51 protein-coding genes and 3 pseudogenes (1 of these 54 cut by a window edge) are annotated in these 56,655 nt (G+C 67.4%); 25 read left to right on the top strand and 29 right to left on the bottom strand.

The window, feature by feature from the left end; genetic code table 11:
• The 3 genes from FDZ84_RS27495 to FDZ84_RS27485 all read right to left on the bottom strand — a co-directional run.
• On the bottom strand, positions 1 to 396 hold the 5' portion of the coding sequence (locus tag FDZ84_RS27495; RefSeq protein ID WP_246868467.1) for a hypothetical protein. It extends 321 nt beyond the left edge of the window; only the first 396 of its 717 coding nucleotides appear in the window; it begins with the start codon at positions 394 to 396; the stop codon falls past the left edge of the window.
• A 447-nt stretch (positions 397 to 843) separates the two neighbouring features.
• Entirely contained in the window at positions 844 to 1,272 is a 429-nt protein-coding gene (locus tag FDZ84_RS27490) for a hypothetical protein (RefSeq protein WP_168588238.1), read from the bottom strand.
• Positions 1,273 to 1,499: 227 nt separating this feature from the next.
• Positions 1,500 to 1,925 (bottom strand): hypothetical protein, encoded by a 426-nt coding sequence (locus FDZ84_RS27485; RefSeq protein ID WP_168588237.1) that lies wholly within the window; start codon positions 1,923 to 1,925, stop codon positions 1,500 to 1,502.
• Between the two features lie 1,550 nt (positions 1,926 to 3,475).
• Between FDZ84_RS27485 and FDZ84_RS27480 the strand changes: the two are divergent.
• A pseudogene (locus FDZ84_RS27480) lies at positions 3,476 to 3,784 on the top strand (IS982 family transposase); the annotation flags it as partial.
• Between the two features lie 492 nt (positions 3,785 to 4,276).
• Here the strand turns inward: FDZ84_RS27480 and FDZ84_RS41070 are convergent.
• The 4 genes from FDZ84_RS41070 to FDZ84_RS27465 form a co-directional block, all read right to left on the bottom strand.
• Positions 4,277 to 4,426, bottom strand: a complete 150-nt coding sequence (locus FDZ84_RS41070; protein WP_371812921.1) for a three-helix bundle dimerization domain-containing protein — start codon at positions 4,424 to 4,426, stop codon at positions 4,277 to 4,279.
• A 214-nt stretch (positions 4,427 to 4,640) separates the two neighbouring features.
• The gene (locus tag FDZ84_RS27475; protein ID WP_168588236.1) at positions 4,641 to 8,975 is read right to left on the bottom strand and encodes an HAD-IC family P-type ATPase; all 4,335 of its coding nucleotides are present in this window, start codon (positions 8,973 to 8,975) and stop codon (positions 4,641 to 4,643) included.
• Positions 8,976 to 9,686: 711 nt separating this feature from the next.
• Positions 9,687 to 9,824: a hypothetical protein gene (locus FDZ84_RS27470; protein WP_168588235.1), complete on the bottom strand. Its 138-nt coding sequence runs from the start codon at positions 9,822 to 9,824 to the stop codon at positions 9,687 to 9,689.
• Complete coding sequence (locus FDZ84_RS27465) at positions 9,821 to 10,234, bottom strand: hypothetical protein (protein WP_371812691.1); 414 nt, start codon at positions 10,232 to 10,234, stop codon at positions 9,821 to 9,823. The genes FDZ84_RS27470 and FDZ84_RS27465 overlap by 4 nt, the downstream gene beginning before the upstream one ends.
• Positions 10,235 to 10,262: 28 nt before the next feature.
• On the opposite strand from FDZ84_RS27465, the pseudogene FDZ84_RS27460 reads away from it, so the two are divergent.
• The 5 genes and pseudogenes from FDZ84_RS27460 to FDZ84_RS27440 form a co-directional block, all read left to right on the top strand.
• Positions 10,263 to 10,739: pseudogene (locus FDZ84_RS27460) on the top strand (transketolase C-terminal domain-containing protein); the annotation flags it as partial.
• A 20-nt stretch (positions 10,740 to 10,759) separates the two neighbouring features.
• Positions 10,760 to 11,890: a 2-oxo acid dehydrogenase subunit E2 gene (locus FDZ84_RS27455; protein ID WP_246868466.1), complete on the top strand. Its 1,131-nt coding sequence runs from the start codon at positions 10,760 to 10,762 to the stop codon at positions 11,888 to 11,890.
• 228 nt (positions 11,891 to 12,118) lie between these two features.
• Positions 12,119 to 12,526: an Hsp20/alpha crystallin family protein gene (locus FDZ84_RS27450; RefSeq protein WP_168588233.1), complete on the top strand. Its 408-nt coding sequence runs from the start codon at positions 12,119 to 12,121 to the stop codon at positions 12,524 to 12,526.
• Between the two features lie 197 nt (positions 12,527 to 12,723).
• The gene (locus FDZ84_RS27445) at positions 12,724 to 12,915 is read left to right on the top strand and encodes a hypothetical protein (RefSeq protein WP_210435138.1); all 192 of its coding nucleotides are present in this window, start codon (positions 12,724 to 12,726) and stop codon (positions 12,913 to 12,915) included.
• A 38-nt stretch (positions 12,916 to 12,953) separates the two neighbouring features.
• Positions 12,954 to 14,408 carry an HAD-IC family P-type ATPase gene (locus tag FDZ84_RS27440; RefSeq protein ID WP_168588232.1) on the top strand — a complete coding sequence of 485 codons (1,455 nt, stop codon included), beginning with the start codon at positions 12,954 to 12,956 and terminating at the stop codon, positions 14,406 to 14,408.
• 193 nt (positions 14,409 to 14,601) lie between these two features.
• Here FDZ84_RS27440 and FDZ84_RS27435 read toward each other — a convergent pair whose 3' ends face one another.
• Positions 14,602 to 14,868, bottom strand: coding sequence for a DUF3040 domain-containing protein (locus tag FDZ84_RS27435; protein ID WP_168588231.1), 267 nt, complete (start codon positions 14,866 to 14,868; stop codon positions 14,602 to 14,604).
• Positions 14,869 to 15,184: 316 nt separating this feature from the next.
• On the opposite strand from FDZ84_RS27435, the gene FDZ84_RS27430 reads away from it, so the two are divergent.
• Both FDZ84_RS27430 and FDZ84_RS27425 read left to right on the top strand, forming a co-directional pair.
• Complete coding sequence (locus FDZ84_RS27430) at positions 15,185 to 16,009, top strand: universal stress protein (RefSeq protein WP_168588230.1); 825 nt, start codon at positions 15,185 to 15,187, stop codon at positions 16,007 to 16,009.
• Between the two features lie 9 nt (positions 16,010 to 16,018).
• Positions 16,019 to 16,858: a universal stress protein gene (locus FDZ84_RS27425; protein ID WP_168588229.1), complete on the top strand. Its 840-nt coding sequence runs from the start codon at positions 16,019 to 16,021 to the stop codon at positions 16,856 to 16,858.
• Between the two features lie 10 nt (positions 16,859 to 16,868).
• Here the strand turns inward: FDZ84_RS27425 and FDZ84_RS27420 are convergent, their stop codons facing one another.
• Positions 16,869 to 17,069: a universal stress protein gene (locus FDZ84_RS27420; RefSeq protein ID WP_371812690.1), complete on the bottom strand. Its 201-nt coding sequence runs from the start codon at positions 17,067 to 17,069 to the stop codon at positions 16,869 to 16,871.
• Positions 17,070 to 17,101: 32 nt separating this feature from the next.
• Positions 17,102 to 17,608 carry a universal stress protein gene (locus FDZ84_RS27415; protein WP_246868465.1) on the bottom strand — a complete coding sequence of 169 codons (507 nt, stop codon included), beginning with the start codon at positions 17,606 to 17,608 and terminating at the stop codon, positions 17,102 to 17,104.
• A 320-nt stretch (positions 17,609 to 17,928) separates the two neighbouring features.
• Between FDZ84_RS27415 and FDZ84_RS27410 the strand changes: the two genes are divergently transcribed.
• Entirely contained in the window at positions 17,929 to 18,933 is a 1,005-nt protein-coding gene (locus FDZ84_RS27410) for a nitroreductase family protein (RefSeq protein ID WP_168588227.1), read from the top strand.
• 184 nt (positions 18,934 to 19,117) lie between these two features.
• Here the strand turns inward: FDZ84_RS27410 and FDZ84_RS27405 are convergent, their stop codons facing one another.
• The 4 genes from FDZ84_RS27405 to FDZ84_RS27390 all read right to left on the bottom strand — a co-directional run bounded on the left by FDZ84_RS27405 (position 19,118) and on the right by FDZ84_RS27390 (position 22,163).
• Positions 19,118 to 19,816 carry a haloacid dehalogenase type II gene (locus FDZ84_RS27405; RefSeq protein WP_168588226.1) on the bottom strand — a complete coding sequence of 233 codons (699 nt, stop codon included), beginning with the start codon at positions 19,814 to 19,816 and terminating at the stop codon, positions 19,118 to 19,120.
• Between the two features lie 214 nt (positions 19,817 to 20,030).
• The gene (locus FDZ84_RS27400; protein WP_246868464.1) at positions 20,031 to 20,669 is read right to left on the bottom strand and encodes a hypothetical protein; all 639 of its coding nucleotides are present in this window, start codon (positions 20,667 to 20,669) and stop codon (positions 20,031 to 20,033) included.
• The gene (locus FDZ84_RS27395) at positions 20,662 to 21,516 is read right to left on the bottom strand and encodes a universal stress protein (protein ID WP_168588225.1); all 855 of its coding nucleotides are present in this window, start codon (positions 21,514 to 21,516) and stop codon (positions 20,662 to 20,664) included. The genes FDZ84_RS27400 and FDZ84_RS27395 overlap by 8 nt, the downstream gene beginning before the upstream one ends.
• Before the next feature lie 230 nt (positions 21,517 to 21,746).
• A complete protein-coding gene (locus FDZ84_RS27390) occupies positions 21,747 to 22,163 on the bottom strand; it encodes a cyclic nucleotide-binding/CBS domain-containing protein (protein ID WP_168588224.1) in 417 nt (138 codons plus the stop codon).
• Between the two features lie 98 nt (positions 22,164 to 22,261).
• Here FDZ84_RS27390 and FDZ84_RS27385 point away from each other — a divergent pair.
• Together FDZ84_RS27385 and FDZ84_RS27380 are read left to right on the top strand one after the other, a co-directional pair.
• A pseudogene (locus FDZ84_RS27385) lies at positions 22,262 to 22,516 on the top strand (universal stress protein); the annotation flags it as partial.
• A gap of 25 nt (positions 22,517 to 22,541) precedes the next feature.
• Positions 22,542 to 22,715, top strand: coding sequence for a hypothetical protein (locus tag FDZ84_RS27380; protein WP_168588223.1), 174 nt, complete (start codon positions 22,542 to 22,544; stop codon positions 22,713 to 22,715).
• 172 nt (positions 22,716 to 22,887) lie between these two features.
• On the opposite strand, the gene FDZ84_RS27375 is transcribed toward FDZ84_RS27380, so the two are convergent.
• Positions 22,888 to 23,445: a ferritin gene (locus FDZ84_RS27375; protein ID WP_168588222.1), complete on the bottom strand. Its 558-nt coding sequence runs from the start codon at positions 23,443 to 23,445 to the stop codon at positions 22,888 to 22,890.
• A 449-nt stretch (positions 23,446 to 23,894) separates the two neighbouring features.
• Here FDZ84_RS27375 and FDZ84_RS27370 point away from each other — a divergent pair, with 449 nt between their 5' ends.
• The 4 genes from FDZ84_RS27370 (at position 23,895) to FDZ84_RS27355 (ending at position 29,144) form a co-directional block, all read left to right on the top strand.
• Positions 23,895 to 25,382 carry a PucR family transcriptional regulator gene (locus FDZ84_RS27370; protein ID WP_210435137.1) on the top strand — a complete coding sequence of 496 codons (1,488 nt, stop codon included), beginning with the start codon at positions 23,895 to 23,897 and terminating at the stop codon, positions 25,380 to 25,382.
• A gap of 126 nt (positions 25,383 to 25,508) precedes the next feature.
• Entirely contained in the window at positions 25,509 to 27,125 is a 1,617-nt protein-coding gene (locus FDZ84_RS27365) for a cytosine permease (protein WP_210435136.1), read from the top strand.
• Between the two features lie 40 nt (positions 27,126 to 27,165).
• Positions 27,166 to 28,128: an allophanate hydrolase subunit 1 gene (locus FDZ84_RS27360; RefSeq protein WP_168588220.1), complete on the top strand. Its 963-nt coding sequence runs from the start codon at positions 27,166 to 27,168 to the stop codon at positions 28,126 to 28,128.
• Positions 28,125 to 29,144: a biotin-dependent carboxyltransferase family protein gene (locus FDZ84_RS27355; protein WP_168588219.1), complete on the top strand. Its 1,020-nt coding sequence runs from the start codon at positions 28,125 to 28,127 to the stop codon at positions 29,142 to 29,144. Before FDZ84_RS27360 ends, FDZ84_RS27355 begins: the two co-directional genes overlap by 4 nt.
• A gap of 129 nt (positions 29,145 to 29,273) precedes the next feature.
• Here the strand turns inward: FDZ84_RS27355 and FDZ84_RS27350 are convergent, their stop codons facing one another.
• A complete protein-coding gene (locus tag FDZ84_RS27350; RefSeq protein WP_168588218.1) occupies positions 29,274 to 30,044 on the bottom strand; it encodes a LamB/YcsF family protein in 771 nt (256 codons plus the stop codon).
• 250 nt (positions 30,045 to 30,294) lie between these two features.
• Between FDZ84_RS27350 and FDZ84_RS27345 the strand changes: the two genes are divergently transcribed.
• From FDZ84_RS27345 to FDZ84_RS27330, 4 genes are read left to right on the top strand one after another with little or no spacing between them, the layout of a single operon-like run.
• On the top strand, positions 30,295 to 31,197 hold the full coding sequence (locus FDZ84_RS27345) for an allophanate hydrolase subunit 1 (RefSeq protein WP_168588217.1): 903 nt from the start codon (positions 30,295 to 30,297) through the stop codon (positions 31,195 to 31,197).
• On the top strand, positions 31,194 to 32,177 hold the full coding sequence (locus FDZ84_RS27340) for a biotin-dependent carboxyltransferase family protein (protein WP_168588216.1): 984 nt from the start codon (positions 31,194 to 31,196) through the stop codon (positions 32,175 to 32,177). Before FDZ84_RS27345 ends, FDZ84_RS27340 begins: the two co-directional genes overlap by 4 nt.
• Positions 32,178 to 32,207: 30 nt before the next feature.
• A complete protein-coding gene (locus FDZ84_RS27335) occupies positions 32,208 to 32,447 on the top strand; it encodes an acetyl-CoA carboxylase (protein ID WP_168588215.1) in 240 nt (79 codons plus the stop codon).
• On the top strand, positions 32,444 to 33,787 hold the full coding sequence (locus FDZ84_RS27330) for an acetyl/propionyl/methylcrotonyl-CoA carboxylase subunit alpha (protein WP_168588214.1): 1,344 nt from the start codon (positions 32,444 to 32,446) through the stop codon (positions 33,785 to 33,787). Before FDZ84_RS27335 ends, FDZ84_RS27330 begins: the two co-directional genes overlap by 4 nt.
• Before the next feature lie 175 nt (positions 33,788 to 33,962).
• On the opposite strand, the gene FDZ84_RS27325 is transcribed toward FDZ84_RS27330, so the two are convergent.
• Both FDZ84_RS27325 and FDZ84_RS27320 read right to left on the bottom strand, forming a co-directional pair.
• On the bottom strand, positions 33,963 to 35,303 hold the full coding sequence (locus FDZ84_RS27325) for an alanine--glyoxylate aminotransferase family protein (RefSeq protein WP_168588213.1): 1,341 nt from the start codon (positions 35,301 to 35,303) through the stop codon (positions 33,963 to 33,965).
• Between the two features lie 246 nt (positions 35,304 to 35,549).
• Positions 35,550 to 36,437, bottom strand: a complete 888-nt coding sequence (locus FDZ84_RS27320) for a LysR substrate-binding domain-containing protein (RefSeq protein WP_168588212.1) — start codon at positions 36,435 to 36,437, stop codon at positions 35,550 to 35,552.
• A 475-nt stretch (positions 36,438 to 36,912) separates the two neighbouring features.
• Here FDZ84_RS27320 and FDZ84_RS27315 point away from each other — a divergent pair, with 475 nt between their 5' ends.
• Genes FDZ84_RS27315 through FDZ84_RS27300 form a run of 5 tightly spaced genes read left to right on the top strand, consistent with a single transcriptional unit; the run spans position 36,913 to position 43,400 of the window.
• Positions 36,913 to 38,577: a hydantoinase/oxoprolinase family protein gene (locus FDZ84_RS27315; RefSeq protein WP_168588211.1), complete on the top strand. Its 1,665-nt coding sequence runs from the start codon at positions 36,913 to 36,915 to the stop codon at positions 38,575 to 38,577.
• On the top strand, positions 38,474 to 38,926 hold the full coding sequence (locus FDZ84_RS27310) for a hypothetical protein (protein WP_168588210.1): 453 nt from the start codon (positions 38,474 to 38,476) through the stop codon (positions 38,924 to 38,926). Before FDZ84_RS27315 ends, FDZ84_RS27310 begins: the two co-directional genes overlap by 104 nt.
• Entirely contained in the window at positions 38,923 to 40,518 is a 1,596-nt protein-coding gene (locus FDZ84_RS27305) for a hydantoinase B/oxoprolinase family protein (protein WP_168588209.1), read from the top strand. The genes FDZ84_RS27310 and FDZ84_RS27305 overlap by 4 nt, the downstream gene beginning before the upstream one ends.
• Before the next feature lies 1 nt (position 40,519).
• The gene (locus FDZ84_RS39410) at positions 40,520 to 42,748 is read left to right on the top strand and encodes a pyridoxal-phosphate dependent enzyme (protein WP_246868462.1); all 2,229 of its coding nucleotides are present in this window, start codon (positions 40,520 to 40,522) and stop codon (positions 42,746 to 42,748) included.
• On the top strand, positions 42,681 to 43,400 hold the full coding sequence (locus tag FDZ84_RS27300) for an IclR family transcriptional regulator (RefSeq protein WP_246869238.1): 720 nt from the start codon (positions 42,681 to 42,683) through the stop codon (positions 43,398 to 43,400). The genes FDZ84_RS39410 and FDZ84_RS27300 overlap by 68 nt, the downstream gene beginning before the upstream one ends.
• 96 nt (positions 43,401 to 43,496) lie before the next feature.
• Here the strand turns inward: FDZ84_RS27300 and FDZ84_RS27295 are convergent, their stop codons facing one another.
• From FDZ84_RS27295 to kdgD, 8 genes are all read right to left on the bottom strand, one after another.
• The gene (locus tag FDZ84_RS27295; protein WP_210435135.1) at positions 43,497 to 43,787 is read right to left on the bottom strand and encodes a pyridoxal-phosphate dependent enzyme; all 291 of its coding nucleotides are present in this window, start codon (positions 43,785 to 43,787) and stop codon (positions 43,497 to 43,499) included.
• A 148-nt stretch (positions 43,788 to 43,935) separates the two neighbouring features.
• Complete coding sequence (locus tag FDZ84_RS27290) at positions 43,936 to 44,409, bottom strand: RidA family protein (protein WP_168588207.1); 474 nt, start codon at positions 44,407 to 44,409, stop codon at positions 43,936 to 43,938.
• Positions 44,406 to 46,061: a M24 family metallopeptidase gene (locus FDZ84_RS40380; RefSeq protein WP_168588206.1), complete on the bottom strand. Its 1,656-nt coding sequence runs from the start codon at positions 46,059 to 46,061 to the stop codon at positions 44,406 to 44,408. The genes FDZ84_RS27290 and FDZ84_RS40380 overlap by 4 nt, the downstream gene beginning before the upstream one ends.
• Positions 46,062 to 46,086: 25 nt before the next feature.
• Entirely contained in the window at positions 46,087 to 46,866 is a 780-nt protein-coding gene (locus tag FDZ84_RS27280) for an ABC transporter ATP-binding protein (protein WP_168588205.1), read from the bottom strand.
• Between the two features lie 19 nt (positions 46,867 to 46,885).
• Entirely contained in the window at positions 46,886 to 47,911 is a 1,026-nt protein-coding gene (locus FDZ84_RS27275; protein ID WP_168588204.1) for an ABC transporter substrate-binding protein, read from the bottom strand.
• A 14-nt stretch (positions 47,912 to 47,925) separates the two neighbouring features.
• On the bottom strand, positions 47,926 to 48,786 hold the full coding sequence (locus FDZ84_RS27270; protein ID WP_168588203.1) for an ABC transporter permease: 861 nt from the start codon (positions 48,784 to 48,786) through the stop codon (positions 47,926 to 47,928).
• Between the two features lie 204 nt (positions 48,787 to 48,990).
• Complete coding sequence (locus tag FDZ84_RS27265; protein ID WP_168588202.1) at positions 48,991 to 50,604, bottom strand: aldehyde dehydrogenase (NADP(+)); 1,614 nt, start codon at positions 50,602 to 50,604, stop codon at positions 48,991 to 48,993.
• A gap of 34 nt (positions 50,605 to 50,638) precedes the next feature.
• The gene (gene kdgD / locus FDZ84_RS27260; protein WP_168588201.1) at positions 50,639 to 51,565 is read right to left on the bottom strand and encodes a 5-dehydro-4-deoxyglucarate dehydratase; all 927 of its coding nucleotides are present in this window, start codon (positions 51,563 to 51,565) and stop codon (positions 50,639 to 50,641) included.
• Positions 51,566 to 51,676: 111 nt separating this feature from the next.
• Between kdgD and FDZ84_RS27255 the strand changes: the two genes are divergently transcribed.
• A complete protein-coding gene (locus FDZ84_RS27255; RefSeq protein ID WP_168588200.1) occupies positions 51,677 to 52,612 on the top strand; it encodes a LysR family transcriptional regulator in 936 nt (311 codons plus the stop codon).
• A gap of 256 nt (positions 52,613 to 52,868) precedes the next feature.
• Here FDZ84_RS27255 and FDZ84_RS27250 read toward each other — a convergent pair whose 3' ends face one another.
• The 3 genes from FDZ84_RS27250 to FDZ84_RS27240 form a co-directional block, all read right to left on the bottom strand.
• Positions 52,869 to 54,071, bottom strand: a complete 1,203-nt coding sequence (locus FDZ84_RS27250) for a mandelate racemase/muconate lactonizing enzyme family protein (RefSeq protein ID WP_168588199.1) — start codon at positions 54,069 to 54,071, stop codon at positions 52,869 to 52,871.
• 92 nt (positions 54,072 to 54,163) lie between these two features.
• The gene (locus FDZ84_RS27245; protein WP_168588198.1) at positions 54,164 to 55,051 is read right to left on the bottom strand and encodes an NAD(P)-dependent oxidoreductase; all 888 of its coding nucleotides are present in this window, start codon (positions 55,049 to 55,051) and stop codon (positions 54,164 to 54,166) included.
• A 164-nt stretch (positions 55,052 to 55,215) separates the two neighbouring features.
• Complete coding sequence (locus tag FDZ84_RS27240; protein WP_168588197.1) at positions 55,216 to 56,580, bottom strand: MFS transporter; 1,365 nt, start codon at positions 56,578 to 56,580, stop codon at positions 55,216 to 55,218.
• Positions 56,581 to 56,655: the final 75 nt, after the last annotated feature.

Raw genomic sequence — 56,655 nt, 5'->3', positions numbered from 1 at the left:
CGAGTTCGCCCTCCGCCGCATCGCCTTCTTGCTGAGGCTGGTCACTTCTTTCCCGGCGCCCGAGAGCTGCTCTCCGGCCCCTTCGACGTTGACCGTACGCAAACCGGCGGCACGTTCCGTTAGGCTGTCACCAAGCGATTCGATCTTGCTCGTCGCTGCCGCCAGCACTGCTGATTTGGCCGCGTCCAACAACCGCTCTCGCGCCTGTCCCGTAAGCTTCTGCACCTCAGGAGACGCTCCTAGTAGTTTGCCGCCCTTGGCCAGCAACTCTTTGGGATCTGCGAAACGTCGTCCCGCGAGCATCCCCGCAGCAGTGATCGCGAGCTTCATCTTGCGACTGCGCCCGAGGGCATAACCGACGGCTACTGCCAGCGCGATTTGAGGTCCCGATTTCATATCAGCTCCCTGCCCCGAAGTGCCGGGCGGGCCTGTTGCCCGCAGTCACGATCAACTCACGCAACCGAGTGCAGCCAGTGTCCGGCGTTACTATCTTGAAATCGACCTAGCGTCGAAGCCCGATCAGCCGACTACCACGATCATTTCAATAGGCTACCCACCCACTGACCGCCGGACACCTCCGCCACGGGTCGATTTCATGATCGGTTCTGATTTTGAAATTCATCAACCATCGCGGCTGTCCCTCACGATGGAATATGCCTAACTCGAAATCGAGATCACCGGACTACGCCGGCCCCAGGAGTTCCACGTCCACTCACCCAGTCTTGTAGCGGCCATGAAGATTCGGAGCAATGCAGTGGCCTTGATGGTCGAGTTCCACTGGGCGACCCCCTCCTGAGCGGGACCTCCGGCTCCCGAATTAGATGGCCGTGGCTCGGTACCGGGTCAGCGTTGGGCCCCCTTCTTCGCTGCCTTCTTCGCTTTTGTCTTGGGTGCCTCGCGTGCGGCCGGGATAGCACCCTCTGGCGGAACGATTGTCTCGTCCCTGCTCTCGCCCAGCGACGCAGCTCCTTCCCCTGGAGTGCCTTCGCCAGACGGCTGCTCGGCTTCGCTGGATTCGAGCGCGACCGAGCGAGTCATGCGATACGCAGCGTATGCAGCGCCGGCGCCAGCCATAACGCTTGCAGCGGTCACACCTGCGCGCTGAAGCCGTAGCCTTCTGTGATTCGAGGCTGCCCGGCGGCGGGCAGGCATGCTGCTCAGTTTCTTGCGTGCCAGCAGGCGCGCGAGGCGCAAGGCGGCTTTCCCCATGCGCCATCGGCCCAGCAGGTAGCCGACGAAAGCTGCCAGGTACACTTTGATCCGGACCAACATCACGACCCTCCCGATGCCAAGATCGCGGTATGCACGCCAACGTCCGAACACTTAAAAACTATGCTGCACTCTTCCGTTTCCAGCGTTTCCGTTTCCAGCGTTCAACGCGATTCGTCAGGGCTTCCCGACACAGTCAGTCGATGAAGGTTCAAGGGCTGTTAGCAGCGATGACGAGGGCATGTGCTCTGAACACGACCCGGGTCATGCAACTCTGAATCACCCCACAATCACCATAAAGTAAAAAGTTCCTCAGTACGCCGAACCCGCATCGTCCTGATCACCGCGACAACGATCAGGAACAACAAGAGCAGCACGAGCAACACGGGCCCCAACAGTAGGACAAGGGCAAGGCCAACGACCAGGAGAACCTTGACCTTGACGCTCAGTCCGGCGACCGCGGCCTTCACCGCCGGCCACAACGGGTGCTTCCCCCTAATGGCAGCGGAAAGCCCAGCCAGTCCAGATTGCACGCTCGGCGAACTGCTCGCCGAGTTGGCGAGTTTGTCCAACCAGGCGGGAACCTCTCGGTGTAGCACCTCGGAGCCCTTGACCAGCAAGTCGCGGACGATCCGCCCGGCGGCCTCCCGTAGCCATCCGGCCAATCGCGCTAGGAATTTCCGAGGCCTGGCCCCGGCCTTGTCCAGCGAAGCCATGCACCGAGGCTACCCCACTGGTGCCTGTCGATAACCGATCTAGTGCCCCAACTGTCCGGGGCGACGACGGGCACAAGTAGTTCACACTTCGTGGTTTCAACCGCCGGAACTGGGGAACACCGAGCGCAACAGCTCGGACATCGCCGAGGTCGAGTATGCGCACTATTGGGCGGACGCGATCTCCGGCAATGCGATCAGCGCCGGAGGTTTGCGATGACCCGGATCAAGGTGTTTCTGGCGATCGTCATCGGTTACGTGCAGAGGTGGTTGATGAAGCTTAAGCTGCGAATGACCGCCCGTAACGTGGGCCGGAAGCTTCGCCATACCGTGGGTAGGAAGTTGCCGAACGTCCCGCTAGTCCGTGAGCGGGCCCAACCCGTTTCGAAGCGCGCTGGTCGGACCATTTCCGACGCTGCCACGGACCTGCCTAAGTCTCGCACTGGACAAGTAAAGGAAAAGATTGGCGAATCCAGTAGTAGCGAGGGACGGCTCGGACGGCTGCGCACAGGCGTGACCCGCAGTATCGGGATGGTCGCGGCTACCACAGGCGGCGCCCTTACCCGAGCCGGTGAGAGGCTGAAGGGCTCCGACGACGGCGCTCGAACACCGACCGATGCCGGCATGACCCCGCAAGCCCCGCAAGCCAAAGGTGCCGCAAAGGAAAAGGAAGGCCGACCGGCGCGCGGGGCCGACCGGAGCACATCCAGGCCGCGCACCGAGAAGACACATACCAAGAGCACACCGAAAGAAACCGGTTCCCACGATGCGACAGCGCGCGGGACAGGAGAGAGCGGCAAACCGGTTCGCAAGCGGCGCAGCCCGGTGCGGGCACCACACCCACACCCACCCGCATCCGGCAAGAGAAGCACCCACCACCACGAGTAGGCCCGCATCGCGCCGAGCAGGTATTCGTGCCGTGCGGAAGCGTGCGCACTGTAGGGTTGTGATCACCTCCCGTACCCGCTTTTGCAACGGCTTGCGGTTGATAAAGGGGACGGTGAGGGCCGGGGGATTCTCGGTCGGCCATTCACCTAGATGATTGATTCCGTGAAGATCACGTGACGGGAGGGTCGGTGAGTGGGTAGCGGAGAAGGGTGTTCAAGATCAATGTTGAATAAAGAACTAAACACCCTTCTGACCGCACTCTACGTGCTCGCCGACGACCACGTTGTTGGCGCCCGCACAGGGTCTCGGACGCTGGCGACGACCTCTGGCCGTCGTTCGTGCGTCGTGCTTCCCAGCAGGTTCGGCAGGGTGCTCTCCGCGAGCCAGCGCGCGGTGCCCTCGCGTTCCGCTCGATCCGCGACCGTGAGGCGGTTGACACGCTGCTCGTCGTTGTCGGCGACAGCCCTGGTGTCGACGAGAAGCAGACCCGCGACCCGTTGCGGCGCGGCCCGCGAAGGTCGCCACCTGGCCGTGAGTGTTTTTGGGCGCCATAGCACCGAAAAACGCTCACGAACCTCGGTCCTGCACCGCACACACCCAACCGTCTGATGTGGACCGCACCACCGGCTGCCCAAGACGTCGCGACCGCTTCCGCCGCCGGCTCGGTGTGCACCGGGGATGGGATGCCGGTCATGTGGTGCCTGGCCAACCCCAAGATCGGCGAACGTGAGGTGCTGGCGGCCTTGCTCGACCACAACCACCCTCTGATCCGTGACGGCCAAATCCCGCTGACCGACAAGGGCTTCTCCGGCAAGGACTTCAAGAAACTCACTGAGGCGATGGCTCTGCGTCTGCTGCGCCCGGACCGCTAGGACGAGACCTACCGCAACGGCAACCTCGGCGGAATACGCCAGTGGATCGAGTCGGTCAACCAGACACTCAAGGGACAACTCGGTCTCGAGCAGCACGGCGGGGGGTGGGGGCGGTGGTGAGCGCTGTGTTCCGAGGTGGCCCGTGCGCGGTTTTCGGGGCTACAGCGCCTGAAATCGCTCACGACACTCGCGCTGGCGGTCGTGATGCTCTGCGGTCATCCGGCAGCCCGAACATGACCGGGGTGTGCTCGGCCACCGCATACCGCAGTTGCGCTGCCGGCGAGCACATCAACGCTTCCTGCTCACCGGGCCTGCGACCCCGCCGACGCCCGGCAAGACCCTTCGAACCCTGTTTCCGCCACGCCTGTACCCATCTGGACACCGACTACGGCGCTACCGCGAACACCCGCGCCACCTCAACCTGCGTCATCCATGGACAGCCGCGACCACCCTGCGCCGCAGATCCGCACACCAGCGATCACGCCAGACCAACGAAGATCGCACCCTTACGTTTCCGATCAATAAATCCGGGGGCCTCCGCACTACGTTCCTCCGGTGAAGCGGCCTGGCCGCGGTGTCGGTGCCGCTCGCGTGCTATTGCCGTGTTCGTAGTCTTTCCTGCGCGCGTCGGCGTATGAGGATCGGCAGGAAGGTTCCTATGGTGGCTTGCGGTATCAGCTCGGCGGCTGCGGTGTTGATCGCGTGCGAGATCTGTCCGGGCTGTGCGTCGGGAACTGGCCGGATAGTTCTTCTCGTACCAGGTCCAGTTCTCGTTGAAGCCGCGCGTGATCGATGCCCATCATGGGTTCATCGCCTGTCGGCTGGAGGCAGGCGCTTTCGCCGCTGGCGAGTCGTCGGCCGTTCTCGGCGCTCGGGCGTCGTGCCTGCCCCGAAGTTGTCCCGAGTCGGGCCCGACGATGGCTGCGGTGACGGGATCCTGGCGGCCACATATGGAGGTTCACCATTGTTGGAGCAGGAGGCTGATGGCGGTGGCGGCGGTCGCCATGCCCGCGGCGATCATCCAGCCGTGCGGGAGTAGCGGGCTGGACCCGAAGAATTGGCTCAGCCCGGGCGTCTGGACGACGGCGGCCAGGGCCACGAACGAGACAAGCGCACACCCCACGACCAGTGGTGTCCGTCCGCGCACGACCAGGGTCTGTCCGAGCTGGGCGGCGACCAGCGCCACGAGCGCGACCGTGTTGGCCTGGCGCAGGGATCCGGTCGCCCTGCCCAAGATCCACGCACAGATCGCGGCCCCGGCGGTGACCGCGGCGCGGCGGTAGATGTCGTGGGTCAACGCCGCGCCCAGCGAGGCTTCGGGGCCTTCGGCCAGCAGCATCTCGGCGGTGATCGTCGGCGGTGGCCTTACCGCGATCGCCATCGCCGGGAGGATGTCGGTGAGCAGGTTGACCAGCAGCAGCTGCCGGGCGTTGAGGCTGCCCCCGCCGTTGATCAGACCGGTGACGACGGTAAAGCCGATCTCGCCGAGGTTTCCGCCGAGCAGGATGGCCAGCGAATCGCGCACCGATGCCCACATGGCGCGGCCTTCCACGATGGCGTCGACGATGGTCTCGATGCGGTCGTCGGTGACCACGAGGTCGGCGGCCTCGCGCGCCGCAGGGGTTGCGCGCTGCCCCAGCGCGATGCCGATGTCGGCCAACCGGATCGCCGGGGCGTCGTTGGCGCCGTCCCCGGTCACCGCGACCACACGGTCGTTGCGCTGCAGGGCGTCGACGATGCGCGCCTTCTGTGCCGGGCTGACCCTCGCGAACACCGCGACGGTGGCTACTTCCGCGGCCAGTTGGTCGTCGTCGAGGGTGTCCAGTTCGGTGCCGGTCATGACGCGGCGTTCGTTGAGCGCGTTGAGTTCGGCGGCGATCGCCTCGGCGGTGCTGGGGTGATCGCCGGTGACCATCACGACCTCGACACCTGCCTGCTGGAGCTGTGCGACCGCGGCGGCCGCGGTGGGCCGTACCGGGTCGGCCAGCGCGACGAATCCGATCAGCCGCAGATCCCGGATCCGGGACTCGTCGAGATCACTGCGGTCCGAGGCGGCCCGCTCGGCGACAGCCAGCACCCGGTAGCCCTGCCGGGCGAGGTTTTCGGCAACGCGCTCGACGTCTCGACCAGCGGTACCCTCCAGCGGAACGTCGCCGTCTGGTCTGCGCCACCGGGTGCACTGGGCCAGCACGATCTCCGGGGCACCTTTCACACTCAGCAGATTGCCGTCGCTGAAGGTGCCGAGCACCGCGTGGTAGCCGCGGGAGGGCTCGAAGGGCATCTCGTCGATCGGCACCCAGCCCTGCTTGCCTTCGGCCGGGTGCACTCCCGCGCCGCGCGCGCCATCGACGACCGCGCGATCGGTGGGATGCGGGAGCAGTTCACCGTTGTCCACCAACGGACTTGCCCGCAAGGCACCCGCGAGCACTCGGCGTTGCACTGTGGATATGTTTTCGAGCCACCGGCTCGACGCGCCGTCGGATACCCGCCGTAGCGCGATCCGCCCTTCGGTGAGGGTGCCGGTCTTGTCGAAGCACAACACCTGCGCCCGGCCCAGCGCCTCGATCGTCGCGGAGTTGCGCACCAATGCCCCGCGTTTCGACAGCCGCCGGGCGGCCGCGAGCTCGGCGACGGTGGCAACGAACGGCAATCCCTCGGGAACGGCCGCCACCGCCAGGCTCACCGCCCGCCCCAGCGATGTCCCCAACCGACGCCCGCGCAGTATGTCCGTGACAAGCAGAATCCCACCCGCTCCCAGGCAGATCGGCACGGTCACCTTGGCCAGCGTCTGCAGGCGAGCCGCGACACCATCGGCACCTCGCCGGACCTCGGGCCCGATCGCGCTGCCGGCCTCGGTGTCCGCGCCGGTCGCGACCACGACACCCACCCCTCGCCCGGCGGCGACCGCGGTGCCCCGGTAGATCATGCAGGTCCGGTCCGCGACCGGCACCGCCGGAGTCGCCGTCACCGTCTTGGTGACCAGCATCGACTCGCCGGTCAGGCTCGACTCATCGAGCTCCAGCCCGTCCGCCTCCAGGAGCCGGCAGTCGGCCGGAACGGCATCCCCGGCCACCAACTCCACCACATCGCCGAGCACGAGCTGGTCAGCGGGCAACTGCGTCACGTTTTCCTTGCGGCGCACCACAACCCGAACAACGCTGGCCGCCAGCAGCTTGTTCAACGCACGGTCGGCGGTGATACGTTGCACGCCGCCGATCAACGCGTTCATTCCCAGCACGCCCAGGATGATCGTCGCGTCCGCAACGGCACCGATGCTCGCCGAGATCGCGGCCCCACCCGCCAAGGCAGGCGTCAGCGGACTCGCCAGCTCCTCCAGCGACGCCCGCAGCACACCCATCCGGCGGAAGTCCGCTCCTTCGTCGTGATCCGGGAAACGCTGGCGCGCCGAGTCATCGGTCAGTCCCTCTGGTGAACTGTCGAGCAATTCCAGCACCGTGCCGGGCGCCATCGCATGCCAGGCAGTGCGCGGCACGGCGCGCGGAACCGGGCGCCACGCAGCCTGCATCCCCCACCACGTTCCCGCTCCCAGCGCGATCGCCGCACACACGGCCACCGGAATTCCAGCACGGGCCTGACTCCCGATAGCGGGCCCGAACGCGGCTAGCGCCGCCCCGCCGACCGAACCGATCAACGACAGCTGCGCGCTGCGCCTGCTGACCTGACGCGCGGTCGACACGTTGCGCAACAACGCACACGGCTCCCCCAGACTCGCGCCCGCGATCAGGTGCGCACCCCACGGAACCACACCATCACGGGTCACACCGAAACCGACATCCGCAGCCGCCAGCGCCGCTCGCGCCTGCGAGGACACCACGGCAACGACGCTGCCCTCCCGCTGCATCTCCCGCACCACGGAAGCAAGCCGCACCCCACCCGCAACCACGCGATCAACGCCGATCCGCGCCGCCAACCGGCCCCCATCCCCAGCGACGACCACCGACCCGACCCCGCGAGCCGCCGCGACCAACTCCTCGGCGAGAGGATCCAATTCCTCGGCGGCAAGGACCCACGCAACCCTCCGCGAATCGTGGCGCAGCGCGAACACCTCAATTCCGGGCCCCGCCGCGCCACGCACATCAGAAGGCAACCGCGACCGAGCCACCGAAGACAGCGACCAACCCTCACGCCGCGTGCCATCCGCCTTGGTCACACCCACCAAGTGGTGCGCACGTTCCCACAGCTCAACGGCCGCGTGATCACCCTCCGCGGGAATCACGTCATGCACCAGCCGAACACCGGTGCGCACAACGCCGGCGTCGATCACCACCGTGTCGACCCGGTCCAACCGCCGCAACACCCGGGGTTCGAACACCAGAGTCGTCCGCTCGGACAACCCATACCCGAGCTGAGCCGCGAACGCGCCCCGGCCCACCAAAGCCGCGCGCGGCGCGCCCGCGACCAACATCGCCTGCGCACGCTGAAAGCTCCGCGTCACCCCGAGCATGCCCGCGAACGCCGCCGGCCCGGCAAGAGCCGAACCGTTCGCGGCGCGCTCGACCGGGCCGTCGGGCAACGGCACAGGGCGCGCCACGACCGCCACCGGCTTACTGCGGTGACTGGCGGGATGCCTGCCGACGCCGGCTTCCCACCGGGCCCAGCTACGCTGCGCGGCCTGGGTCTCCCGCAACAGAAAAAACCGGTACGCCGATTCCGCCAGCAAGCTCGACCGGCGCTGCGCAAGCGTGTTCGCCACCGCGCTGCCGATCCCGAACAGCACATCGGTGGCCGTCTTGCCCAGCCGAGTTTCCAACGGCCCCCGGACCCGGGAAGCCGATTCCCCGGTCGACACCAGCGCCGGAACAGACGGCGGCAGGGCGGGCAACGGCAGCAGTTCGGCCCCCATCGTGATCGCAGCGCCGGCCAGGTTCGCGCCCAGCATCGCCACCTCAGCGAACACCTTGACCGGATTGTCCGGATGATCGGCGCTGACCGTCGCGAACGGTTCCCCGTCCAGCCCCGTTTCCGCCTCGGCGTCCTCCACCGCGCCCACCAGCCCGGCGATCCCCACCAGGTCCGGATCGTGCCCGATGACCACCCGCCCCACGGCGGCGTTGATCTCGACCCAGGCAACGCCCGGCACCTTCTCCAGACGCCGGACGACCCGCTCGCCGGCATCCTCAGATCCCGGCTGGTGAACACCGCGCACCTCTACGTGCGCACGCCCATCCGACGCCCAAGCCCGCCGCCCGCTCTCCAAGCCCGCGATGCTCCTCGCGGCGGCCGCCACCGGAGCTACGATCTGCGAGGCCAACGCGCCCAAGGTACGCAGCATCGAACACCCTCAACCGTCCGACACGCAGCCGGCCGACGCCCATGGCACCCCCGCGCCCGTCGCCTCCACAACCGGCCATTCGAGCACCCCACCGTCCCGCACCACGCGGGCCGCGTCCTGCCCACCACACCGCACCCAAACACCCGGCCGACGAAACCCCACCGCGACGGGCAAGCTGACCGTCCCGGCTCGCGACCACGCCCCATGTCGCCGCGCGCCCGCACCAGGCGTTACGTTCTGCACTGTCCTAGCCACGACCACCTCCCGCCCACAGATACCGTGGTGAGTCCGAGCGTAGGACCGGCGAGCGAAAAGCGAACCTCGAAACAGCCCTACACCCGTCCTCTCCGCGGCCCGCGAGCCGATCAACAACACCGACAGGCTCCGCCCCACTGCTCGACCCGCCAACACGCCAGTACCGCTGAGCTGAGAGCATCCAGCACGTACAATCCGCAGGAAACTCTTTCTGATCGGCCTGGCCCGCGATGAATTCGAACTCTACCTGTTCCCGCTCGCGAACCAGGCCGCCGCTTTTTTCAAAAAGCGATATACATCTGGCCCGGGCATAGCCCTTGCGCAGCTTCTCCAGATCCGCCCGGCGAACTCCGTCGACTCGCCATCCCCGTCCTTCCTGCCGCCAGTGAACATTATGATCACTGTCGACGGAAGCGGGATCACTTCAATCCGTTATTCGCCGTTGCGCCGTTCGAACTAGAAGGTGCCGTGCGGGAGGTAGCGTTCGGGATCGACGCCGGACGCAACGGCGTAACGCGACGCGGCTAGCTTGTCCGGCGGCCGCTGCGCCGGCGTATCGGTCACCTCGGCCATGCTCGGTACGGTCAACGTCATTGTTTTGCCTCTTCCCCCACACTGGCACTCTCGACACCGGCACGGATGCCGCTCGCGGGTCGATCATGCGGCCGCACCGCGATCACACAGCCGATGCTGACTGCGATCGCGACCAGCCCGTACAGCATGATCGGCACCCACGAATCGGTGAGCTCGAGCAGCGACGCGGCGACGAACGGGGCGATTCCACCGCCGAGGATGCCCGCGAGCTGGAAGCTGAACGACATCCCGCTGTAGCGCATCTCGGTGGAGAACAGCGTGGACATGATCCCGGCGTACGGCGCCCAAAAGGCCTTGCCGGCGATGCCGTTCGTCAGCGCCACCACCAGGATGGCGAGTGTCGGCTGCCCGGTGTTGAGCAGCGGGAAGAATGCGGCTACGCCGATGGCGAGCCCGACCAACCCGTACACCGACAGTCTGCGCGCGCCGACCCGGTCGGCGAGCGCGCCCAACGACCCGGCGGCGCGGGAGCGCCGGCGCCGGCAAGTGGTGGCAGGTGCGTATTCGCTGCGGCGGCGGGAAGGTGCGCGGGTGACGATCGCCGCGATGGGTGCCGTGGTGCCCGAGGCGCTCGCGGCAGCCGACCGGCTCGAGGCCGTAGGCACGATCGCCGACGTCATCTGCGTGACCAGCCCCGACCTGCTATATCTCGCCGTGCGCGCGCGCCAGGGGTTTGAGCAGGCAGAGTCGTGGATCGTGGACCAGGTGTTCGCTGCGGACCGGGCGACACCGCTGGTCACCGTCCTCGATGGACATCCACACACACTGTCGTTCCTGGCCACGATTAACCGGGTGCCGACTTCCGCGCTTGGAGTCACGCGGTTCGGTCAGTCGGGCTCGCTCGAGGACGTGTACCGCTACCACGGGCTCGACGCCGACAGCATCGTCCGTGCCGCCCTCGACCTCGCCGAATGACGTTAGGAGAACGACGTCCAATGAGCACCCATGTGACCATGCCTGCGCTCGGTGAGAACGTGACTGAAGCCTTTATCACCCGCTGGCTCAAGCGGGCCGGCGACACCGTTGCTGCCGACGAGCCTTTGCTCGAGGTGGCGACCGACAAGGTCGACACGGAAGTGCCTGCACCCTTCGCCGGCACAATCCACGAGCTGTTGGCCAAGGAGAATGACACCGTCGCGGTGGGCGAACCGCTGGCCATCGTCGAGCCCGCAGGGGCAGGGCCCGCCTCGCACAGTGACGCACCGCCTGCCCCGGAACCAGTCACGCCGCCGGCGGTACCCACTGTCACCGAACCCGCCCCGGCCCCGGCCGTCACCGCAACCGCCCCAGCCGTCACCGCAACCGCCCCAGCCGTCACCGCAACCGCCCCAGCCGTCACCGCAACCGCCCCAGCCGACGATGCCCGCGTCGAGAAGATGTCGCGGCTACGGCAGACCATCGCGACCCGGATGGTGGCCTCGCTACAGGGGTCCGCGCAGCTGACAACGGTGCTGGAAGCCGATGTCACGACGCTGGCACGCCTGCGTGCCCGCACCAAGGACGCATTCGAGGCACGCACCGGCACGAGGCTGTCTTTCCTGCCGTTCTTCGCCAAGGGCGCGATCGAGGCGCTGCGCGAGCACCCTATGCTCAACGCCTCGGTCAGCGACGACAACACCACAGCCACCTACCACTCCGCCTGTCACCTCGGGATCGCCGTCGATACCCCGCGTGGGTTGATGGTGCCTGTCATCCGCGACGCGGACCGCCTCGATGTCGAGGGGCTGGCAGTCGCCATCGCCGACGTCGCCGGGCGCACGCGAGATGGCCGGATCAGCCCGGACGAACTAGCCGGCGGCACGTTCACGATCACCAACACCGGCAGCCGCGGCGCGCTCTTCGACACACCTATCCTCAACCCCCCGCAGACCGGGATCCTGGGCACCGGAGCCATTGTGGAGCGCGTGGTTCCCCGCCCCGACGGCACGGGCGGGCACACGATCGCGGTGCGCTCGATGGCCTACCTGTCCGTCAGCTACGACCACCGACTGGTCGACGGCGCCGACGCCGCTCGGTTCCTGTCCACGATCAAGAACCACATCGAACGGGCTGATTTTTCAATCTAGCCAACAAGACAGCGCGCTTTCACACGTTTCGTGATTCGAAGGAGGCTTACTCGTCCGGGCTGTCGAACCTCGCGACGGCGCTCAGGTGACCGCCGTGAGCGCTATTGGGTGCCATAGCACCCACAAACACTCACGGGTGTCCGGGCGGAACGGGCCGGTCGGCCCTATTCCACAGGGATGGCAGGACGGACCGTGGACGTTGTCCATCTTTCGCGAACGGAGGACACCATGACTAGCTTGCAGCCTCGGCCGAGCCTAGGCCTGCCTGACATCTTCCAGATGTTCGAAACCGAGTGGCCCTTCGGTGAACGGCATGCGATGCGCGTGGAGACCTACACTGAGAAGGACGAGTTCGTGGTCCGCTGCGAACTCCCCGGCGTGGACCCCGAAAAGGACATCCACATCAACGTCGAGGGCAACCAGCTCAAGATCACCGCGGAGCGCAAGCACGAAGAACGCACCGACCGGCACAGCGAGTTCTACTACGGCTCGTTCAGCCGCACCCTGCTGCTGCCGACCAGCTGCAACACCGAAGACATCAACGCCGAGTACGAAGCGGGCATCCTCACCATCCACATGCCACGCCGAGAAGCCGAGACCCGCAAGGAAATCCCGGTGATGCGCAAGGGCAAGTGAACGACTGGAGGGCGTGGCGGACAGCGGCCGCGCCTTCCCCTTCCCCGGCACGCCACGTCATCTCGCGGTAGGACGAACAACACTCCTGGCGGCCGGGGCGTGAACATCGCTCACGAAGCGGGGGCTCGCCACGCCGTCGGCGATCGGACGCACGTCGCGGTACTGCGTTGCGTGAACAAGCAGGACCAGTGACGGAAATGAGCTACGGAGAGTTGCGGGAACAGACCCTCACCAGCACTAACGAACTCTGCACGGCGCTGGACTTCCTGGACTTCCTCGTCTTCGTCGAAACCCTCGGCAATGCCAGCGGAATCCGCATCGACGAAGACGACTACGACAGACTCACCACAATGGACTCGGCAGTCGACTTCCTCACCGCTTGGTCATGACGCCGGAGCCAGCTCCGACTATTGGGGATGTGCCGCTGATGTCCGAACCACGCTCAGTACCCAGGTGGCCGAACGCTGCACGCCGCGTTCGGCTGTGGTTCGAGCCAACCCTTCTCGCTGTCACGGCGGGCGCGTTGCTGCTCGGCGTCATCGCCTGGGCGGTCGGCGCCACCAGCACGGCCGACGCGGCATGGGTGGCCGGAACCGCGGTAGCGATCGTGCCCGCGCTGACGTGGATGGCGCACGCGCTGTGGCGCGGACGTACCGGGGTAGATCTCATCGCCGTGCTCTCGCTCGGTGGCACCCTCGTGGTGCACGAGTACCTCGCCGGATCGCTGATCGCGGTCATGCTGGCGTCCGGGCAGGCCCTGGACGCCGCAGCGCAGCGCCGCGCCTCCCACGACCTGCGAGCCTTGCTGGAACACGCGCCGCGGTTCGCCCATCGATACGCGGATGGCGCGCTCGAAACCGTCGTCGTGGACCAAGTGAGCGTCGGCGACCTGCTGCTGGTGAACCCCGGCGAGGTCGTGCCGGTGGACGGCCAGGTCGGAAGCACTGCCGCAGTCCTCGACGAATCGGTGCTGACCGGCGAGCCCGCCCACGTCGAACGCACTGCCGGAGAGCCCGTTCGCAGCGGGGTCGTCAACGCCGGCTCCGCCTTCGACCTGCGGGCCAGCGCGACCGCCGAGGAAAGCACTTACACCGGAATCGTGCGGTTGGCGCAGGACGCCGGTGCCGAGCGGGCACCCGTTGTCCGCCTCGCCGACCGGTATGCGACGTGGTTCCTACCCCTGGCCCTGCTCCTGGCCGGTGGCGCTTGGCTGATCACCGGCTCCCCTGTTGGCGCTGTTGCCGTGCTGGTGGTCGCCACTCCGTGCCCGCTGCTGCTGGCAGTCCCGGTCGCCATCGTGTCGGGCATGTCCCGAGCCTCCCGGATCGGCGTGATCATCCGCGACGGCGCAGCTCTGGAGAACCTCGGCCACGCCACCACCGTGATCGTGGACAAAACCGGCACCCTGACCGCAGGACGCCCGACCGTCGTCGACGTCATCGCAGCACCGACCGTCGACGCGTCGGAAGTGCTCCGAATGGCCGCCTCACTCGACCAGGCATCCCCGCACGTACTCGCCGACGCCATCGTCGCGCACGCCCGAAAGCAGCACCTCGCTCTGCTCCCACCGCGCGACGCGACGGAACAACCCGGGCGAGGAATGAGCGGCATCGTCGACGGCAAGCGCGTCGAAGTCGGCAGACTCGCACTACCGGAGAACAGACCCCGTTGGGCCGACGCCGTGCTCAACCGAGCCATGCTCGACGCCACCGCCATCGCCTGGGTCAGCTGCGAAAGCGAACTGCACGGCGCCTTACTGCTTCGCGATCCCCTTCGCAGGGACGCCCCCAGAACCCTCAGACGGCTGCGGAACGCGGGATTGCATCGACCTCGCGGTTATCGCCAACGCGCTACGTGCTCTGGGCGGCAGTCACCGAGGTGAGCTCACCGTGCCGCACTCCATGGAGGACGGTGTCGGCGAGTGCGAAGTATCTGGTCGTCTCCGATGCGCCTCGTGCGGGATCAAGCCGTTCGCCGCACGGACTAGCCGTGCAGGTGTGCGAGCTCGCCGGTCAGCTCGGTGAGATAGATGTCGACCGACCAGTGCTCTGTCGTGGGCATCGCGAAACTCCTCGTCATTCGGTCTGGATCTGCCAACTCTCGGACATGAACAGCGCTGCGGCGAGTGCCCCGGCAACGAAGAATCCGGTACCTTCGTTGAACACCACGCACAGCAGGGCGAGGAACGCCGTCACAATTCCGAGAGCCCTGCGAACCGTGAGCCACCCCAAGACCTTCATGAATGGGCGCACATGGGTCATCCTTTGCGCGAACTCCGGGTCTTCGGAACACAGCTGCCGCTCGATCTCCTCGAGAAGGCGCCGTTCGTAGCGTCTCAGCATCGGAACCTCCCGAGGTGCACCGAGCGAACCGAACCTATGAGGAAGATGACGGCGACCTTCCCACTGCTCGAGTCGACGCCTCACGATGAAGGGCGGAGCCAGCGCCGCAGCAGGGTCCAACGTCCCCATACCATGCGCAGTTCGCGGCGAATCGGTGCCAACGCCTGGTCGGAGCCACCGCCGCCTACATCGCGCCGACCGTGATCGCTGTCGCCATCACCGAGAACCGCGGCCCCACTGACTATTTAGGGCCGAGTGGCCTTATGTGCCGAAGCTGGCCCGGGGTACCCAGGAGGCAGGCAGTGGGAGGTTTGGCATGGAGTCGAGTGGGCGGGTTGTCGTCGGAGTGGATGGCTCCGAATCGTCGCTGACGGCCGTTCGGTGGGCTGCTGGAGAAGCCGATCTGCGGCCCGCCAAGCAACTGTACGTCGTGATGGCGTCCGGTGACCCGATGTGGGACGACGAGGCATGGGAAATCCTCGGGCCCGTGACGGACCAGATCGCAGGCGACCACCCGAGCCTTGAAGGCTCCTCGGACGTCGTGCCCGGTGACCCCGCGGACGTCCTGCTGCAGCTCTCCGACGGCGCCGAGCTGGTCGTGGTCGGTTCACGCGGACGAAGCGCACTGGCCGCGACCTTGCTGGGCTCGGTCAGCGCCAAGGTGGCTACCCACGCGCGGTGCCCGGTCGTCGTGGTCCGAGACCACCGCGACAGCGGCCCGGTCGTAGTCGGGCTGGACAACTCCCCGCACAGCGGCGCCGCCCTGCACTACGCGTTCGACGCCGCGTCCCGGTATGAGTCCGGGCTCGTGGCCATGCAGGTATGGCAGGACATCGAGTACGCGCCGGTCGTGCCCCACCTGGAATACGAGCTGGCCGATCTGCGCGACGAAGCGCTGCGCGGGGTGGCAGAGCAGCTCGCCGGCTGGGCCGAGCCCTACCCGAACGTGCCTGTCCGCAAGCTCGCCCAGCGGGGACACCCGGTGGCCGAGCTCGCCGCCGCAGCCGAAGATGCACGGCTGCTGGTTGTCGGGCACCGCGGACGCGGCGGGTTCACCGGACTGCTGCTGGGGTCGGTGGCCGCCGGCGTGCTGCACCACGCCCAGTGCCCGGTCGCTGTCGTCCGTGACGCGGAAGGTTGAGGGAGTGCCATGTCAACACCGGACCAGCCCGTCGTGGTGGGCATTGACGGATCAGACAGCTCGATCGCGGCTGCCGCCTGGGCCGCCGCGGAAGCGGATCGCCGCCACGCGCCGCTTCACGTCGTGATCACCAACGACGATCCGGCCCGCGCCGATTACGCCGAGAAGGCGGTCCAGAAGGCCGCGGCGGAGTGCAGTGCCAACCGGCCGAATCTTGCGGTGACCGCCGAAGTCGCGACCGGTCATCCCGTCGAGGTGCTGTTGCGTCAGAGCGCGAAAGCACAGTTGGTGGTTCTCGGTGCGCGTGGGCATGGCGGTTTCACCGACGCCCTGCTGGGCGGGGTGAGTGTCGGCGTGGCCACCCACGCGGCCTGCCCGGTCGTCATCGTGCGCAAGGGCATCCCCACCACCGTGGGCCCAGTGGTCGCCGGTGTGGATGATTCACCGTGCAGCCAGGAAGCGCTGCGGTTCGCGTTCGCCGCCGCAGAGCGGCTGGGCACCGACCTGGTCGCGATGGAGGTGTGGCACGAAGAAGGCCTGCTCGCCGTGCCCTTGACGCCCGCCGACCGCGAACAGGTGGAGCGGGGGATCAAACAGTCGCTGGGCAAGCAAACCGCTGCCCTGCGCGAGGAACACCCAAAGGTCACGGTGCGCGAGGTGGCCCAGCGGGGACACCCCGTAGCAGCCTTGACCGACGCGGCCCGCGACGCGTGTCTGCTCGTCGTCGGGCACCGGGGCGGCGGCGGGTTCGACGGGCTTTTCCTGGGCTCGGTAGCCGCAGGCGTGCTGCACCATGCCCAGTGCCCTGTGGCTGTCGTCCGTACCGCAGGAGGACATCAAGCGAAGTAGGGCCGGCGCGTTACCCGGCGCGCAGGACCGCGACCGGGCAAGAGGCGCGGTTGACGACCGCGTGGCTCACCGAGCCGAGCAGGCTGCGACGGATGCGTCCCCTCCCAAGGCTGCCCACGACCAGCAGGCTCGCGCCCTCGGCTTCTCTGAACAGCGCCTCGGCGGGCTTTTCCGGCGTCACCACCCGCCGAACGCTGACATCGGGATTCATCCCGATCGATCTCCCCTCACTGCTGACTCGCCTTAATCAAGCGCGGGATCGAGGGAGGCCACGCCGGCCTGTTCATGTTGCCCGGTCCGCTCCGGCATTCCTTCGGGGACGACCAGCACCGGGCTTCGTGCCTTGTGGATGCACCGCAGTGCCGTGCTACCCAGAATCGCGTCGGCGCCCCTCCCGTGACCACGATCACCCAGGACCAGCATCGTGGCGTGCGCCGACCGCTCGGCCAACACCTCGGCAGCATCACCCTCGACGAGTTCGATGTGGACCTCCGGCGTCGTGGTTCCGCCCATGCAGCCGCGCACCACATTCTTCAGGTCCTCCCAAAGCTGTTCCCGCACGTGGTGCGGCGCCAGGCCAGGACGCATCAACATCGGGCCCGGCCCGGCGAGAACAGCGTGCGACGTCCAAGCCATGACCGCGTGCACCGGTATGCACCGCCGCCGTCCTTCATCGAGGGCCCAGCGCAGCGCTCGCGCGCTCGCGTCCGATCCGTCCACTCCCACCACGAGAACCTCATAGCCGGTCACTGCTCCCACCTCGCACTCCTGCCTCAACGCAAGCGAGTCCACATCGGTTCGACAACGTCCCGCTCCCGGCGTCGCAACGGGTTGGGAATCGACCGCAGCGCCTGGACCAGCCATTGTGGGTTGTCGCCAGGTGAACCGTTCATCACTGGCTCCCCGAGCGGATCGGTGTCGATGCCAAGGCTGCGCCATGCATTCGACCGGAATTAGGGCACTTCGTCACTCGCGCCTCCGGTGCAGTTCAGAGGCACTTGGACCCTCGCCCCGGCAAACTCCGAACAGTCACAGTGACGGGCATCGAACGCGCGGATGAGGAGTCGTGAATGCGAGCGTTCCCCGCGGCCTTCGGGCTGACATCCGGCCAGACGGAGCAGATCATCCGGCTGGCCGGGATGGCTCCATCGCTGCACAACAGCCAGCCGTGGCGCTTCCGGATCCTGCCCCAACTGATCGAACTGCACGCGGATCCGAAACGGCACCTGCCGGTCGCCGACCCCGAGGACAGGGAACTGCGGTTGGCGTGCGGGGCGGCGCTGTTCAACCTGCGACTCGCTCTGGAACAAGCGGGCATCCGGCCGGTGGTGACGTTGCTACCGCACCTGGCAGCCGCCACCACGCTGGCCGAGGTGCGCGGCGGCGGCCAAGCGCATCAGCGCCCGGTCGACCTCCGGTGCTATGAGGCGATCACCGAGCGGCACAGCCATCGACAGCCGTTCCGGAACATACCTGTGTCCACAGAGGACCGGCACTTGCTGATGCGCGCTGCTCACGAAGAGCAAGCCTGGCTGCACGTGGTACAGCCAGGCGAGCACGGCACGCTTGAGGGGTTGGTGCATCGTGCGCATCGAGCGCAGATGGCCGACCCGCGCTTCCGAACCGAAATGGCCGCATGGATCGGACGCGCCGATGACACGACCGAGGGCGTGCCGGTGTCGGCAGCGGGCCCCAAACCGGAACCCAAGGACCAGTGGGTGCACCGCGACTTCACCGCCGGGCACACCGAGCGGGCGCCGGGAACCGAATTCGAAACCCATCCCTTGCTGGTCGTCTTGTGCACCCGCCACAACAGCCGGGAAGCAGATCTGCAGGCCGGGCAGGCGCTGCAGCGGTTGTGGCTGACTGCAACCGCACAAGGCCTGTTCGCGTCGATGATCTCCGAGGTCGTCGAGGTGCCGGAGACACGCGAGGAGCTCCAACGGCTGCTCGGTGGAAACGTCACCCCACGAGCACTGCTGCGGATCGGCCACGGCGCGCCGTCGGTCGCTTCACCCCGCCGGGACATCGGCGACATGCTCGTCAACGGCGCCGCCGAAGCGTTCGAAACCTGAGCTGTCTTGATCAGAGCCGTTCACGCAGCGTGTGAAAACGTTCCGCGAGCCAGCACCTTACGGTGCCGACGTTGGCCAGCGTCCGTGCAACGCTGGGGCCCCATCCGTGGCCGTCACCGCACCCCGTCTGCCCACGAGAGAATCCCTTTTCCAAGTAATTTGGCAAAAGGTGCCGTGCGTCCTCTCACTCGATCAATGTGCGTGCGAGGTGGGTGAGGTCGTCGACTTCGACGTCGAAGGCGTCGGTGGGTTCTGGGGCGCCCTCTCCTGCCCGGGCCACGTATGCCGTTCGGATGCCTTTCGCCGCTGCGGCGCGCAGGTCCCAGGGGTGTGCCGCGACGAGCATGCTCTGCTCGGGTTCGACGCGGAGAAGATCCAGCGCCATCGCGTACACCACGGGGTCGGGCTTGTAGGAGCGCACGAGTTCGCTGGAAAGCACGCAGTGCCAAGGTAGAGCGCCTCGGCGGCTGATAGCGGCGAGCATCGCCGTGGTCGCGTTGGACAGCGCCGCCAGGGTGAAACGTCCGGATAAGGCGCGGAGAGCAGGCGCCGCATCCGGCCACGGGCGCAGCCGTCGGGTGACCAGCGCGAGCCGGTCCAGGGCCGAGGCGTCAACGGTGAGTCCTTGTTCTTCGACTGCTGTGGCCAGGGCGTGGCGGTTGATCTCCTCCAGCGGCGCCCACGACTCACCTCCGAGAATCGAGTTCAGCCGCTGGGTACACTCGCTAAACCACGTTGCGGCCAGCGGCTTGCCGTGTCCGCTCTGACCCGTTGCGTCGTGTACGGCCCGTTCGAACTCGTCCGCTGCCGAACCTGCTTCGTCCACCACGGTCCCGAGCACGTCGAAGAACAGGACCCGAATCTCGCACACATCGATCGCCATTCCGGCGATCTTTCCACGGGAATGCGGGCGGCGGTGCGGTCGTGAGTGATGATGCCGGTTCTTACCGGACCACTCACTCACGACCGGCGTCCATCGGGCCGTGAGCGGCAATGCCGATTCTTACCGGTGTCATGTCTCGGTAGATGTGTCAATCCCCGGACACGCCTAACCTATGGAAGAAGCAGAAGAGCCCCTTTCTCGCCAGAAAAATCACTCACGAGCGCGCCTGCTTTGCCGCAGCGCGCAGGGTGGCGCGCATGATGGCTTTGACGAACGGCGATACCGTCCGCCAGTAGAGCGTGAAGATCCGGCGCGTGATCGGATCGTCGAGCGTGGTGCGGATGTCGTAGGTGGCCAGGCTTCCGCGGCGGCCGTAGGGGCGCACCGAGAGCGAGGTGACGATCTTTCCCCTGCCGGGCTTGCCGTACTCTGCGAACTCCTCGGCCGTGATCTCCTCCATGCGCACGATCGGCGTCCAGAACCTGCCCACCGCACCGAAAACCACTTCCCGGCCTGGCTGTTCGCCGAGCAGCACCCAGTCTCCGCTGATGCACAGGTCGTCGTAGGTCAAGCGGGTCGGAACCCGAGGCGGAACGCGGCGTTTGAGCCGTTCCGGCAGTCCCCGCGCCCACATGGCCAGGTCCGCGGTTCGCGACCTGATGGTGAGCAGGTCGAGATGTCGCAGCGCCTGGTACATCGTCTCGGGCTGCGCGTCGACGACCAGGTGTTCGACCGCGCCGACGTCGTAGCGCGCCGCGAAGTCGTCGACGCTCACCGAACGCTCGGTGACCTCCCACGTCGCTGAGGCGACGTCGGGGTGCTGGGTCCGCGTCTTGTCGGTCTCGTCATTCATCAGCTCTTCTCCCTTCTTCGGCGAAATCGAGGTCCTCGCCGTGGTGGGTTTCGCCGACGATCACGACCGGGCAGTCCGCACGGTGCAGGACGCTGCGCGCGACCGAGCCGAACCCGAGTACCCTGCTGTGGTGGCCGAGGACCAGCAGCTGGGCCGAGGAGGCGGCGAGGCTCAACTCCTCGGCGGGATTGCCGTAGCGCACGTCAGTGCCTAGTTGAACGTTCGGGTATTTTGCCGTCCAGTCAGCCAGATTCACTGTCAGGTCGGTTCGGGCTTCGTCCACTGTCGACAACCTCGCCATCGATGCGGGCGCGGTCCGGAACTGCCTGCCTGGGACCGGTCGCCACACGTGCACCACCAGCAGCGGGGTGTCCCGCAGGGCTGCTTCTGCGAAGGCGAACGAGACTGCCGCCGAATCGAATGGCGGGTCTGCCACACCGAGCACCACCGGGCCCAGGGCGAAACTGGTCCGGCGCTGCGGAACGACGACGACTGGACAGCTCGCTCGTTCCGCGACCGCTCTGCTCACCGATCCCAGCAGCGTCTCGGCAACGGCGCCCCGGCCGCGCGAACCGACGACGAGCAACTGGGCGTCGACGGACTCCAAGGCCAGTGCATCCGGTGGGAATCCGTGCACCACGTCTTCGGCACTATCGATCTTGCGATGCTCACGGCGACACAACTCGCCGGCGCTGCGCACGACGCTCCATGCCTGCGAGCTGTCGCCACTCGCGACGACCGTCACCAGCCGCAACGCCACACCACGCAGGGATGCCTCGTCAGCTGCCCAGAGTGCCGCAGTCGCCGACTCAGCGGAGCCATCAACGCCCGCCAGCACGCACCGCATCCGCGTTCCCCCACGTCGAAATCGGGTACATCGGATCGTCCCCAGCTCGTTCTCGGGTACCACTTGCGTGGTACGCCCAACCCAGGCGTCACGTCCGGCGCCTGCGTTCGGCGAATACCGTCATCCGGTGCCGGTATTCTTCTTCGCCCATTTCCCCGCGGGCGAAGCGCTCCGCCAGCAAAACCACGCGTCCTGCCCGTGGCTCCCGTCCATCTCGGCGCTGGCGACACTCATCGCGACCCCTCTTTCTCCTGGTGTGCGACGGAGTCCTGGGCGATGCTGCGGACGAGATCGACCGCGGTGAGCACGCCGCACACCCGCCCGTGCCGCATGACCAAGACGGCATCGGTGTGGGCGTCGATCATGCGTTGCGCTGCGACACCGATGTCGTCGGCCGCGTCCACCCGGGGTCCCTGCGCCGGGCACAGCGAGCCGACCGAAGTGGTCGTCTTCGGGTACTGGGCCGCGATGCCCTGCAGCAGGTCTGCCGCGTTCACCAGCCCGACGGTGTCCTCGTCGGCGACCACGGCGAGGTGGTGCACGTCGCGGCGGTACATCTCATACAACGCATCCATCGCGGCCAGCTCGGGTCGGACCGCGACCACGGGGGTGCTGGCGAGGTCGAGCGCGGTTTCCTGGTCGGTCATGTTCCACCTCGAAGGGCCGTACCCGGTCCCGACCGTCGCGCGCCCGCGGCGTCTCAGCTAGGGGAGATGGTCACTCGCCGCCGGACGCGGAGCTTGCAACTGGGGACGGCTCTGAGTCATCGTGCCTCGCCGAACAGGTGTCCGCCTGGACTGAGTCCTACCCGGAAGTGGTCGTGCGCCAGATCGTGTCGAACATCCCGCCGGCGCAAGCACTGCGCGAGGCCGCACAGCATGCGCAGCTGCTGGTGGTGGGCCATCGTGGGCTCGGGGGATTTCCCGGCCTGCTGGTGGGTTCGGTGGCCAGAGGCGTGTTGCACCACCCGCCGTGTCCGGTCGCGGTGGTCCCGGGCTGAAGGCCTCTTCCCGGAGGGGGAGTCCGTGAGGCGAGATGCGTTTGTGGAATGGGAACAGCGGTTCGGGCACGGCGAGACCGGAGTGCTCGGGCGGTTGCATGCCGCTGCTGCGCGACGGGAGCGCATCAGCGCGAGCGACCTGCACGTCATCGCCGAGGAGGTCCGGCGGCCGGTGGCCGCGGTCACCGGTGCGGCGTGATTCTACGCCGATTTCGCCGGTCCGCGCGGCACTCGTCACGTCCGGATCTGCGCCGGAACCTCGTGCTTCGTCTCGGCAGGACGGGTCGTGCTAATGAGCGGCGTGGTACTCGAGGTGCAGGTGAGACGGGGAAGCAGCAGCACCGACCCGCTGTGGCCGGTGCCGGATCCGGTTATAGTGTCCCGCCCGCTGTGCGCGGGGCTGCGGACTCGTTCCTGTCTTCGCCGACGGGGTCTCGTTTGAGGTAGTCCTCCATGTCGAACATGTTGCCCTGCGAGCGGTCCATGACATCGAGCATCGTGGTCATTTCCGCGACCTGTTCGACCTGTTCGGTCAAGAACCAGCGCATGAACTGCTCGCCGAGGTAGTCCTCATCCTCCCGGAGCTTCTGCGACAACGTCGTGACTTCGTCGGTCACGGCACGCTCCTTCTCCAAGGCGAGGGCGATGAGCTCACGGGGATCCTCGAACCTGCTGCGGACGGCCGGAACTCCGGGAATCTCGACCTCGATGTTGTTGTCCAACATGTATTGGACGACCCGCATCCCATCGTTGCGCTTCTTCACCGAGTGCCGGTAGAAGTACGAAGCCAGCCGGGGCAGATCCCGCTGGTCGAACCACACCGCGATCGCAAGGTACTGCTGCGCCACGGCCAACTCGTTGCCCACCTGCTCCTCGAAAAGGTTCTGGACACGCGAGGTGCGCGGCACGATCTTCACAACGGTAGCCATACACAAACGCTACGGCGCACCGTTGACCGCCAAGAACCCGGTTTCCAGCATTCAAACCAATCGAGCGACACCGTCCCGCCACACCAAACCCATCTGCGCAAGGCCGATCCTGTTCGAGGAGATCGGTGTTCCTGACGGTCTCGATCCACGAGCGTCGTCCCGTCGGCGCTTCGCTAATCCGACGAGGCGGCGGTCAGCAGTGCACCATGACCGTCCACAATGTACCCGCGCCGCACCCGATCCTCCAACACGGGCTGCAGTGGACCACGCCCTGGCTACCTTGGTGCGGAAGTGGTCAGAAGTGAGCCATGTGGGCTCTGTGGTGGGGTTTCATCGAAGTCCCGGGTGGACTGACGGTATGGCGTAGAGCCGGTGCGCTGACCGAGGATGGCCAGGTAGTGGACGATGTCCCTTGCGTGGGAGGATCAATGCGACCGACGGTGCGCTGGTTGCTGGGGCTGGGCAGATTACGGCTTCGGTCGTTAGTGGATGCCTATGTCGACCGGCCCATCCGGTGGGTACACATCAGTGAGCTGGAAGACCCGGCGCGTTTCTTATCTGGCGGTGAGCTTCTGCTCACAACCGGAAAAGGCATGGCAGACGTCGAATGGGACGCCTACGTCCGATGCCTCGTGGAACGCGATGTGGTAGGTCTGGGGTTCGGGATCGGCGTGGCCCATACGCACGTGCCCCCGCCGTTGATCGAAGCCGCGTCTCGCCGGGGACTGCCGCTGCTGTCGGTTCCCGAGGAGACTCCGTTCATCGCGATCAGCGAGGCTATTGCGGAGGAGATCGCCCGCCTGCAGGAACGGGCGCTCAACAGCGCGTTGGAGGCGCAAAGCGACCTGATTCGGGCCGCGTTGTCCGCGCGAGGCCCAAGAGCAGTGCTTGTTGAGCTTGCTGAGGCACTTGATTCGTGGGTGCTGCTCCTGGACACGGAGGCGAGAATCCGCTACGCGGTGCCCACCGCGGCACGCAGGCGCGCTGCGCGAATCCGGATGGATTTGGATTCACTCGGGTTGGACGTTCGTACTGGCGCGGCATCGCTTTCGGTCGGCGGGGACCAGGCTGCGGTGCTGCCGATCGATGTGCGCGGGCGGGTCCAGGGCTACGTGGTGGCCGGTCGGACTACGCCCTTAACGCCGGTCGAGCGTTCGGTGCTTACCGGGGCGATGGGCTTGCTGTCCCTGGACCTGGTGAGTGAGCAGGAGGCGAACGAGGCTGAACGACGAGACCGGCGCGCGGTGCTACAGCTGGTGCTAGGAGGTCACGCCGCTCTCGCTGAAGAGGCGGCGGACACGCTCGCGGTAACCCTCCCGCCCGGCCCGGCGCGGATCGCGGTGCTCGGCTGTTCCCGCGAAGCGCTTGGTGATCTTCTCGCGGCGGCTGAGGAGCAGCATGGCCTCATGCAGTCGGGAGCGTTGGTCGCGCAGTACGACCGGCGGAGCGTACTGATCTTGCTTTCCGTCGCGGAGGGGGATCTCCAGGCTTTGGAGGAAGTGCTTCATCGCGTTCCTGGGGCGCGGGGGGTAGCCAGCGAAGGAGTGCAGCTTGCCGACGTCCCCGACGCGTTGCGGCGCGCACGCTCGGTTTACTTCGGGACCTCGAAAACGGAGCGGCTCCTGCTCGCCAGGGATGTCGCGACCGCAGGTCTGTTGGCCCAGTTGGACAACCCCGGGGCCCAGGGCTGGGCCGCCGCGCTACTGGAGCCCCTCGATCGCCACGCACAACGGTCCAAGCTGGATTTGATCTCGACTCTGCGGGTCTTCCTGGCGAACAACGGCCTCGTCGATGTCTCGGCCACGGAGCTCGGTATCCACCGGCACACGCTGCGCTACCGGCTCAGGCGAATCACGGAACTGCTCGACTGTTCGCTAGATGATCCCACAGCTCGCGCCGAGCTGTGGCTAGCGCTGCGCATGCGCGAGCTCAGCTAAGCCGGCGTCGCCGCTACTGGCCAATCGGGACAACTCCCGATCGGATTTTCGCCCTGGCGCGCATGGTTACGCCTCCTCATAGATCGGACTCTTTCTCCACCTTCCGTCAGACCGAGGAGGCCTTTCATGACAAAGGCGCAGGGGCGAGCCGAGCTCGACATCTCCTACGAAGATGATCCCCGCGTGGTGCGGGAAGCCGCGACCGAGGACTACTCAATGCATGCGGTTCCCCGCTCGTGGCGAAGTGGACGTCTATCGCTGTCCATGGCGTGGGCTGCCTTGTTCAGTGCGATGTTCTGGTTGGTCGTCGCGGCGTCGGTGGCGCGGACGGTGGGCACACGGGACGCGCTGATTGGAATCGCACTGGCGGTTCTGACCCATGGTGGCGTGAACTTCGTGCTGTCCCGGTACGCGAACCGGACAGGACTGACGGTCGCGCTGATGTCGCGGCGCCTGTTCGGCTATTTCGGTGCCGCGCTGGCTCCACTGATCTTCGCCGCGACCGCGATCTACTACGCCGTCTTCGAAGGTTCCGTCGTCGCCGTGGCCCTCGAGCACTACTTCGATGGGCTGGCCCTCCGATGGTGGTACCTGATCGTCGTGCTCTACAGCATCCCCTTGGTCTTTGGGGGCGTCCGCGTTTGGCTGGACAAGTTCAATGGCGTCCTGCTGCCGTTCTACGTGCTCGGCTTGGTGGGCGCCGTGGCGTGGGCCGGGTCGCAGTATGGATTCAGCGCTGACTGGTTGCACGCCGTGCCATCACAGCCGGTGCAAGTTGCCGGTCCAGGATGGGTATTCGCGTTCACCGTCTACATGGGCGTCTGGATCATGATGCTGTACACGATCGACTTCGCTCGTTTCGGTCGCCGATCGGATGCCACGTTCCACGGCGTAGTCAGCTTCGGCCCGGTTTTCTACCTGGGTACGTTCATGGTCAACGGCCTGGCTGGCATCTTCATCTCGCAGACCGTGCCCACCAATGGCGCCATCAGCGAGGTCTCTGTCGTCTACTCCATCGTCGGCCTGATGGGTCTGGCCGGCGTGCTGTTGATCTGGGTCAGCCAGACCCGCATCAACACCGCGAACTTCTACCTTGCCTCCACCAACCTCGAAGCATTCTGCTCCCGGATCTTCAAGATCAAGTTGCACCGTACCGTGTGGGTGGTCCTCGCCGGTGCACTGGTCTACCTGCTCATGCTCACCGATGTGCTGACCTACCTCCTGTCGGCGCTGCAGTGGCAGGGCGTTTTCGTCGTTGCATGGGTCGGTGTGGCGCTCACCCACATCGTGCTGGCACGCAAGGATCGCGACCAGCTTCCGGAGTTCCGTCCGGGACGGCTTCGGCTTGTCTCGCCCGGCCTCCTCGTGTGGCTCGTGGCAGCCGGGACCGGTATCGCCGTACTGGAGGGCACCGGCACCTTCGGCGGAACGTGGTCGACTCCGATCACCCTGCTCGTGGCGGTGCTCGGCTATGCGATCGTGGTGCGCACCTGGGACCGGGTCGTGCTTGATCGGGGCACCGATCCACGAGACGAGGTCGATGACATCTGGGAGGCACGAATTCGGTGCCACCACTGTGACAAGTCCTACGTGGCCGTGGAGATGGATCGCGATCCCAGCGTGGCCGGAGCCGCGATCTGCTCGGGCTGCGCGGCAGCCAGTCCGAGCTTCTACCGAGCAGCGCGTGCCGAGGCGGAGGCGATGGCGGCATCGGAGCGGGGTTTGGTGGCGGAAAGACCGTGACTGCAGAATGGGCGCTGTCCAGCAGCAAAGGACGGCGCCCATGACTTCAAGCACAGTGATCTGCCGGACTCCCCCGGCGGGTGAACGGCCCGCGATCGCCTACCGGCAGGCCGGGGACCGGAGCATCCTCGTCGAGTACGGCGAGCCGGACGTCGACCTGCGACTCAACTTCGTTGTCGTGGCGGTGCTGGGCATCCTGCTGGCGGAGCCGCCGGCAGGATTCGTGGAAGCAGCGCCCGGTCTGCGCGCCATCCTGATCAGTTTCGATCCTGAGCAGAGCACGCGCGAGGCGATCCTGCGTGAACTGGAGGAGATCCACGAAAGGCTCCCCGCGCTTTCGTCACTGATCATCCCGAGCCGCCGGATCACTCTCCCGATCGCATTCGACGACTCGACATCACGTGAGGCGGTGGAACGCTACGTCGCCACGATCCGGCACGACGCACCGTACACGCGCGGCGGCAGCAACATCGACTACATCGTGGAGAACAGCAGCTTATCCGGCCCGGAGGAGCTCTACTCCACCGTTACCGGGGTGTCCTGGTGGACCGCGTTCACCGGGTTCTTCCCCGGCCTGCCGTTCCTGTTCCCGCTGCATCCCGGCAAGAAGCTGTTCGCCCCCAAGTACAACCCGCCGCGGGCCTGGACCGCGGAGGGCGCGGTCGGCATCGGGGGCGCGTGCGCGGCCATCTTCCCCGTCGAATCGACAGGAAGCTACCAGCTGTTCGGCAGGACGGTGCCCATCTACGACATCTACGGCCAGCACAGGGTGTTCCACCGCGAACCGATCCTGATCCAGCCCGGCGATCAGGTGCGCTTCGTGCGAGTAACGGAAGAGGAGTTGCTGGAGGCGCGGCGCGATGTCTTCGACAATCGCTACGAGTACTCGATCGAGGACGCTCCGTTCTGCGTCGCTGACTACCTACGTGAGCTCGGGAACCCGGCGGAAACGACATCAGGGGGCACCGCATCGGCGCTCGGATCGCCCGCGAGGCCATCGTGAACCACGAAATCATCCGCCGGTCTCCTGACGAGCATGCGTTGGAAGTGCTCGATGCCGGGATCCAGACGACCGTCCAGGACTGGCCCGGACGGCGCGGGATGCGGCCTCGAGGTTTCTTCCCCTCGGGTCCTATGGACCACTTCGCCGCGCGAGTGGCCAACGTCCTCGTCGGCAACGCCGGCGGTGCCGCGGTGCTGGAGATCCCGGTTGGGAGGTTCAGCGCGCGCGTGGGTGCCCCCGGGCTGGTCGCCCTCTGCGGAGCCGAAGGAGCAGCCCCGTCGCTCAACGGCATCGAGGTTCCCCTGTGGGAGTCTTTCGAGGTTCGCCCCGGCGACTTGGTGAGCTGTTCACGCGCCAAAGGCCCTGGGTTCCGGCTCAATCTGGCTTTCTCTGGTGGTTTCGCGGTTCCCGAGGTGTTCGGGTCCCGTTCGACTCACCTCGTCGCCGGCGTGGGCGGGATCGATGGCCGAGCGCTCATCCGGGGCGACGTACTCACCACCGGCACGCCGAAGGCCCGGGCGATCCGCAGGGCCAGGCTTCCGCAGTCGTTGCGCCCGACCTATCCCGAGCACTGGGAGATCGAAGTCATGCGGGGCCCGCACACTGACCCCGAGTTCGTGACCGAGCAGGACTGGGCGGATTTCGTCTCGGCAGCATGGCGGGTGAACATGAACTCGGACAGATCGGCCACCCGCCTCAACACCCACCATTTCCAGTGGTCACGGACGGACGGAGGGGCTGCGGGCGGGCATCCGTCGAACGTGCCCGACTTCAGCTATCCGCTAGGTGGTATCCACATCAACGGCGACACGCCGATGATCCTCGGCCCCGACGGGGCGTCTTCGGGCGGCTTCGTCGTGATCGCCACCGTGGTCCACGCCGCGCTCTGGAAAATCGGCCAGCTCCGACCGGGCCGCGACACCGTACGGTTCCGGGAGGTCGGGATCCAGGAGGCATATGCCCTGGCCGCTCACACCGAGTACGCCCTGGACCCGCGGCATCTCGAAACGCTATGACCTGCTCACGAGGCTGTCTTAAATGTTGCGGCGTACAGGGCAGTAGGGCGGGTTTATGCTCGGAAGCGGCCCCGGCCGCTTAGGGCTTAGCCCACCCTCGCCACTCTCACCGAGCCTGAAAGCAGGCTCTCAGGGACGGTTTGCGATCACCTCGGCCATGGGCGCCACCGTGACGTCAGCCGCGCTGAATCGCTGCCGGACTGCCTGGGCGATCTCGATCGCGTTCGGCCGGTCGCCGTGCAAGCAGATGGTGTCGGCGTCCACTGGCAGAGTCTTCCCACTGGTCGAGACCACTTCGCCCGCAAGGATGGCCATGGCCTTCTCGGCGCAGTGCTCGGGAGACTTCGCGACCGGATCGGGCTCGATGATGATGTGGCCGTCATCGTCGTAGTCCAGGTCGGCAAAAGCTTCCCGAGCCACCCGCACGCCACGTGCTGCAACCTTCTCGGCGGTCGGGCCCGCGAGCAGGACCAGGATCAGCTCCGGGTCGACCGCGGTAACCACCTCGGCAATGGCATCGGTCACTTCCGGGTCCCGGGTGGTCAACCCGTAGAAGGCACCGTGCGGTTTGACGTGCGTCAGGGCGATCCCGAGCGAGTCGGCGAAGCTGCGCAGGGCGCCGAGCTGGTACAGACATGCATCAGCGGCTTGTTGCGGGGTCATCGCGAGCGCTCGCCGACCGAACCCGACCAGGTCGGGAAATCCCGGATGTGCCCCGAGTGCGGTTCCGTGCGACTTGGCCAGCCCGGCCGAGCGGCGCATGGTCGCCGGGTCGCCCGCATGCCACCCGCAGGCCACGTTGACCGACGACACCAGCGGCATCAGGCGCGCGTCGTCGCCGAGCCGCCAGCGGCCGAAGCTCTCCCCCGCATCGGCATTGAGATCGATCAATTTCTTCATGCCCACTCCGTTTCGTCAAAGCCCACCGGTCTACCTGAAAGCAGAGACACTCCTGTGGCCACAGTGCCGCATCGACACTTTGAGCACAGTGTTGGCACGCGCACCGCCCAGCAGAATCAGCGGTTCGGCCACATTTGCCCCTGCTTTTGTCCAAGTCGGCCAGTGGCCGACCACTGCGGTGCGGGTTCACAGTGACCCCCATGCCCCGTGAGCCGATCAGGCAGCGGGCGTGACTGATTGGAGAGAAGCTGTGGCAACGGCATCGCTGGAGCTGCCGCCTGCGCACTACCATTTCGGCGCGGACGAGTTCGTCTTCGTTGAGATCGCTCAGGCGATGAGCCTGGAGGCGAACTTCAAGGCCATGACCATCACCGCCGCGTTGCGCGATCAGCACCTCGACGGAATCGTCGACATCTGTCCGTCGAACGCCTCGTACATGATCCGGGTCGACCCCGACCGTCTCCACCCCGCCGAACTGGTCGAGCATCTCCAGGGCTTGGAGCGATCCGCCACCAGCCTCTCGGCGGACCACGTCCTGCACACGCGGGTGGTCGACGTCCCCGTACTCTACGACGACCCGTGGACCCGGGAGACGCTGCTGCGCTTCCGGGACCGTCATCAGGACCCGGATGCCACCGACCTGGAATACGCGGCGCGCATCAACGGCTTCGAAGACGTCCAGCGGTTCATCTCGGCGCTTTCCGGAGCGCCCTACATCGTGACCATGATCGGCTTCGTTCCCGGCCTGCCGTTCTGCTACCAGCTCGTGTCACCGGACCGCCAGATCGAGGTACCGAAGTACGTGCGGCCCCGCACCGACACTCCCGAACGCGCGTTCGGCTTCGGTGGCGCATTCGCCGTGATCTACCCGGTACGCGGCGCCGGCGGATACCAGCTGTTCGGACTCGCGCCCGCCCCCGTGTTCGACCTGTCGCAGACACTGCCGGACTTCGCCGACAGCATCGTCTTCCCCAAGCCTGGCGACGTGCTGCGCTACCGCGCGATCGACCAGACGGAGTTCGACCAGGTCCGCACCGAAGTGGAAAGGGGCACGTTCCGGTACCGGATTCGGGAGTTCGAGTTCAAGCCGGCCGAGTTCCTCGCGGACCCGGACGCGGTCAACAGCGAACTGCTGGAGGTGCTGTACCGATGACCAAGCTGATCGTGCAATCGGGTGGGCTGTTCACGACCGTGCAGGACGCCGGCCGCAACGGCCACTACGACATCGGCATGCCACCGTCCGGCGCCATGGACCAGTACTCCTACGCTGCGGCGAACATGCTGGTCGGCAATCCCGTCGGCGCCGCCGCGCTAGAGGCCACCTACATCGGCCCGGAGCTGGAGTTCACCGACGACCGGCTCGTCGCCGTGACCGGCGCGGCAGCGCCCGTGATGCTCAACGGCGAACCGGTCGAGACGTGGCAGACAATGGCAGTCGGCGCCGGTGATGTCCTCAAGTTTTCGATGATCACCGCCGGGACCCGGTTCTATATAGCGGTCAGCGGCGGCGTGGACGTCTCGGAGTACCTCGGGTCCCGGTCCACCTACACACTCACTGGCATCGGCGGCCTCGACGGCCGGAAACTCACCGAAGGTGACCGACTGCCGCTCGGCAAGACCAGCGAGAACGGCAGTCCTCGCCCCGGTGCGGCCGTCCCCGAAGAGCTGCGCCCGGCACTGCTGCCGCAATCGGAAGTGCGCGTAGTCGTCGGCTTGTGCGCATACCGGCTCACCGATGCCGCCCTCCACTCGTTCCTGAAAACCGAATGGAAGGTCACCAAGGACGCCGACCGCATCGGCTACCGGCTGCGCGGGGGCACGCTCGACTTCGTCGAACGAGAGCAACCCGCCGGCGCCGGAAGCGACCCGGCGAACGTCGTCGACCTCGGTTATCCGATCGGGTCGATCCAGGTTCCCGGTGGCGACGAGCCGATCGTGCTGCTCAACGACGCCGTGACCGGTGGAGGCTACGCGACAATCGCCACGGTCGTCTCGGCCGACCGGGACATCTTCGGCCAAGCCAAGACAGGAGACCGAGTTCGTTTCGTCTCCGTGGACCTGGAAACGGCACTCGCCGCACGGAGCCAACGCCGGGAGCGCCTCGAACGCCTCCGCGCCACGCTCACCCCCTGACGAAGCCCGACCAACCCGCACAGGAGAGTCATGCCTACCATCAAGGCCCCGATGCCCGGCGTGTTTTACCGACGCCCGTCCCCCGACGCCGACGCCTATGTCGCCGAGGGAAACTCGATCGCTCCCGGTCAAACCATCGCGCTCATCGAGGTGATGAAGACCTTCAACGAGGTCAAGGCCGACGAGCAGGGTACCTTCTCGCGGTTCCTCGTCGAGGACGGTGACGAGGTCTCGATCGGCGACGACATCGCGGAGGTGGAATCCGCATGAACGCCCTGACTCGCGTTCTCGTCGCCAACCGAGGTGAGATCGCGCTGCGCGTCATCCGGGCGTGCCACGAGGCCGGTATCGAAGCCGTTGCTGTGTACTCCAAGTCCGACGCGAACTCGCGCTGGGTCCAGCTCGCTGATGAGTCCGTATACATTGGAGGGTCACCGGCCGCCCAGTCCTATTTGAACATTGGCGCGCTGCTGGCGGCCGCCGAGGAGACGGGCGCCGACGCCGTGCACCCCGGCTACGGTTTTCTCGCCGAGAATGCCGATTTCGCGCGCCGCGTCGAAGCGGCGGGAATGACCTTCATCGGGCCTTCGCCGGAGGTCATAGAGCGGATGGGGGACAAAGCCGCCGCGCGCCGCACTGCCAAAGCCGCAGGGGTTCCGGTCCTTCCCGGGAGCGAACCCGTGACCGACCTGGCAATGGCACAGTGGGCCGCCGAAACCATCGGCTACCCGTTGCTGATCAAGGCCGCCGCCGGCGGCGGGGGCCGGGGCATCCGCCCAGTCGAGTCGCCGGACCGGCTCGCCGACGTGTTCGCCACGGCAAAAGCGGAGGCCAATGCGGCCTTCGGCGACGACACGATGTACTTGGAACGCGCTCTTGCCCGGGCCCGGCACATCGAAGTGCAGGTCTTGGCCGACGACCGGGGAAACGTCGTGCACGCCTACGAACGGGACTGCTCGGTCCAGCGTCGCAGGCAGAAGCTCATCGAGGAAGCACCCGCACCCGATCTCGATGCGGCCACCCGGTCGGAAATCTGCGCTGCCGCCGTACGTCTTGCCGCCCACGTCGGATACCGCGGCGCAGGCACCGTCGAGTTCCTCCTCGACGAAGACGGCTCCTTCTACTTCATGGAAATGAACACGCGCATCCAGGTCGAGCATCCCATCACCGAATGTGTCACCGGGATCGACCTGGTTGCCGAGCAACTGCGCATCGCGCAAGGCGAAGCATTATCGGTCCGGCAGGACGAGATCTCCCTGCAAGGCGCCGCAGTCGAGCTGCGGATCAATGCCGAAGACGCTGAGAACGACTTCGCACCCACGCCTGGAGAGCTAACCCGTTTCGACCTGCCCGGCGGGCCGGGAGTCCGCATCGACACCGGTTTCGTCACCGGAGACCGCATCAGCCCGTTCTACGATTCCATGATCGCCAAGCTCATCTGCTGGGGTGCCGATCGGGAACAGGCGTTCGCGCGCGCTGAGCAGGCGCTCGGCGAACTCCACGTGCAGGGAGTGCCCACGGCCCGTGCTCTCTACGGCAGCCTGCTTGCCTGCCCGGAACTGCGCAAGGGCACTGTCCACACAAGTTGGTTGGAGGCTTGGTTTGAGTGACTCGCAATACCTTTCCCGAGCCACACCACCCTCGACCGCGCCGGCCAGCGTCAGGTGAATGAGGCGAACGGACCGTTCGCGCCACCTACCGACGCGAACGGTCCGTTCGCCTCACACCAACAACCCACGGCTACCGTCCGGTGCGGCGGGCGGGCCGGGGAAAGGACCGGCACGCTTATTCGGCGCACCATGCCGCGAGGAAGTCCCGCGTGGGGTCGGTCGCGGCCCGCACGCCGAGAGCGTTGAGCTCGTAGGCGATCGCGGCGATGGTGTGCAGTTGCGGCCCCGGTCGGGCCGACTCCGCCATGTGCGCGATCCGGATCACGGTGGCGGCGTCGCCGTCCATTCCGCCCGCGATGTGCACACGGTGCCGCTGCGCGAGCCGACGGCGCAGGGTCCGGGCGTCGATGCTGCCCGGCAGCCGGAACGCGCCGACGGTGCTCGACTCCGCACCCGGCGGCGCCACCGGATGCATCCCGAGTACGGCCATCGCCGCGCGCAGGCCGGCGCCCGTGCGGCGGTGCCGTTCCCAGCGTTCCTCGATGCCTTCCTCCGCGGTCAGTTCGAGCGCGCGGCGCAGCGCGACCACCAGGTTGGTCGGCATGGTCCACGGCAGTCTGCGGTATCCGGACTTCAACCTGCCGCCCTGCTCCCCGGGAACCCACTGGTCCCACCACCGGAGCAGGTCGAGGTAGTAGCCGAGCGGCGGCCGTCTGCGGCCTTCGATCTCGCCGCGGGCGCGCTCGCTGACCGCGACGAAGGCCAGCCCGGGCGGCGCGCCGACCGACTTCTGGGCCGCTGAGGCGCATAGGTCGATGCCGAGGTCGTCGAAGTCGATCGCGGTGCCGCCGAGTGAGGACACCGCGTCGACCAGCAGCAGCCCGTCCCGCCGGTGCACCAGGTCGGCGTACTCGGCCAGGTCGTTGACCATGCCGGTGGACGTTTCGTTGTGTACGACGCCGAGAACGGGCCGGTCGTGCCGGTCGAGTTCGGCCTCGATGTCGCGCACCGCCAACGGCTGGCCGGAATCGTGCTTGAGCTCCACGACCCGCATGCCCAGCGACCCGCCGATAGCGGCCATCATGCGGCCGAACGTGCCGTTGGCCGGGACCACGAGAGGACGGTCGACGGGGTCCGCGCTGGCCAGCGCGGACTCGACGGCGCCCCGGCCGCTCGCGGGCAGCACCACGACTTCGCCCCCGGTGCCGTAGATCTGCTTGAGCAGTTCGCAGGTCTCGTCCATCAGCTGGGCGAACTCGGCGCTCTGGTGGTACATCGGCGGGGCCGCGAGTGCTTGGATGACCCGGTCGTCGACCAGGGTCGGGCCTGGCTCCATCTGCAATGCCATTGCGGTCATGGGGAATTCCTGTGCGTTCGAGGTCGAGTGAGTGGATCGGGAGCTGACGGCGCGGATCGGCTCGGCTGGTACGCCGTGGGCGCGGAGCTTGCCGGTCTCCTGCTCGCGGGCCAGCAGGAAGCGCTTGCCGTTCCGGTCCGCGATCACGGGCGCAACCATCTTCGGCACGTCCATTCGGATACCCGGGGGGGGTGTGAGCAACTGCTTGATCGGATCGAATCCGAACTCGCGCTCGATTTGCGCACAATCGCTGATGACCCGCACCGGGCACTCCTCATTTTGCGCCGAAGAAACCGTTCCAGGTGGAACTGCTGACGTCCGGTCAATGCGGACACAACGCTAGGCGAATCGGTTTCGGAATGTCCAATGCTTCGTTTGGAAGTTCCGATTCAACGATTGAATCGATTACCCGTGCTTCAAATAATCGAGCAGCGCGGCAAGCGCGGGGTTGTCGTTGTCGCGTCTCCAGACGAGGCTGAGTTCCACCTGGCTCGACTCGGGCAGCTCAACCGATCGGAAGACGACCTCCGGATAGCGGAGCTGGGTGGCCCCAGCTGGGACCAGGGACAGCCCGAAACCGGCGTTGACCAGCGCCAACACGGAGTGGATCTGGCTCAGGTAGTGCGAGAAGACCGGGGCGCATCCAGCATTTCTAAAAATACTGGTGAGCAGGTCGTGGAAATACCTGGATTCCGCTGGTCGATACATGATTACGCTTTCTCCGTCGAAATCGGCGACGGAGAGCGGTTCCGGCGATTTCGCGAACGCATGACCCACCGGAATAGCGGCGAACAGCTGTTCCCGCAAGTAGATTCGCGAGTCGAGATCGTGCCGCCGGACGGGAGGGCGGACCATCATTCCGAGGTCGAGACTGCCGTCGGACAGCGCCTCCAGCTGTTCGTTCTTCACCATTTCGCGCAGGATGATCTCGACCCCCGGCAGGTTCTTCCGCACCACGCCCAGCACCGCACCCAGGGTGCGGTAGGCGCTGGCCGCGGTGAAACCGAGTGCCAGGCTGCCGATCTCCCCGGTGGACGCCGAGCGGGCCATCCGCGCGGCCTGCTCGGCCTGGCGGAGCAGGCGCCGCGCCTCCGGGAGGAAAGCTCGGCCTGCCCTGGTCAACCGGATGGCGCGGTGGCTGCGGTCGACGAGCTCGACGCCGAGTTCGTTCTCCAGCAGTTGGATCTGGCGGCTCAGCGGCGGCTGGGTCATGCGGAGTCGTTCGGCGGCGCGTCCGAAGTGCAGTTCCTCGGCCACGGCTACGAAGCCGTTCAACTGGAACAGTGAGAACATGTTCTCCTTCGTCGTCCGCCGGGGAGGAACTGCCGGACCCACCCGGCCGTGCCCGTGGTGGTCGACCCGATACGGAGCATGGTCGGGGCGCTGGGTGCGGTTCCCTGAGCCTGCCCGACGGGGCGCGGATAGTCGAGCAGGACCGGGACCGGCCGCGTATCGGCTTGCGCGTGGTCACCACCCGCGTCGCGCCGAACATCCCCACGCTCTCGCGTGACTCACCAAGCCGCCTGCTCGCGGGATCCGGATCGCGCTTCCCGAACGGAAAGCATCGAAAACCCTGCATCGACGGCGAAGTCCGGCGATGAGGTCATCGTTCGACCAGGGCCTCGACGATGCTGGCCCGTCTACTCGCGCGGTGGCGTCGCAATCGCGATGCGCGGAGTCCAGCAGCCGGTAACCGGGGCTGGACTTCCGGAACATCCCCACCTACCGTTCCGGCCATGCGAACGGCATTGCGTTGAACGGAGCATCTATGGATGAGGTCTCCCTCGGGGTGGAAATCGGTGGCACCTTCACCGATCTCGTCGCCTACGGGCCTGCGGGCCTGCGGACGGTGAAGGTGCCGTCAACCACGCATGCACCCGAGCAGGGCGCGACCACGGCGGTCCGAGAGGCGTTCGCCGACCTCGGTGCCGTCGCGACCGTTGTGCACGGCTCGACGGTCGCCACCAACGCCGTGCTGGAGCGACGGGGCGAACGGGTCGGACTTCTCGTCACCGCGGGCTTCGGCGACCTGCTGGAACTGCAGCGCCAGGACCGCACCGACACCACGGTCCTGAAATACCGCAAGCCGCAGGCCCTGGTACCCCAGAGCGACGTCGTCGAGGTGATCGAGCGGATGGCCGCGGACGGCAGGGTGATCCAGGAGATCGACAGGGCATCCGCCGAAGCCGCTCTGGACGCGTTGGTTGCGACCGGGATCGACACGTTGGCGGTCTGCCTGCTGCACTCCTACCGCAACCCCGCGCACGAGTTGGCCGTCGCCGAGCTCGCCGTGCAGCGCCATCCCGGTCTTACTGTGGTCCTCTCCCATCAGGTGTCACCGGAGCCGCGGGAGTACGAGCGGGCGAGCACGACCGTCCTCGACGCCTACATCCGGCCAGCGGTCGACGGCTATCTCGGTCGTCTCGGGCACGCGCTGGCGACCGGCGGGTTCGCCGGGGACCTTCACGTGATGCAGTCCAACGGCGGGGCGATGCCCGCGGACATCGTGCGGCGCAATGCGATTCGCATGCTGCTGTCCGGTCCCGCAGGTGGCGTCAGCGCCGCGCTGGCGGTAGGCCGGGAGCTGGGTCTGCCCGATCTACTCACCTTCGACATGGGTGGGACCAGCTCGGACATCTGCCTGATCCAGGGCGGACGCGCCGAGATCCGGCACGACTCGGCGATCGACCATCTGCCCATCCGAGTGCCCATGCTGGACATCGTCACGGTGGGCTCGGGCGGCGGAAGCATCGCCGCGGTCGACCACGGCGGGATGTTGCACGTCGGGCCGCGCAGCGCGGGTTCTGAGCCCGGGCCGGCCTGCTACGGACGTGGCGGCACGCAAGCCACCATCACCGACGCGAACGTGGTGGTGGGACTAATCCGGCCGGAGCGGTTCCTCGGCGGCGGCATGCGGCTCGACATCGACGCCGCCGAGCGCGCGTGCGCGGAGGCCGGCGCGAGGCTGGGCACGGACGCCGCGGGCGGGGCCGCCGCGATCCTGCGGGTGGCCGGGACGGACATCGCCGCCGCGCTCCGCCTAACCTCCACCGAGCGCGGGGTGGACCCCGACGACTTCTGGCTGCTCACGTACGGCGGCGCGGGCGCGCAGCACGCCGTCCCACTGGCCGAAGAGCTAGGACTCAAGGGAGTCGTGGTGCCGGTGGTTCCGGGCCTGTTCTCGGCGTACGGGCTGCTCATCGCCGACCTGTCCCCGGGACTGGTCAGCTCCGGTCCTCGCTCCGCTCGACACCGTCGACCGAGACGGTCTCGCCCGGACCACCCAGGAGCTGCAGGACCGCGCCGAGCTCGAGTTCGCCCGAGCCGGGGTGGACGTCGCACGGCTGCAGTTCACCCGCACGCTGTCGCTGCGATACGTCGGTCAGGCGTTCGACCTGGAGCTCGAGGCCGACGGCGAGCTGCCCGACCTTGAAGTGCTGAGGAAAGCGTTCGATACCGAGCACCGCCGCCGCTATGGACACGCCTCCGAGGAGGCGCCGGTCGAGGTTGTCACGTTGCGGGTGACCGCGACCTTGCCTCGAGGCACCCGGGCGACCGCGCTCGCCGAGTCCGACGTGCCGATCCCGCAGCCGGAGTCGCTCGACCGTCCCCACCTGGACGCTGAGGGCCCGGTGACCTTCGTCGACCGCCGGGCCGTGACCGGGCCGCTGGCCGGTCCCGCCGTCATCGAGGAACACAGCTCCACCACCTGGGTCCCGCGCGGCTGGACGGTCCGTCCCGCGAAGGGTGGCCATCTCCTCATCACCCGGAGCGTCGCATGAACACCCCCGAAATCGACCCGGTCACCGCTAGCGTGCTTGGCACGACCTTCCCCGCGATCGCGGAGGAGATGCACCGCAACCTGATCCACAGCGCGTACTCGACGATCGTCCGAGAGTCCCGGGACGCGTCGACGTGTCTGCTCACCGCACACGGCGAGCTGTTGGCGCAGGGACGGTCGACCATTCCAATGCTACTCAACGCATTCGCGCCGATCATGGTCGAACTGGAGCGGCGTGGACTGCTCGCCGACGCAGGCCCCGGCGACGCCTTCGTGACCAACGACCCGTACGGCGGCGGCCAGCACCTCGACGACATCGCGCTGATCGTCCCGGTGTTCGCCGGCGAGGTGCTGATCGGGTACGCGGGCGCGATGGCCCACCACATCGACATCGGCGCGGCGGAGCCCGGGCTCAACCCGCTGGCCACCACGCTCCGGCACGAGGGTCTCCGCCTGCCCCCGATGCGAATCGACCTGGACCGCGACTTCGGGCCGGGCGGGGTGCTGGCGGCGGTGCTAGAGGCGAACATCCGGGTGCCCGACCAGACCCTCGGCGATCTGCGCGCGCAGGTCGCGGCCGTGCGGACCGGCGCCCGGCGGCTGCGTGAGCTGGCGGACCGGTATGGCGTGGACGTCTTGGCCGCGGCGATGCGAGCCCGGTTGGACTACGGCGAGCGGATGATGCGACACGCGGTCGCCGCGGTGCCGGACGGCGAGTACACCGCCATCGAGCAGCTCGATCCGCTCGACGGCGGCGCGCCGCTCACCATCCACGTACGCGTGGTTGTCGAGGGCGAGCGAATTCACGTCGATCTTGCCGGTACCGACCCTCAGGCGGCGAGCCCGGTCAACTCCCCGCTCGGCAGCACTGTTTCGGCCGTGACCACTGCGGTGACCCTCGTGATCGGGGGGCAGGAAGTCCCCGTCAACGCGGGAAGCCGGCGGGTCCTGACCCTCGACGTGCCATCCGGCAGCCTGCTCAACCCGGTCGAGCCCGCGCCGGTCAGCGCGCGCATGAGCGCCTGCTTCAAGGTTTTCGACGCCGTCATGGGGGCATTGGCGCAGGTCTTGCCGGAATCGGTGATCGCCCCCTCGTACAGCGCCGTGGCTGCGGTGGCGCTGTCCATGACCGGCGAGGACGGCCGGACCCGGATCTACCGGGAGGCCCTCGGCGGCGGCTACGGCGCCGGCGAGGGGTACGCGGGAGCCGACGGCTGTGCGATCACTCTGACCAACACCGCGAACGTGCCCGCTGAGTTCGCTGAGCAAGCCTTCGGACACTTTCGCGTCGAGGCCCACCGGCTGCACGGAGAACCGGGCGCGGGCGCAGAGTCCGGCGGCCGCGGCGTGGCGAAGGCCTACCGGATCCTCGCAGACGGCGTGCAGTTCGCCGCCTACTCCGACCACCACCACACCGGACCCGCAGGCCTGCACGGTGGCGGGTCGGGTGCCCCCGCGCGGTTCGTCGTCGAGCGCGACGGCCGCGAGATCGAGCTGCCCCCGCTCGTGGTCACCCGACTCTCCGCCGGTGACTTGCTGCGCGTACACACCGCCGCAGGCGGCGGCTATGGCACCCCCGACGAGGAGCACTGACATGAGCAGCGAGGTGATCCCCATCCCCCCTGCTGCGGCTGGTCGCGTGAACGCCAGGGCACTGATTTCGACCCCCTATAGCGGTGAGGTCGGTTGCGACCGCTGCGGGCTGCGGCTGCCCGAAGTCGAGGCTGTGGGCGGGTGCCCGCGCTGCGCGTCCGAGGGCGTGTACGTCAACCTGCGCACCGTCTTTCACGCCTACGACCCTGTCGCGGCCTTCGACCCGACCCAGCCGGGCCAGTTCGGCTGGCGCGCCGGCTTCCCGTTGCCACGGGAGGCGGCGGTGGTCAGCCTCGGCGAGGGAAACACCGCCACCGTCGACCTGCCGGGCGAGGCCGCCCGGCTTGGGGTGGCCGCCGTCGCAGTCAAGGACGAGTCCCGCAACCCGACCTGGTCGTACAAGGACCGGCTTGCGGCGGTGGCGGTCAGCCGGGCGCTCACCGACGGCGCGGACACGGTCGTCGTGGCGACGACCGGCAATCACGGCGCTGCGGTCGCCGCGTATGCGGCGGCGGCGGGCCTGCGCTGCGTCATCCTCACCGCGGCGTCGGCGTCGCCGGTGATGCTGGCCCAGATGCTGGCCTACGGGGCTAAGGTCATCGCACTGCCGACCGCTGCGGACCGCTGGACCGTGATGTCCGTGGCGGTGCGCGAGCACGGCTGGTTCCCTGTCTCAAGCTTCCAATCCCCGCCGGTCGGGTCGACACCGCTGGGAATCGACGGGTACAAGGCGATCGCCTTCGAGTTGCACCGCGACCTCGGTTGCGGCCCCGACGTCGTCGTGGTCCCCACCGCGTACGGCGACGGGCTCGCCGGTATCCACCGCGGTTTCGTCGAGCTGCACGCGGCCGGCCGGATCGACCGGGTCCCCCGGATGGTCGCCGCCGAACCGCTCGGCACGCTCGCCGCGTTCGCGACCTTCGCCGCCGGATTCCTCGTCCGGCCGATCGGCGGGGCCATCGCCGGGCACTTCGGGGACCGGGTCGGGCGCCGGAAGATGCTCATGATCACGGTGCTGGTCATGGGCGGCAGTTCCACCATCATCGGTCTACTGCCGACCTACAACCAGATCGGGTACTGGGCAGCCGTACTTCTGGTAATCATGCGGATGGCCCAGGGCCTGGCGATCGGCGGCGAGTGGAGCGGCGCGATCCTGCTCGCCATCGAGCAGGCCAAGGGCGGGAAGAAGACCGGGCTGCTGGGCAGTTTCCCGCAGGCCGGGAACGCCGTCGGCCTGCTGCTCGCGACCGGGAGTTTCACCCTGGTGTCATCACTGTCCACCCAGGAACAGCTGCTCGGCTGGGCATGGCGGCTGCCGTTCCTGGCCAGCGTGGTGCTGCTGGTTGTCGGTCTGGTGCTGCGCTCGTCGCTGACCGAGACCCCGCAGTTCGAGAAGCTCGTGGAGAGCGGGGCCGGGCCGGAGCGCCTGCCCCTGCTCACCGTGCTCCGCTCGCAGCCACGCAACTTCCTGCTCTCCATGGGGTCGCGGCTCGGCGTGGACATCAGCTTCTACGTGTTCACCGTCTACTCGATCAGCTATGGCGCGACCGCACTGGGCCTGCCGTCGAGCACGGTGCAGATCGGCCTGTTCATCGGCGCCGGTCTCGGGATCTTCACCGCCCCGCTGTTCGGTTGGCTGGCCGACCGCTTCGGGGTGCGTCGGACCTATGTGCTCGGCCTGGCCTTCATCGGGTTGTTCGCCTTCCCGTTCTTCGCGATGCTGGGCGTCCGCAACACGGTGGTCACCTGGATCGCACTGGTGCTGGCGTACGCGGTTGGGATCATGGCGGGATGGGCGCCATTCGCGGCCTTCCTCTCGCGCCTGTTCCCCGCCCGGGTGCGCTACAGCGGCACCGCGTTCAGCTTCCAGCTCGCCGGCACTCCTCGGTGGCGCATTCGCCCCCACGATCGGTGTCGCGCTATACGCGGGATTCGGCACCCCGTACGCCGTCGCGAGCTACCTCGCGCTCGCCTGTGCGATCAGCATCATCTGCTCGCTGTTGGTCCGGTTCGTCCCGGACGACGACGTCGAACAGATCGGGGAAAGGGCCTCATCCCACGCCGAGGCATAATCCTGATCGAAACACCCGACAGGGAGGAGCAGTGTCATGAGCACCAAGGACGAGAAGTCCCCGGAGTCGTTGACGGACCGGGTCTTCGCGGTGCTCCTGGCGTTCGTCGACGCCCCCGAGCTGGGCATCAGCGACATCCACCGGCGCACCGGACTTGACAAGAGCGTGGTGCACCGGATCGTGCGCAGCGCGGTCGCGCACGGCTTCCTCGTCCAGAATCCTCGGACCCGGAGTTACAGCGTTGGACTCCGGGCCTGGGAAATCGGTCGTGGCTACGGCGGCGCCGACCGGGTCGTCGCCCTGGCCACGCCGGTGCTGGAGGAACTCAGCAAGGAACATCAGGTCACCTGCTACCTTGGGCGCCTCGACGACCTGGAGATCGTCTACCTTGCCTTGATCGACAGTCCCGGGCCCATCCGGATCGTGCAGGAGGTCGGCAGCCGGGTTCCCGCCACCACGACGGCGGTTGGCCGGGCCCTGCTCGCCGAGCTTGACGACGCCGAACTCCACAGGCGTATCGACGGCCGCGTGGCCCCTGCCGACCAGGAGCGGCTGCTCGCCAAGATCGCGGAGAGCCGCGCCGTCGGAACCGCAGTCAACCGCGGCGAGTTCACCACCGGGGTCGCCTCGGTGGGTGCGCTCGTGCCCAGCACCACCACGCCCGAGCCCATCGGGATTTCCGCCGCGTTCCTGCTGTTCGACGACAACGAGGGCATGTGGACCTCCCTGCCCCCCGCTGTACAGGAGGCGGCCGCGCGCATCGCGCGCGATCTCGACGGGCGACCAGTCTCCCGAAAGGACCAACGATGACCGGCATCGACATCGATGACCAGACCGATGGCCGGTCCAGGACATCGTTCAGCCGGCTCCTGGCCGCGTGACTGTCGGCGCGCTGACAGTCGAGCCTCAGCCGTCGCCGAACTCCGCGAAAAGGGCAGGCAGCCCACCGGTGTACACGAAGACAATGCGGTCGTCCGGGCCCCTCAGGCCCGACCGCACATGGTCGAGTAGGCCGGCGAATCCCTTGCCGGAGTAGATCGGGTCCACGAGAAGCCCCTCCCTCCGGGCGAGCAGCGCGATCGCCTCCCGCGACGCCTCGGACGGGATCCCGTACGCCGGGCCGACGTAGGAGGTGTCGTTCACGACCAGCCCGGGCGTGACATCCGAGTACCCCAGCGCGCCGGCCGCCGCCGGCACGAGATCGGCGATCCCGCGCTCCGGAATTTTCTACCGATGGGGATCGGCCTGCGGGGAGCTCACCGGCCGCTCGCCGGGCCGCGCCTGGCTGCTGCGCGATGCCGTGCATCGCACAGCAGCCAGGCGGACGGCATTCGCCGACAGGCTCTTAAGCGCGTACGGCGACTGTGGCGTCGAGCTCGACCAACGCGCCCTGCGGCAGGCCGGGCGCCGGAAGCGCAGTCCGGGCGTGCCGGCCTGCGTCGCCGAGAACGTCGATCAGCAGTTGCGATGCTCCGTCGACCACCTCGGGCTGGTCGATGGCATCGGCCGTGCTCGCCACCCAGGCGTTGAGCTTGAGCACCCGCACCACGTTCTCCAGGCCGACCGCGTCGTCGATGCGGGCGAGCAGGTTCAGGGCGCTGACGCGGGCCGCGGCGATGCCCTCGGCCACCCCGATGCCGTCGCCCAACCGACCCCCGAGGATCTCGCCCGCGCCCGTGCGGGAGATCTGCCCGGAGACGTACAGCAGCTCGCCGGCCCGGACGACGGGTTCGTAGGCGTACTTCGGCGGGCCGAGCACGGGGAGCTCCAGGGACAGCTCGGCGAGCCGGCGGCGGACTTCGGTCCCGGCGGCGCTCATCGCTTGCTCACCACGTACGTCCGGTCCCGGCCGACGTACCAGAGGTCCTCGGTGCCGATCGCAACGTTGTCGTACCGCCAGGGGATCTCGGCGGCGCCGTACGACCCGACCTGCAGGACATGCTTGTAGCCGGGCCGCAACTCGTTCGCGAACGACTCCTGCTTGCCCATGAGGTGGCCGACGTTGCGCTTCCGGTACTCGGTGTCGAAGTCGATCTCGGTGCCGAGCATCCCGATCTCGCGCATCCGGTCCAGGTGCGGCGCCAGGTAGCGCAGGGTTCCCTCGTGCACGTCCTCGCACACCACGCCCGGTCGCAGCTGGCCGATGATGCCCTCCCGGACGACGTCGAAGAAGAACGCGTAGGCCTCCTTCCCACCCTCGGTGCGGGGCAGCGACCGGGCCATGTCGGAGGTGGCGACGGTGACGCCGTCGGCGACGACCCGCACGCCGGCGTCGAGCTGGATGCAGGTCGTGTCCTGGTTGATCGGGAAGTCCACCGGGGGTCCGGGGAAGAGCATCCGGTTCGACGAGTGCAGGTTCGTGAAGTACGGCTCGATCGCGAACGGGATGTCGTGGGTCGTGCGGAACTCGGTGATCTTGTCGAGGTAAACGGCGTGGATGTCGAGCTCGGTGAACTCGCGGCCGTCGTCGATGCCGCGCTCGGCCCAGGCGAGCGCGGCCTCGATGGCCGACACGCTGGCTCGCGCGGCGATGACCTGGAAGGCGAGGTCCTCGTGGTCCCGGACGTCGCGCCAGTGGCCGAGATCGGTCGAGATCCCGACCAGCTCGGCCCCCGCGCGCTCCAGCTCGCGAGCGAGGCCGATGCCGACGAACTCCTCCTCGACACCGGTCCGCGTGCCCGGGCTCACCTCCGCGACGGCTGCCCCGACCGACGGGTACTCGCCGATCGGCGCCCCGGGAAGGCCCGGGGTGCCGCTGGGCGCGAGCACAACCAGCCGCTCGGCCGCGGGCAGCCACACCGCGACGGCGCCCGGCGGCTGGGCATGTCCGGTCACCTCGGTGTAGTTGGGGGTAGCGGCGAGGAGAACCGCGTCCAGCGCACGCTCGTGGGCCAGCGCGGTCAGCGCCGGGAACCGGGTGTCCTCGGCAGCGGAGAGCTCGTCCGCGAGCCCGTCGAGGTGCTCGACCCCCTCGATCAGCCGGCGTGCGACCTGCACGCCCTCGGCCCGCCAGTCGGCGAACCGGGCGAGCACCGACGCGGTGTCGATCTCGTATGCGACCACCGGAACCGGGTCCTGGTCGTCGGCGGTCACCTCCAGCGTCCCGGCGTCGGAGAGGACACGGTGGTGTGCGAGGACGACGTCCGCGGCCAGGTGCACCCGGCCGTCGGCCGCCAGGTCCGCAACCAGGCTGGTCAACGATTCCGCGGCCGGGGAGTCCGCAATGATCCGCGGGTCGATCGTGACCCACGGCGCGTAGAACCGGATCTGGTCCGCTGGGACGCCGGCCGAGAGCGCGTTGCCCTGCTCCTGCTGACGGACCAGCAGGAAGCATTCGTCGCCCCGCTGCGCGATCAATGGCGCGACCAGCGGGTGGGAGTCGAGGCGGATCGCGGAGAACAGCAGGCTCCGGCGAGCGTCGAGCCCGTAGCGCTGCTCGACCTGTGCGGCGTCGGCGGTGAGGTGCAACATGACGTTCCTCCCGGTGTCGGTGTGGTCAGCTGATGCCGGCGATGACGCCGATGTGCGACTCGATCTCGGTCGCGTACTCGGAGAAAGCCGGGGAGAAGCGGTGTTCCTTGTCGCGGGGGCGCGGCAGGTCGATCTCGATGTCGGCGACGATGCGACCCGGCCGGTCCCCGAGCACGACGACGCGGTCGGCCAGCCACACCGCCTCCGGAATGCTGTGCGTGACGAAAAGGACGCTGCAGCCGGTGGTGCGCCAGATCCGCTGGATCTCGAAGTTCATCGAGTCCCGGGTCATGGCGTCGAGCGCGCCGAACGGCTCGTCCATCAGGAGCAGCTCGGGGTGCGACACCAGCGCCCGGCAGATCGCGACCCGCTGCTGCATGCCGCCGCTGAGCTCGTAGGAGTAGCGGGTCGTCCGGTCTCCCAGCCCGACCATCTCGAGCAGCTCCCGGGCGTAGCGCTCGGCCTCGCCCGTGCGGGTGCCGCGGAACTCCAGCGGCAGCAGCACGTTGTCCAGGTTGTTGCGCCAGGGCAGCAGCACCGGGCTCTGGAACACCATCGCGATGTCCTCGAGCCCCTCCTTGATCGGCCGGCCCTTGACCAGGATTTCGCCCTCGGTCGGGTCCTGGAGACCGGAGATCGTCTTCAGCAGCGTCGTCTTGCCGCTGCCGGACTGCCCCACGATCGAGACGAACTGTCCAGGCTTCACGTGGAAGTCCAGGCCCTGCAGGACGGTGTTGTCCTCCCCGTCCCGGGAGCGATAGGTCTTCCCGACGTTGTTCACCGAGATGGCGTGCTCGTGGTTCATCTGACTCTCCGTCCTGCCGTCACGGCGCCTGGATGGCATCGCCGCGGTGCAGCGGTGCGAGGTAGGCGTTGCTGTACACGTCTGCGGGGGTGAGGCGGGCGTCCGGTTTCAGCCCGAGGAACTGGTGCGCGACGTCGATCATTTTCTGGACGCCCGCGTCGTCCATCACGCCGTACTCGTCCGCCGCCGCGCCGGTGCCCCAGTTCAGGGCGCATTGCTCGTTGATCGCTAGGACAACGGTCCTGTCCTCGTAGCCGCTGACTTCCTTCTGGAAGTCGTGCGCCGCCTCCTGCGGGTGCCCGCAGGCCCAGAGGAACCCCTTCTGCATCGCCCGGTTGAACCGCTCCACCTGGCCGGGGTTCGTCCGCAGCTTCTCGCCGGAGACGATGATCCCGTTCCCGTAGAGATCGATCCCCAGGTCCGACCACTTAAGGACGACGGCCTTGCGACCGAGTGCGTCGATCGCCGGCTGGTCGGACACGTAAAGGGCGAGGTTGGCGTCCCATTGTCCGGCCAGCAGCCCCGGGATCTTGGCGGCACCGGTGGCGTGCACGACGTTCACGTCGTTCTTGGACAGCCCCAACTTGTTCAGCGCGTACGGCCACATCGCGGGCATCGCGCCGGCCGCCTCGGTCGCGACCGTCTTGCCGCGCAGGTCCTCCCAGCCGTCGATGCCGGTACCGGCCAGCGCGACGACGGCGTAGGCGGAGCGGGCCTGCACCAGATTGACCTGCTTGATGTCGGCGCCGCGGGCCCGGCTCGTGACGGTGACGCCGAAGTCGGCCCAGCCGACGTCGACCTTGCCGGTGTCCACCGCGGTGACGGTGTTGCCGGAGCCCGAGCCTGGCATGACGGTGAGGTCGATGCCCTCCGCCTTGAAGAAGCCACGCTCGACAGCCGAGATGAACGGCGCGTGCTTGGGCAGCCAGCTGACGTCGAGCATCAGCGACATCTGGTCCCGGCCAGTGCCGCCGCCGCAGCCGGCGAGGGTCAGCAGGAGGACGGCCCCGAGCGCGACGGCGGTCGTGCGGATCGAGTGACGCATGCGAGTCCCCGCCCTCACTTGGTGTGCTGCTTCCACGGCACGAGCTTGCGTCCCGCGACGTCGACGATGAAGAACAGCGCCAGCGCGATCGCGGCGAGCACGATGAACGCCGCGAACATCGACGCGAGGTCGACCTGGCTGTTCGCCAGCATGATCACGTAGCCGAGGCCCTTCGAACCGGCGATGAACTCACCGACCACCGCGCCGCCAACGGCCAGCGAGATCGAGATCTTGGCCCCGGAGAGGACCGACGGGATCGCGTGGATGAACTCGATCTTCGTCATCTTCTTCCACTGCGAGGCCTTGTTGATCCGCGCCAGTTCCTGCAGCTCGTGCGGCACCGAGCGGAGCCCGTCATAGGTGTTGATGACCAGCGGGAAGAAGGCGATGGCCATCGCCACGAACGCCTTGGACTCGAAGCCGAACCCGAACCAGACGATGAACAGCGGGGCCAGCGCGACCTTCGGGATGGTGTCGATGGCGATGAGCGCCGGGTAGAGAAAGCTCCGGATCGTCGTCGAGTAGTGCAGCGCGGCGCCGCAGAGCACGCCGAGCGCGGTGCCGAGCGCGAACCCGGCGAGCGCCTCCTGCAGCGTGATGAACGTGTTCTCCGCGAAGTAGCCGGGGCGCTCGGCCAGCTCGACGAACGCCGAGATCGGCCCGACCAGCAGGTACTCCGGCGGGGCGAACAGCGCGACGACGAGCTCCCACAGCGCGAACAGGGCGATGATGCCCGCGATGGCCTTGACCGCGGCGACGACCGAGTCGCGACGCGGTCCCCGCCGGCGCGGGCGCTGCTCACCGGGTCCGGCCGGGGTGGCCGGAGCCGGGGCGGATCGCCCGCGGTCCTTCGCCTTGATGTCAGGAGTGACCACGTCGAATGCTCCCTTCGGGGTAGTGAACGGCGTCGGGCTCGTGCCCGCGGCCGCCGGAACGGGTGGGATCGCCCGGCACGGCCAGGAGCGCCCTCGATGGCGGGGATGGTGTCATGCGTTCCTCACAGCGTTGTGAAAGATGCGCGGTTGTGAAAGGTGCGCGGCCGTGGCCGCAGCGGGAGTGGTTCCGGGTCGGCCCGCGTCTCAGCCGGCGGCGAGCGGCTCCCGTCCGGTCTCGCCGTCGGTCCGCCGCCACAGACGGTCCGGGTTGCCGTCGGCCAGGTCGGCGGGGAGCAGCGCGGCCGGGACGTCCTGGTAGGCGACGGGCCGCAGGAACCGCTCGATCGCGAGGGTGCCCACCGACGTGCTGCGTGGATCGGTCGTGGCGGGGAACGGGCCGCCGTGCACCATCGCGTAGCCGACCTCGACCCCGGTGGGCCATCCGTCGAACAGGATCCGCCCGGCCCGCTCCTCCAGCAACGGTAGGAGCCTGTGGGCGAGTTCGTGGTCGGGGGCGTCGGCGTGCACCGTCGCGGTCAGCTGGCCCTCCAGCGCGGCGACGGCTGCGGTCAGCTCGGTGACGTCCGCGCACCGGACGAGCAGCGACGTCGCGCCGAAGACCTCGGTCTGCAGCTTCGGGTCGGCGAGGAACCGGTCGCCGGCCACGGTCAGCAGCCGGGCACGACCGCCCGCAGCGGTGCCGTCCCCACCGCCACGGGCGAGCTCCACCACCCCGGGCAGGGCGGCCACCGCGTCACCGGCGGCGGCGTAGTTCTCGGCGATCCCGGTGGTCAGCATGGTGGCGCCGGTGTCGGCGGCCACGGCCTCCGCGGCGGAGTCGGCGAACGCGTCGAGCCCCGGGCCCTCGACCGCCAGCAGGAGGCCGGGGTTGGTGCAGAACTGCCCGGCGCCGAGGGTGAGCGACCCGGCGAAGGCGGTGCCCAGCTCGGCACCCCGAGTGGCCAGTGCGGCGGGCAGCAGCAGCACCGGGTTGATGCTGCTCATCTCGGCGTACACCGGGATCGGCACCGGCCGCGCGGCGGCCGTCGCGGCGATCGCGAGCCCGCCGGCACGGGAACCGGTGAAGCCGACCGCCTTGATCCGCGGATCGGCCACGAGCTGCGCACCGATCTCCGTCCCGCTGCCGACCAACTGGGCGAAGACGCCCTTCGGCATCCCGGTGTCGGCGGCCGCGTCGGCGATCACCCGCGCCGCGAGCTCCGCCGTCCCGAGATGCGCGGAGTGGGCCTTGACGACGACCGGGCATCCGGCCGCGAGGGCGGAGGCGGTGTCGCCGCCGGCCGTGGAGAACGCTAGCGGGAAGTTGCTCGCGCCGAACACGGCGACCGGGCCCAACGGGATCCGGCGCTGCCGGATGTCGGCCCGCGGCAGCGGGGAACGGTCGGGCTGTGCGGGGTCGATCCGGGCGCCCTGCCACGTTCCCGCACGCAGCTCGGTCGCGAACAACCGCAACTGCCCGCTGGTGCGGCCGACCTCGCCGGTGAGCCGCGGGACGGGCAACGCGGTCTCGGCGTGGGCCCGTTCGACCAGGTCGTCCCGGCGCTCGTCGAGCAGATCGGCGATGCGCTCGAGGAAACCGGCTCGCCGGGCGGCGGGGATCTCCCGGTAGACACCGAACGCCGCTGCGGCCAGCGCGCAGGCCTGCTCGACCTGCTCGGCCGACGCGGCCGGGTACCCGGGCTCGAGCGCGGCCCCCGTGCGGGGGTCGGTGGATCGGACGTTCTCGCCGGTGCCGGTCACCGGCTCGCCACCGATGATCATTGCGCCGGTCGGGCCGGTCATGAGGGGAGCAGACATGCGCGTCCTTCCGCGTCGTCGTCGTGAGCCGTGATCAGGCGGTGACCGACCGCGACACCGCGATCACCTCGGAAAGCAGGGCGCGCTCCCGGTCGTCGAGATCGGTCAGCGGCGGCCGCACCGGACCGGCCGAGTGCCCAGTCAGGTCCAGGCCCGCCTTGACGATGCTCACCGCGTAGCCCGGCTTCCGGTCGCGGATGGCGGTGTAGGGCAGCACGACCTCGTCGAGCAGCCGCTGCACGGTCGCCCGGTCTCCGGCCCGGACGGCGGTGTAGAAGGTCAGTGCGAACTCGGGCAGGAAGTTGAAGATCGCCGAGCTGTAGGTCGTCACACCGAGTTCGAGGTAGGGCAGCGCGAAGGTCTCCGCCGTCGGCAGCCCGCCGATGTAGACGAGGCGATCGCCGAGCCGGGAGTGGATCCGGGTGATCGTCTCGAGGTCACCAACCCCGTCCTTGAAGCCGATCAGGTTCGGGCAGGTCTCGGCTAGCTGGGCGACGGCCTCCGCGCTGTACACCGCGTTGGCCCGGCTGTAGATCACGACACCCAGCGAGGTGGCCTCGCAAACCGCGCGAACGTGCGAGACGAGACCGTCCGCCGAGGCCTCGGTCAGGTAGGGCGGGAAGAGCAGCACCCCGTCCGCCCCGGCCGCCTCGGCGTCCCGGGCGAAGCCGATCGCCTGGGCGGTCCCGTGCCCCGCCGGGGCCAGGATCGGGGTGTCCTCCGGCGCGCTCTCGACGGCGGCGCGGACGACATCGCCCACCTCCGCGGGCGTCAGCGAGAAGAACTCACCGGTCCCACCGGCGGCGAACAGGCCGGCCACCTCGTACTTGGCGAGGCGGACGATGTTGTCCCGGTACGCGGTCTCGTCGAACGCGAGATCGCGGGTGAAGTGAGTGACGGGGAAGGACAACAGCCCCGAGCCGAGACGCTGCGCGAGCTCGGTGGGAGCGATGGCGGGCATGGGCGGGTTCCTCCTAGGCGGTAGGCGACAGCAACCGGCGACGAGCCTAAGAAGCAGCAAGGATGCCTGTCCAACACTTCTTTCGCATTAACTGATGCTTAGACTGAATCGGTGTTTACCTTCAGTCAACTGGAGAGTTTCGTCGCGGTCGCCGAGACGCTCCACTTCGGACGGGCCGCCGAGCGGCTCTCCATGACCCAGCCGCCGCTGACCCGGCGGATCCAGCTCCTGGAGCGCGAGCTAGGTGTCGAGCTGTTCGACCGGGCCGGGCGGACGGTGCGGCTCACGGCGGCCGGACGCGCGTTCCTGGCCGACGCGCGGCGAATCCTCGGCCTGTCCACCCAGGCAGCGCTCGCGGTCCGCCGGGTGCCGACCGGCGAGGTCGGGACGGTGGCGCTCGGATTCACCGCCTCGGCTGCCCACTCCGTGCTGGACGCCGTGGTGGAGGCCATACATTCGCACCTCCCCGGCGTCGACCTGGTGCTCCGCGAGCGGGTCTCCAGCACGCAACTGGAGGAGCTTCGCTCCGGGGAGCTGAACCTCGCCCTCGTCCGCCCGCCGGTGCCCGTCGGCCTGTCCGGGCACCTGCTGCATCGGGAAGCCTTGCTGGCAGCTGTCCCGGCGGGCCACCAGCTCGCGGATCCCGCCCGGGCCCTGCACCTGCACGATCTCGACGGCCAGCCGTTCGTCATGTATTCGCCCACCGAAGCCCGGTACTTCCACGAGGTGCTCGTCGGCGTCTTCCGCGGTGCCGGGATCGCGCCGCGCTACGTCCACCACCTCAGCCAGGTGCACACGATCCTGGCGCTGGTTCGAGCCGGGCTGGGGCTCGCCCTGGTCCCGCAGGCGGCGACCGCACTCGGCCTCGACGGCGTCGTCCTGCGACCGGTGGAGGGCATCGCCGGAGAACCGGTCGAGCTGGTCGCCGTCTGGCGGGCGAACGACGAGAACCCCGCGCTGCACGCCGTGCGCGACATCGTAATCGCCGCGACATCGGACGAGCGACGGGAACGCCCACCCGACGGCGACCGCCCCGCAGAGCCCTAAAGTGCTGCTCGCGCGCCCACGGGGCAGCCAGGCTAACCGGGCCCGATGGAAACCCAGGTAAGGCGACCGCTTGCGGCGCTGCGGGTACCGCCATGGAAAGACCCGAGCCAGTACAGCTCTCGCTGCTCTAGCTCGGGTCAACGCCAGCGGCGCAAGTCGCTGGCTCGATGAACGTTTTTACACGTTTCCCGAACGGTGTGCTGTCACCGCTCGTGGTCGCCACGCTCGGCGCGTCCCTGGCACACCAGCCCATCGGTCAACGCTTTGTGAGTTGCCGTTCAACTCCGACGCTGTCGATGTCTTCGCGGAGTTCTACCCCGTGCCCTGGTCCCTCTGGTACGGACAGGATTCCATTGACCACCTGCGGAACGCCAGTCACCAGTTGCGGGTACCAGGTGCGGAGGTAGGCGCGGGAGACCTCTTGGATGAACCCGTTCATTTCGCTCATCACCAGGTGCGTGGACGCAGCCAGTGAGACGGGGCCCGTGCAGTCGTGGGGTGCGAGCGGCACGGCGAACGCGTCAGCCAAGGCGGCGATTTTTCGGGCTTCCCCGATTCCACCTGTCCATTGGATATCGACCGTTGCATAGTCGACAATGCCGGCGGCGAGCAACGGCTGGAATCCTCGCCGGCCGACGGACGTTTCGCCGATTGCAATCGGCATGTCCACCGACTGCCGGAGACGTACCAGCGCATCGATCGCGTCCGGTCGCAGCGGGTCCTCGACCCACAGTGGCTGAAACTCCGCGATCCCCTTCAGAATCCGTGTCGCGGCGGGCCGGCGCCATAGACCATGCATCTCGACCATGATGTCGATCTTGTCGCCAACCGCCTCGCGAATGTCCGACAGGACCTTGATGCCTGCCTTCAGTTCGTCGCTGCTGATGTCGTTCCCGTTAGAGGCTTCTGCGGCCTGGTCGAAAGGCCATATTTTCATTCCGGTGAAGCCCTCGGCGACCAGGTCTTTTGCCAATTGGCCCGGCCGGTGCAGGAACGCGTCGAGGTCCTCCAGGTCGTTTGGCTTTGTCGCGTCAGCCGGCAGGCCCCAGTTTTTTGAGGACATCTCGGTCAGTGTGGTCATGTATTGCGTGCCGCCACAAGTGTTGTAGCAACGAATGCTGTCGCGGACCGGGCCACCAAAAAGCTCAGCGAGAGGTCGTCCCGTGGACTTTCCGAGAATGTCCCACAGCGCCAGGTCGATAGCCGCGTTACCTCGGGTCTCGGCGCCGGATCCTTGGTACCCGACGTATGGCCTCAGCGCCATCATGACATGCTCAGGATTGGCGTTATCCATGGAGAATAGTATTGGTGCCGCGCTTTCATGGATATAGGCTTCAACGGCTTTCGGGCCGAAGAACGCCTCGCCCAATCCCGTCAATCCTTCATCCGTTCGGAGCCGGACGAAGACTAGATTCGACTGGATCTGCGGCCGGATCGTCTCAACTTCTATGATCTTCACTTGTCGCCCACTCCTCGCTGTTGGCATCAAACGCTTGTCGCTCTGCCGGTACGATCGACTTCTGCTTGCCGGCGTGTTTCTCGGGGAGCCAGCTAGTATCCCGCTGTGGTGTCAACCACGCCGATGAGTTGGTCGCCATTGTTGAGCGCGTTGATATTGTGCGTCACCCGCTCCGCGAGAAGTGGTGCGACCAGTTCTGCGGGATCTCCCGAGTGCGGTGTGATGATGCAACGATCGCAGCTCCACAGCGGGCTTTCGTCCGGCAGGGGCTCGGGCTCGACCACGTCGAGGCCGGCGGCTGCGATCTCACCGCACTCGAGCGCTTTCACCAGGTCCGGAGTGTGGACGAGCGCGCCCCGCCCGACGTTGACGAAGATCGCGGAGTCTCGCATGGCACGGAACTCTTCGGCGGCGAACATGTGGTGCGTCTCCTCGGTGAGGGCCGCGGCGACAACGACCACGTCGGCGTGCGGGAGCACGTCGCGGAGTTCCTTGGGGGTAACGGTCGCCACGGCACCCTTCATCGGAACCGGCTTGCGGCGTACCGATACAACGCGCACGGAGAAGGGGGCGAGCAGCTGAGTTAGCGCCAACGCAATGCCGCCGGCACCCACGATGACGACAGTTGCGCCGTAGAGCGAACGGCCCTTCGGCTGCCTCCACGTGGCGGCACGTACACGTTCCGGTAGGTACCGCAGTAACGCGAGCACCAGCATCAGCGCGTGTTCAGCCACCGGTTGCGCGAAGCTGCCTTTCGCGCTCGTGAAAACGACATCCTTGCCTCCGAACTCGCGAAGGACATCGTGGTAGGCGTCCACCCCGGCAACCGGCAGCTGCACCCACCGGAGGTTCGGGTAACGGTTGAGGGTGTCCCGCAGCCGTTGCGGCGACCCGTCCATCCAGATCAGGCCTGCCGCGGAGGAGATGTCTTCGGTGAAGTCGGTGGCACGCCCCAGCGCAGCGCTTCTTTCGCTAGGCACCACGGTCACCGGACCTGCCGGAGGTCGCGCATGTTCAGGCGGGAAGTACTCAGGCTGCCCCATCACTGCCTCCAAGCCTTTCTGGTGGGAGTTCGAAGCCGCCCAATCTGGTAGGCCGATACCGCGGTCCATTCAGATGCTCCAATTGATGCTGCGGTGCCGTGTCATGGAATTTCAACCTTCGCTGAGGGTTCCGGAGCCGAGTTGGCCGTGCCCGGTAGTTTCTTCGGGCGATACGTATCCGGGCTGAGGGAAAACGCCAACGCGCCCACTCCGCACACGAAGATCGCGATCGCGGCGACTGGCCAATAGCTCCCGGTCACGCCAACAAGCGCGACGGCGATGAGCGGGAATGGGCCACCAAACAGCGAGGAGGCGATCTCCCGGCTTGCCGAGAAGCCGGCAAATCGGCCGCGCATGGTGAATAGCTCGCTGAAGTAGGCACCTTGGGGCGCGATGAGCGCGGCATTTCCGACCGAGAGCCCGATGATCAGGGCGATGATGATCACCGCGTTGACACGCGTGTTCAACAGCATGAAGAACGGAAAGGCAAATGCGGCTCCTGATGCGGCGCCGAACAGGAGGATCGGCTTCCGGCCGTATCGGTCTGAAAGCCAGCCAAACAGCGGCACTGTGGCGGCCGTCGCGACACATCCAATACCGACACCGAGCGGCCCGATACTGGCACTAAGATTCAGCGTGCCCGCAATGTAGGTCGTCGCAAAGGTCAGATAGACATACGAGTTGATCTGCTGAGCAACCTGGCCACCGATTACGGTGAGAGCGGCCTTCTTTTCGTGCTTCAGGATATGCCGGAAAGGTGTCTTTGACACGACCCCGGTCTCCTTGGCTTCCCGGTAGATCGCGCTGTCCTCGATCTTGTTTCTGACAATGACAGCAACAACGATGGCGACGGCGCTCAGGAGGAACGGGATCCGCCATCCCCACGACAGAAACTGGTCCGGGCTGAGGAGATTGACGAACAACGCGAAGAGTCCGGATGCGAGCGCGATGCCGATGAAGACCCCCGATGCGGGCCACGCACCCTGGAAGCCGCGGCGTTCTCGCGGTGCCGACTCCATCGACAGGATTGATGCGCCGCTGAACTCGCCCCCTGCCGCAGCGCCTTGAACGATCCGAAAGAGAACCAGCAGTATGGGCGCAAGGATTCCGACGCTCGAATAGGAGGGCGTGAGGCCGATTCCGATCGTCGATAGACCCATGACGAAGATGGTGATAGTCAAGACTCGTTTTCGGCCCAGTTTGTCGCCGAGGACGCCGAAGAAGATGCCACCGAACGGGCGAGCGAAGTAGCCGGTTGCAAATGTCGCGAATGCGAGTAGCGTTCCGACGAACGGATCATGCGACGGGAACATGATCTTGCTGAAAACCAGCGGCGCCGCGGTCGCGTACAGAAAATAGTCATAGTACTCGACGACAGATCCGATAAGCGCCGCAAGAGCCACTCTCGCTGGCGAGCTGCCCTTACTGCTCGAAGCTGATTTCGTTGGACTGTTCACTTGGCTCATCTTTGAGCTCCACAGGTAGGTCATCGCGTTGTATCGAGACGCGAACGTTGATGATACTTCGGATTAACGATCTCG

Source organism: Saccharopolyspora sp. ASAGF58, from assembly GCF_012277335.1.
GTDB lineage: Bacteria > Actinomycetota > Actinomycetes > Mycobacteriales > Pseudonocardiaceae > Saccharopolyspora > Saccharopolyspora hattusasensis.
The sequence above is the reverse complement of the archived record's forward strand: the minus strand, read 5'-3'. Positions and strand labels throughout refer to the sequence as shown.

Excerpts from the sequence above, each read along its gene's own strand:
- FDZ84_RS27490 (WP_168588238.1), bottom strand. The coding sequence starts at position 1,272 with ATGTTGGTCCGGATCAAAGTGTACCTGGCAGCTTTCGTCGGCTACCTG.
- FDZ84_RS27485 (WP_168588237.1), bottom strand. The coding sequence starts at position 1,925 with ATGGCTTCGCTGGACAAGGCCGGGGCCAGGCCTCGGAAATTCCTAGCG.
- FDZ84_RS27475 (WP_168588236.1), bottom strand. The coding sequence starts at position 8,975 with ATGCTGCGTACCTTGGGCGCGTTGGCCTCGCAGATCGTAGCTCCGGTG.
- FDZ84_RS27470 (WP_168588235.1), bottom strand. The coding sequence starts at position 9,824 with ATGACGTTGACCGTACCGAGCATGGCCGAGGTGACCGATACGCCGGCG.
- FDZ84_RS27455 (WP_246868466.1), top strand. The coding sequence starts at position 10,760 with ATGAGCACCCATGTGACCATGCCTGCGCTCGGTGAGAACGTGACTGAA.
- FDZ84_RS27450 (WP_168588233.1), top strand. The coding sequence starts at position 12,119 with ATGACTAGCTTGCAGCCTCGGCCGAGCCTAGGCCTGCCTGACATCTTC.
- FDZ84_RS27445 (WP_210435138.1), top strand. The coding sequence starts at position 12,724 with ATGAGCTACGGAGAGTTGCGGGAACAGACCCTCACCAGCACTAACGAA.
- FDZ84_RS27440 (WP_168588232.1), top strand. The coding sequence starts at position 12,954 with ATGTCCGAACCACGCTCAGTACCCAGGTGGCCGAACGCTGCACGCCGC.
- FDZ84_RS27435 (WP_168588231.1), bottom strand. The coding sequence starts at position 14,868 with ATGCTGAGACGCTACGAACGGCGCCTTCTCGAGGAGATCGAGCGGCAG.
- FDZ84_RS27430 (WP_168588230.1), top strand. The coding sequence starts at position 15,185 with ATGGAGTCGAGTGGGCGGGTTGTCGTCGGAGTGGATGGCTCCGAATCG.
- FDZ84_RS27425 (WP_168588229.1), top strand. The coding sequence starts at position 16,019 with ATGTCAACACCGGACCAGCCCGTCGTGGTGGGCATTGACGGATCAGAC.
- FDZ84_RS27420 (WP_371812690.1), bottom strand. The coding sequence starts at position 17,069 with ATGAATCCCGATGTCAGCGTTCGGCGGGTGGTGACGCCGGAAAAGCCC.
- FDZ84_RS27410 (WP_168588227.1), top strand. The coding sequence starts at position 17,929 with ATGCGAGCGTTCCCCGCGGCCTTCGGGCTGACATCCGGCCAGACGGAG.
- FDZ84_RS27405 (WP_168588226.1), bottom strand. The coding sequence starts at position 19,816 with ATGGCGATCGATGTGTGCGAGATTCGGGTCCTGTTCTTCGACGTGCTC.
- FDZ84_RS27400 (WP_246868464.1), bottom strand. The coding sequence starts at position 20,669 with ATGAATGACGAGACCGACAAGACGCGGACCCAGCACCCCGACGTCGCC.
- FDZ84_RS27395 (WP_168588225.1), bottom strand. The coding sequence starts at position 21,516 with ATGCGGTGCGTGCTGGCGGGCGTTGATGGCTCCGCTGAGTCGGCGACT.
- FDZ84_RS27390 (WP_168588224.1), bottom strand. The coding sequence starts at position 22,163 with ATGACCGACCAGGAAACCGCGCTCGACCTCGCCAGCACCCCCGTGGTC.
- FDZ84_RS27375 (WP_168588222.1), bottom strand. The coding sequence starts at position 23,445 with ATGGCTACCGTTGTGAAGATCGTGCCGCGCACCTCGCGTGTCCAGAAC.
- FDZ84_RS27365 (WP_210435136.1), top strand. The coding sequence starts at position 25,509 with ATGACAAAGGCGCAGGGGCGAGCCGAGCTCGACATCTCCTACGAAGAT.
- FDZ84_RS27360 (WP_168588220.1), top strand. The coding sequence starts at position 27,166 with ATGACTTCAAGCACAGTGATCTGCCGGACTCCCCCGGCGGGTGAACGG.
- FDZ84_RS27350 (WP_168588218.1), bottom strand. The coding sequence starts at position 30,044 with ATGAAGAAATTGATCGATCTCAATGCCGATGCGGGGGAGAGCTTCGGC.
- FDZ84_RS27340 (WP_168588216.1), top strand. The coding sequence starts at position 31,194 with ATGACCAAGCTGATCGTGCAATCGGGTGGGCTGTTCACGACCGTGCAG.
- FDZ84_RS27335 (WP_168588215.1), top strand. The coding sequence starts at position 32,208 with ATGCCTACCATCAAGGCCCCGATGCCCGGCGTGTTTTACCGACGCCCG.
- FDZ84_RS27330 (WP_168588214.1), top strand. The coding sequence starts at position 32,444 with ATGAACGCCCTGACTCGCGTTCTCGTCGCCAACCGAGGTGAGATCGCG.
- FDZ84_RS27325 (WP_168588213.1), bottom strand. The coding sequence starts at position 35,303 with ATGGTTGCGCCCGTGATCGCGGACCGGAACGGCAAGCGCTTCCTGCTG.
- FDZ84_RS27320 (WP_168588212.1), bottom strand. The coding sequence starts at position 36,437 with ATGTTCTCACTGTTCCAGTTGAACGGCTTCGTAGCCGTGGCCGAGGAA.
- FDZ84_RS27315 (WP_168588211.1), top strand. The coding sequence starts at position 36,913 with ATGGATGAGGTCTCCCTCGGGGTGGAAATCGGTGGCACCTTCACCGAT.
- FDZ84_RS27305 (WP_168588209.1), top strand. The coding sequence starts at position 38,923 with ATGAACACCCCCGAAATCGACCCGGTCACCGCTAGCGTGCTTGGCACG.
- FDZ84_RS39410 (WP_246868462.1), top strand. The coding sequence starts at position 40,520 with ATGAGCAGCGAGGTGATCCCCATCCCCCCTGCTGCGGCTGGTCGCGTG.
- FDZ84_RS27290 (WP_168588207.1), bottom strand. The coding sequence starts at position 44,409 with ATGAGCGCCGCCGGGACCGAAGTCCGCCGCCGGCTCGCCGAGCTGTCC.
- FDZ84_RS40380 (WP_168588206.1), bottom strand. The coding sequence starts at position 46,061 with ATGTTGCACCTCACCGCCGACGCCGCACAGGTCGAGCAGCGCTACGGG.
- FDZ84_RS27280 (WP_168588205.1), bottom strand. The coding sequence starts at position 46,866 with ATGAACCACGAGCACGCCATCTCGGTGAACAACGTCGGGAAGACCTAT.
- FDZ84_RS27275 (WP_168588204.1), bottom strand. The coding sequence starts at position 47,911 with ATGCGTCACTCGATCCGCACGACCGCCGTCGCGCTCGGGGCCGTCCTC.
- FDZ84_RS27265 (WP_168588202.1), bottom strand. The coding sequence starts at position 50,604 with ATGTCTGCTCCCCTCATGACCGGCCCGACCGGCGCAATGATCATCGGT.
- kdgD (WP_168588201.1), bottom strand. The coding sequence starts at position 51,565 with ATGCCCGCCATCGCTCCCACCGAGCTCGCGCAGCGTCTCGGCTCGGGG.
- FDZ84_RS27240 (WP_168588197.1), bottom strand. The coding sequence starts at position 56,580 with ATGAGCCAAGTGAACAGTCCAACGAAATCAGCTTCGAGCAGTAAGGGC.